Source organism: Halalkalibacter sp. HAAS-P013, assembly GCF_056619925.1.
This window is the reverse complement of record NZ_JBWQTU010000007.1, coordinates 1-57,671: the sequence shown is the minus strand read 5'-3', so window position 1 is coordinate 57,671 and position 57,671 is coordinate 1. Positions and strand designations below refer to the sequence as shown.

Below are 57,671 nucleotides of genomic sequence, written 5' to 3'. Positions count from 1 at the left end.
TTTTCCATAAAGCTCCCCAATCTCGCCTGTCCATGTATCTCTGTATTCAACTCCAATAGCTCGTAGCTCTTCTTTTGGATCGTGCTCAGTCAATATTTTTGTTGTATAAGTGTTAGGGCGAATCTCTACATTTCCAGTTGCTAGTGCAAGAGGAACATAACTAACGTTGGTTGAGCGTTTTGCTACTTTATTCATTGATGGGCCATGCGGGCAGCCATTTACGCAATGACCGCATAACGTACAACCTTCTAACTTGGATATTTCTTCTAAGCTCTTGCTTGTATCCATCAATTGTTCATTCGGGTGTAAGATCGCATTTGGGTTTGGACGATAGCCAGGCTCTGTAGGATTTAATGTATTAAGGAAAGACCAGCCTGCTTTTTTTGCTCCATAATAAAACATTTCTTCTTTTGATGTAGTTGGCGCAGGCCTTACAGGCAATGTTGCTTCCACTTTTTCATAATACGGTTCCAACTCCCGATAAGAAATCGGCCAGACATCATCAATGGCGGTGGAGTAAGCTCGTGGTGAGTTTGCCCAATAATGTTGAGTTGTTCCGCCAACACCTGTCGCTTGCCAAAGTTTCCCGCCAGCTGGGGTAATTCGCTGCCAAGGGGCGCGACGGCGATCGGCAGGTCCCCATCTCAAGCGGCCTGATGTCGTATCGTTCATGGAATGTTCGTATTTTGTATATTGTTTTCGAAAAAGATTAATGTCTAGATCATCGGGGCTAGAGCTACTTTTGGAACCGCGATTCTGATTTGGTTTACTCCATTTCTTATTGCCATACCAAGGACCTGCTTCAAGAACAATAACCTTCATTCCTAACTCGCCTAATTCCTTAGCGGCAACTGCTCCGCCACCACCGGATCCAATGATGATTACATCAGCATCATAATCCATTTATTTCACCTACTATGTTTTAAATTCTTTAACAAGAAATCCGCGGAGGTCGCGATAACCAAAAGATGGGCCAGGGTAGTTAACAAACTCCCATGTCATAAATGGTCTTTCTATCTTTCGGTTTTCTGGAGGCGCTAAACGTGTTGTGCCAAGCGAAAACCATTCCGAATAGTAACCTAGCAACACCATTTGATGGAGGTTTGTTAATATATGATTGACTAACCCTATATTCAGACGGAAAGGGGGAGGGAGGCTCTCCAAATCAACTTGACCATTTTCTAGTAAATGAATCGCTTCAAATCTGTCATTTAGTGAAAGAGCAGCAAAGGGACCTCCTTCTGGGTAGACTGAAATATTTGGTGTCTCTTTGACTTTTCCGGACAGAACCAGTTGTTTCGCACCTGCATCAAGAAGTCCAGCGGTTACATTGGAAAGTTGGTAGTTCTCAAGCCCCCATTCTCCTTGAATAGTTATGTAATGATCTAACCCCCATATAAGGTAATCATCGATCCTTAAGTCTAATGCTCCAAAGGTTGAAGGGATAACAGCATCTACGAAAGCCATGAAAGTAGCCCGAGTGTGGGCAATACTGGTTTCAGTCTTTTTTATGGGCACTTGTATAGGATTAAGTGTCGACTCAGAAGGTGGATCGTTGGAAACGAAACCAACTGTTTGCTTTATATTGTCTAAAAAGCTTTTTTTTTGTTGATGGGAGGAGCTTGAATCTCTTTCTGATGGGTTCATTCTATTAATTCCTTTCTTGTTTTTTTATATAGTTACCTAAACCTGGCTTAAATATTTTGGGAGATACTCTAAACAGGTTAAACTAATAATTAAGGTATAATAAATTAAACCCTATGTTTTATGAGGAGAGTTAAATTTATAAATAGCTAAAAAGTATTAGAAACGACTGTGAACGATACAGGAGGAGTTTGATAGTGAGAAGAATTACAGTAGAGGACCTAGCTAAGAAGTTTTCGTTAAAAGTGTTAGCAGGTGAAGATCAGTTACAGAAAACAATTACCCAATCACATGTACATCGTCCCGGTTTGGAGTTTGTTGGTCATTTTGATTTTTTCCCAACCAAGCGAGTTCAAATATTAGGAAGAAAAGAAATTAACTATTTACATAAGTTAAGCCATGAGGAACGAAAAGTTAGGATTGGGAACATCGTCCATTATCATCCGCCATGTTTTATCGTGACAGCTGGTGAAGAAGGCCTTACATATTTAACTCATTACTGTACAGAAGAGGGTATCCCTTTATTAGTGACTAATAAAGTAGAAACCACATCTGAATTTATTATTATGTTGGATGCATACTTGCTAAAGAATTTGGCACCTGAAATGTCAATCCATGGGGTTTGTCTGAATGTGTTTGGTGTAGGGATTTTACTTCGAGGACAGTCTGGAATAGGGAAAAGTGAAATTGCACATACATTAATTGGTCGTGGACATCGTCTTGTCGCAGATGATGTTGTCGTTTTAAAGAAGCTTAGTCCACGAACACTTTTAGGAACCCATGATGAAAAGACAAAGGAGTTTTTAGCTCTTCGCAGTATCGGTTTATTAAATGTTGTCAGGATGTATGGCCGTAAGGTATTTCAAGATGAAACAAGAATTTCACTAGATATTAATTTAACGAAATGGCAAAAAGATTCGTTGAATAATGAGTTAGAGCATGATGCTGCATATACTGACTATATGGGGGTTAAGGTTCCTTCCATCGAAATCCAACTCCAGCCTGGCCGTGACGTAGCAGGGCTTATTGAAGCTGCAGCAAACAACTGGTACTTAAGACAGCAAGGGTATAGTGCTGCAGAGGAGTTTATGAGCAGGATTGAAGCTGATATTTCGAATTCTAGGTCGAATGAGTGATTAAGTAAAGAAAACTCAACTAATTAAAAACGGCAGAGCTATTCTGCCGTTGTACTTTCATTTTATAAGATTTAATCCTTTTTATCCTTTTTCTTCTTTTGTTTTTCTTTCTTTTTTTCTGCCTTTTTCTCTTCCTTCTTCTTCTTCTTGTTCTTTTTCTTCGATTCCTTAGTTGATTCTGAAGTATGGTTTCTAAGGAGTATCTCTTCGACAATTTGCTCAGGAGTCATGATAATATCATCGGGTTTATCATTAATATGGGGCCCTGTGTAATTGGAGAGATGTTGTTCCTCCATTGGTGGAATAGGTGTTTGGGTCCAAGCATTATAGGTTTTTCGATCTATTACTTTTACTTGTTCTAGGAAAGTATCTAAGAAGTTTAACAAATATAGGTCTTTAAACAACTCAAGAGGACGATCTTGTTCACGTGTAAACGAATAAACATGATCGATTAGTTTTAATCCATTTACAGTTAAAATGGTATGACGAAGTGGGGCATCTATTTGTTTAAAACCCTCTGCTTTCATTGTTTTTAGCATTTCAAGTATTTGTCTTGTTATATCTTCAGGAAGAGTACGTTGCTTTTTGAGGAATGAATTTAAATCTGGACCAAATAAATATTCCATTAAAACGTAATTTGAATCTGTGTCAAAGACCTTTGGAATAAAAGGTAAGTGCTGGAATGATAAAAGGACATCTTGTTCTTGTTTTGCATGATCAACTTTTGGATAGATTTTTACACATTTATCATCAGATACTCGATATACAGCCCCTTGGTGGCCTGCTCCTACAAGTGGTAGGGCGAGGGAACTGTCGATATTTACTGCACTTCCAGATTCTCCTGATTCTACAGCAATATCTCTATAATCAATATTTTTATCATTAAAAAATTCTTCCCATTCCTTGTACATCTCAGGCTCTAATTTTTCAACATGCGATAAAAAGCAGTCTTTTAAAAGGATTAATTTTAATTCTCTTAGTAGTTTTATTGGTACGGGATGGTTTCTTTTAAAAGCATTAACATGGTCAATTATCTTTAATTCTTCATTTCCAACGACAAAAATGTGTCGTAAAGGCGCATCGATCATTGTATATCCTGTTTGTTTTAGTTCCTTTAAAATGGACAATAGCTTTTTTGCCATAGACTCTGACATATACATACTATTTTTTAGATATTCTTTTAATGTAGGTCCATTAAAATAATCCATAACAATATAGTTTGATCCTGTTTCATAAACTTTGGGCATAAATGATAAATGCTGACCTGCTAAGAGTGCTTCTTCTTCCATTTTTGCTTGTAGTTCGTCTTTATAAATTTTCACACAGCGGTCTTTAGAGAGTTTAAACACTGCTCCTTGTGTACCGTGTCCAATTAGCGGATAGTTAGTAGGGTTATTAATCTCTAAAGCACCTTCACCTTTTGTAATAGTGATAGATTTAAAGTCTGCCATTTTATGATCCTCCTAACAGTTCATCATAAAATTTAGCTTGTTTTTGAAGCTGTTTAGCTTGGTCAAAATTCAACTCGATTTTCTGACGTGCTGCATTTGTGTATTGTTCCCATTTATCCCTATTTTCTAGCATATATTCTAGAGCTTCTGCAAGTTGGTCGACATCGTTTTCCTCTACTAATATTCCGTCTACTTGATTTGTCACGAGTTCAGGAATACCAGCATGCATCGTTGAAATTACTGGTAGCCCAGTCGCCATTGCTTCTTTAATTGTGTTTGGAATTCCTTCTACATTTCCGTTTAATGCCTCTAAGCTTGCTGCGCAAAACAAGTCTGCTTTTGACATTTCTTCGTGTACTTGGTCTTTAGGAAGATGGCTTAATAAACGAAAAGAATCTCCTAAATTAAGTTGTGTGGCTAATAATTTAAGTGGTTCTTCAAGTTCCCCTCTTCCAATAACGGTTAACGTAGCATTTGGGTATTTACTTTTTATTTTTTTGAAAGCCTGCATTAAAATATGGTGGCCCTTTTTTTCTACAAGTCTTCCAACGGATAGTATATGTTGAGTTTCTCTTTCCTCAGGTGTTCTAAAAGTGAATTGGTTAAGGTCTACTCCGCCGTAAAGTACCCTTATTTTTTCTGGTGAACAGCCCCAAGTGTTAATTCTGTCAGCTAAATATTGACAAACAGGGAAAAAACGTTCTCCCTTATTAAAAAGTATTTTCATGTTTTCATAATAGTCAACTCTTCCTTCTGCAAGCGAAGCATCAGCTCCTCGAATACTAGTCGCTAAGGGGAGGTTTGTTTTTTCTTTAAAAGGGAGTAACAATAACCCTAACTGACCATGATGTGCATGTAAGAGTGAGATATTATTCTGTTGAACATATTGTTTCGGATCCAAGATTTCATTTAGGTAAAACACTTTCTCGTTAAAAAGAGAAGGGTCTACCATAAATTTAGGTTGACGTATTAAGTGGATATAGTCATACCCTGGAACCCCCCTGATTTGTGGAATGTATTGGGTTGGATCCACTCTTAAGTTTAGATGAGCCACATTTGACATTCTCCTATCATTCTCCTTTCCTAAATTCTTCCTAGTATTATTTGCTGGATTTTTTCCCTTACTATATTCTTATGTTTAGTGGAAGTTTTTGAGTGGACGAACTGGTAAAAGAATCAGATACATACAAATTCCACGCTTATTCGGTGCGTTTGCTGCGTTAGGAATAGGGAATAGTGTACAATCGAACAAAATTTATTAAAAAGCAACAATCTTTTAGAAAACAGCCTAAGGAAAAGAATAAATGGGTGTTTGTAACAAAGGCTGAAAAGGGCATGAAAAAGAGAAGAGAACGAAGAAAAGCGTACTGTCCGATCAAAGACAGTACGCTTTTTCTACACCTTCAACGGCCATTCACCAACAAATTCTACCTCGTTGTACTCAAAGAAATCTTTCAAAATTTCATCTTGATCATCGAGGAACAACTGATCAGCCACAGCTGATACCAGTTTTGGTACGCCAAATCTCATACCGGACAGGGCAGATGCTGAAATGCCACAGCTGATTAAGGCAGAATAATTAAATGAAAATATTCCATGCAAATATTTTTCTCCTTGTTCGTCACGGCTTAAAAAGGCAAACCCAGGGCTCAAATAAGGGTGTGCATCAAGTGCAGGGTTTGCTAGGTGTTCGGGAGCTTGATACCGATCACCCCAGCGAGAAATATGGTTTTCTACAAGCTTCAACTCTGGGCGCAATGCCGGATCTGTGAGGAGACCTGTACTAATAATGAGAAAGTCAAAAGTGAATGTACCGTGAGGCGTTGTTACAACAGCCCTGTCTCCGTTGGATTTCACATTAAGCCAGGGTGAATCTAAATGAAGATGAAAGCCATCCCAAGATGCAGCTCGTTCAAATGTGTCGTTCGTGGGAGGTTGGTTATGTTTAAAAAAGTGAGCAATAGCAGCATACTTTTCAGCGTCTGCTAAAGCGTGGAATCGTTCAATCATGCCCGAACCTTCCATTTGTCGGATTGGGTTAATTCGTGGCAGCTCTTTTCGACGGACGAAGACGTGTGCTTCTGCTACATCTTCTGACAGTGCGAAATTGGCATTATCAAAGGCGGATGCTCCGCCACCTAAAATAGCAACTTTTTTCCCTTTAAGCGATTCAAAATTGATTGTCTCTGAAGTGTGAGCATAGAGGTGTTTCGGTAAGGAATCTGAAATCATTGGTGGAACGTGCCATTCGCCTCCTCCTTGGATTCCAGTAGCGAGAATAACTTTGCGTGCTAGTAGATTATCTCTTGGTGCACCAGCGCCACTAATGTGAATTCGATGAAGGCCTTGTTCAATCGGCTCAATTAGCTTCAGATTCACTTCGTTTATAACGGGTAAGTTAAGCACTTTTCGATACCAACGTAAATAATCCATCCAATCGCCTCGTGGGATCTTATCGACTGCTTCCCAAGCTTCTTGACCAAATTGTGCTTCCCACCAAGAACGGAATGTCAGAGAGGGAATTCCAAGGTCTACCGATGTTAGATGTTTTGGTGTGCGTAATGTTACCATACGTGCATACGTTTTCCATGGTCCTTCTAAGCCTTCTGGATTCTCATCTATAACAAGAATGTTAGACACTCTCTCTCGCAAAAGCCCAAAAGCTGTTGCTAAGCCACTTTGCCCGCCGCCAACGATAACAACATCATAAACATGTCCTTTTGGGTGGATAAGGGGACGCACCCAATCATCTCCACCAAACGCTAAATAAGATAGATCCGTTTTCACTCGTTCATTCAAAGCTTCTAAGCTCATTGGGCTTCATTCCTTTCGAGGGAAGTTTACTAAGTAGCAGGTCCCACTATATAAAATAAGTTAGAGTTCAATAATTTATATATTCATATCTTAGTCATAACTCTTACTTATTTCATTGTTCGAGTTATCTAAATTTGAACTTGTTAATTGGTTAAAATATCTCATGGGATAGAATAAATTTTTCTGAAAGGAAATTAAAAATAACTTGAAGTCGAAAAATTACTTACGAAACCTTTTTAAACGGGGCGTTCTAAGGGATAGATATTTTACTATGCATTTGTTAAGGTGTTGTCAGATGATTATACATAGTTGTTTCTAAAAAAGAAACCTTAATAAACAAAATAGGACCAATACTCTATAGGTGGTATTGGTCCTATTCTGTTATTCAATTTTAACTTGGACTTTATCAATTGCGTGATATCCGTAGCCTTTTCGGTTCCAAAACGGTTCAAATGGCTGGGTTCGCCCAAGTGTATCAGTTGCTCTAGACATGATTGTGTATTCACCGGGATCAAACACAGACCACTCATACGTCCAAGAAATCCAACCGTAATTTCCGTAAGATGGTTCGAGCTCGGCAAGAAGCCACGTTACTCCTTGATCCGTACTTAGCTCAACCTTTGCTATTTCCCCAGCACCCGTCCATGCAATTCCTTTAACTAAATGAGTTCCTGTGTTCATGATCTCCATATTAACGGGATGTTGTATCGTGGAATTAACATTCATGATCGTAACAGGGTAGGTATCTGAATCGTTTTCTTTATTAGGGTAATAAACATAATCAACAGACTGATAGGGTCCTTTAAACTCGGAACTAATTAAGCTAATTTGTTTGATCCACTTAACAGAAGCCATGCCGTACCAATTAGGGACGATCAGCCTTAACGGATACCCGTGTTTAAAAGGAATGGATTGGCTATTATATTCATAAGCGATAATCGTATCAGGATCTAAGGCTTTTTCTAAAGGCAAGCTTCGAGAATATGGATACTCACTATTTAAATCTGTACGTTTTCCTTTATCGTATCCTTCAAATAAAACCTCTTTTGCTTTTGGGTTTATGCCAGTTGCATCAAGCAAAGTGGGAAGCGGGACGCCGGTCCAGTAGCCTTGGCTGATTGCTCCCTTTTCCCATTGGTCGCCAAATACTTTCGGTTCAAACAGACTTCGTTTATTTCCGGCGCACTCCAAGACAACTTTAATTGTTTTTGAAGGAAGCTTAACAATCTCCTGTAACGAGAATACTTTTGGTGTTTGGACTAAGCCATTTATAGGTAACCAATAATTTGAGTACGTCAGTGTTGGGTAAGTGAAATGATTTCTTCTGAAAAATATATGAGAGGGCATGATGTCTGAATTCAGAAATGAGATCGGTGTTTCTTTATTTTCTGGTTGTAATCCACGAGTCGAAAGCGTAGGTTCATTTAGACGATCTTGAGGATTTGACATGATTACCTCCTATCTAAAAATGTTTCGTATCTATACCTATGCAACAAGTTAAGTAAATATTGTGAATATGGTTACTTTAGTTATTTATTCCTCCTTCATGCATAGGTTCATTTCATGATAAAATAACGTTTAGCACTTTTAACGAACTTTTGGACTGGGAAACATAGGAAAAGCAGAAACGTTTGCTTGCGATGTTTTCTTTCAGTAGAATAAGAATGAATGTTAAACGCAGTGAAAAGAGGGTAACGAATGAATAAAGAGTCCATCTATGGATTAACGTTTGAACAATTGTCTGTATGGTTATTAGAACATGGACACAAAAAAGGTCGTGCCTCCAAAGTATGGGAGTGGCTATATAGAAAACGGGTAACATCCTTCGGTGATATGGTGGATGTGAATAAGGATCTTCTTACATTATTAGAGAAGAATTATTCGATACAAACATTAACTGAGCATACAAAACAAGAATCAGCTGATGGGACGATTAAGTTTCTTTTAAAGTTAAGTGATGGCAATTTAATTGAAACAGTTTTAATGCGTCATAAGTATGGGTTGTCGGTTTGTGTCACGACACAAGTGGGCTGTAATATTGGCTGTAGTTTTTGCGCGAGTGGCTTGTTAAAGAAGGATCGTGACTTATCAAGTGGAGAGATTGTTGAACAGATTATGAAGGTTCAACTTCACCTTGACCAAGTTGGAAAAGGGGAGCGGGTAAGCCATATCGTTGTTATGGGGATTGGTGAACCATTTGACAATTTTGAGAATATGGTCGACTTTTTGGAGATTGTAAAAGATCAAAAAGGACTTGAAATTGGACCAAGGCATATTACCGTATCAACAAGTGGTCTAGCTGATAAAATTTACGAGTTTGCTGATATGAAACTGCAAGTGAACTTAGCGATTTCACTGCATGCTCCAAACAATGAATTGCGAACTCGTATTATGAAAATAAACCGTGCGATTCCGCTTGAGAAATTAATGCCAGCGATTGATTACTATATCGAGAAATCTAACAGACGGATTACGATTGAGTACATCTTACTAAAAGACGTAAACGATCAGCAGGAGCATGCTCTTGAGTTAGCTGAATTGATTGGCGATCGTCGCGCATATGTGAATTTGATTCCGTATAACCCTGTTGATGAGCACAGTCAGTATCAAAGAAGTGAAGAAAGTTCAGTATTAGCGTTTTATGACACGTTAAAGAAAAACGGAATTACGTGTGGAATTCGAATTGAACATGGGACAGATATTGACGCTGCTTGTGGGCAATTACGAAGCAAACAAATGAAGGAATCTCAAACAAAATAAATAGGGAAAGCACAATGGATATTGTTATATATCTGTTGTGCTTTATTCATCTAATAGAAACAAATCTTCAGCTGGAACTCTAACATGCATGTTTCCACTTAAAACGATGGGTTGTTGCTTATTTGGAATGATCGCTCTTAGGAAAAGCGGGCCTGCTTGAACCGTCACATTTGAATGGTGTATGCCCGATATAACTTCTTTGATCTGATAAGGAAAAGTATTTTCTAGCTTTGCATCTTTTTCTACAAATTGAATATTTTCAGCATGGATACCAATAGCCTTAGCATCATTGCTTGCTTGCTGCTTCTTTATTTGAAGTTCTGTTCCAGCAATTGTACATGAAAGTCTATCGTTTATCCTAGACAAAGAGTCAAATGGAAGAATATTTTTACAACCGATGATCGTTGCTGCGCTAATATTTTTTGGATGTTTGAATACCTCATCCTTTGTCCCTGCTTGAACAATCGATCCATTATTATATAGAAGCAATTGGTCGCACAGACGGTACGCTTCTTCCATATTGTGAGTGACAAGCAAGACGACGCCTGTAAAATGCCTTCTTATAATTTGGAGCAGTTCTTCTTCTAAAAGATGTTTCACGTGATGGTCGAGAGCTGAAAAGGGTTCATCTAATAGTAAAATATCAGGATCTGTTACGAGTGTTCTAGCGAGGGCAACTCGTTGCTGCTGTCCACCTGATAATTGATTTGGATAGTGTTTTTCGTAGCCTGTTAATTGAACTTTTTCAAGCATTGCGGCTACTTTTTTCTTCTTCTCATGATTTGAGAAACCTTTTAATCCGTAGGCAATGTTTTTGCCAACAGTTAAGTGCGGAAAAAGGGCATACTGCTGAAAAACATAGCCAATATTACGATCTTTTGTTTTGATATTAATACGCTTATCGGCATGGAAGAAATGTTTCTCGTTTACGATAATTTCTCCGATATCAGGAGTTACAAGTCCAGCAATACATTGCAAAGTTACGCTCTTTCCACAGCCTGAAGGGCCGATGATGCCTGTAATACCATGATTAACTTCAAAATTACTGTGCAGTTGAAATTGTTTTAGCTGTTTTGTAATCGATACTTTGAGCATATCGTTACCTGCTTTCTGTTACTTTTTTTTCTAGGCGATTGAGGATGTAAAGAATAATAATTGACACGCTTGTCATAATGAAAACAAGGATATTGGCTAACTCGCGGTTACCGGCAAGTAAGGCATCATAGATCGCGATAGGCATCGTCATTGTCTCATTTGGAATGCTTCCAGCTACCATTAACGTTGCTCCGAAATCACCTAGCGCTCGCGCAAAGGCAAGGGTGATTCCAGCTGCAATGCCTCGCCAAGCAAGCGGCATATAAATTGAAAAGAAAATACTTAATTCAGAACGTCCTAACACTCTTGCTGCTTTGATGAAGGAATGATCAATGTTCGCAAAGGCAGATCTTGCTGATTTAATTAAAAATGGAATTGAGACAACTAATGCTGCAATCGTTGCACCTGTTGGGGTAAAGACAATAGTAATATCAAATCGATTTTCTAAAAATTGTCCAATGGCACTTTGTCGCCCTAATAAAACAAGCAAATAGTATCCTAGAACGGTTGGTGGCAGAATGATTGGCAGTGTAAGAAATGAATCAAAAAAATCCGCTACTTTGCCGTTTGATTTATTTAACAAGTAGGCAATGGGAATCCCGATGACAATTGCTAAAAGAGTTGCGGTTGCAGCAACTCGTAACGATAAAAATAGCGGAAATAAATTGATATCGGTCATTACTTATTCTCCTCTGGAATGATAAACCCGTAGTTCTCCATAATTGGTTTGCCAATCGGCCCCGTAATAAATTCTAGGAACTTTCTTGAAAGCTCCTCCTGGCTTGTCCTATTAATGACAGCAATAGATTGTTCGAGTGGTTCGTGAAGATCGTCATCGATAAGTGCAAAATCTACTTCGCCCTCTTTGTAGAGAGAAAGAGCAATGATTCCCGCCTCAACATTTCCAGTTTCAATATAGGAAAGTGTATCAGAAATATTTCGACCGTAGACGAGTTTCTCTTTGACCTCTTCCCATATGCCAGAGGTTTCCAATGCTTGTTTGGCTGCCAATCCATATGGCGCATGGTCTGGATTCGCAATGGCAATCCTTTTTACATCGGGATTCTTTAAGTCGTCCAATGTCTCTACATTGAGTGAACCATTTGGTAAGGTTGCAATTCCAATTCGACCAAACGCATACGTTGTTTGTGAATCATTGAAAATCAACTCTGCCTCCCTCAAACCGTCAATGAAGTCAATGTTTGCAGCTGCAAACACATCAAACGGAGCGCCATTTGCAATTTGGTCAGCCAATTGACCTGTCGAACCAAATGAAAAGGTCACAGTCGCACCTGTTTCTTCTTCAAATAAAGCTCCAACTTCGGTAAAAGCTAACGTTAAGTCGGAAGCTGCAGCGACAAGTAACTCGTCCGGTGCTTCTTGTTCTGTTTGTTCGTTGCCGCATCCACTAAGTAAGGTGAGAAGTAACAGCACTGTAGTAATAAATAGGTAAGAATGAACTGGTTTCATTGTGTGTTCTCCCTCGCAGTTAATATACCCTTCATTATATCGGCAATAGAGAGTTGGAACAACGAAGAATGTAGCATTTGAAATAGGAGGGGGGGTTACTTGTCACAACCTGCATACCTTTCAAAAAAGCCAGGTTTTATCCCACCTGGCTAACGCGTTCCTTCACTTCTTAAATACAGAAAGACAGAAACGATAATGAATAGAATTAGAAAAGTAAATGGGAGTGCGGCGATAATGGCGGCACTTTGCAATCCATCTAAACCACCGCTAATCAATATAGCGCAAGACACCGCTGCAATTAACAATCCCCAAATGGTCATGACTTTATTGCTTGGATTAAGGCTGCCTCTTGAAGTAAGGACACCTAACACAAAAGTAGCGGAATTAGCCGAAGTAATAAAGAAAATCGTTGTTAAAAGTAATGCTAAAAAGCTGAGAACGACTCCTAAAGGCAGCGTATCTAAAAATAGAAAAAGTCCCGTTTCAGGATCAGACTGAATTCGCCTAGCCAGTTCAGCTTCTTCAAATAACTCATAATAAAGCGCAGAACCGCCAAAGGCAACAAACCATAAAATTGTTCCTACCGTCGGAACAAATAGAACACCAAGAACAAACTCTTGAAGTGTACGTCCTCGGGAAATTCTAGCAATAAACGTTCCGACAAATGGGCTCCATACAATAACCCAAGCCCAATAAAAAAAGGTCCACTCGCTTAACCATTCGTTATCGCTGTACGGCATTGTCTCAAAACTTAACGTAATAAATTGACTTATGTACATCCCGGTTGTTTTCACCATATGTTCAAGGATGAAAATGCTTGGCCCAGCAATGAGCATAACAAGGAATAGAACACCTGCTAGCGACAAATTAAACTCACTTAAATATTTCATTCCACGGTTGATACCTGATAAAACAGAGATCATATAAATGACGGTAATGATAGCAATAATAGTTATATAAAGCGTATTTCCTGATGTGAAACCGAACATTTCTTCTAACCCGCCGCTTATCTGTAACGTACTTAGCCCAAAAGAAGTCGCAATTCCAATTGAGGTTCCGACTGTTGCCATAATATCAATCCCTTTTCCAAGTGGGCCGTGGATCCGCTCTCCTAAAAGTGGATAAAAAATAGAGCTAATTAAACCAGGTAACTCCTTGCGATATTTTACTAAAGCAAGAGCCATACCAATTAATGCATACACAGCCCAAGGATGCATCCCCCAATGAAAGATGCCAAACAATAATCCCTTTGTAGCAGCTTCAGTACTTTTCGATTCAATTCCTTCTGGGGGATTTATGTAATGCGACATGGGCTCAGCTACACCCCAAAAAACAAGGCCTACACCCATGCCGGCTGAAAACAACATGCCGATCCAAGCAAAATAACTAAACTCTGGTTCATCATCGTATTTTCCTAATTTCATCTGTCGGTAAGGTCCAAAGGCAATAAAAAGACAGAATGCAACGACCAATGCTGTTATGACAACATAAAACCACCCGATTGTTTCAGTGATGAAAGAAAGCATGGAAGCTGTTATATCTTCCATATGTTGCGGAGTGAAAAACCCCCAAAGTACAAAGCCAATCACAATAAAAGCAGAGATTGGCAACACGACCCCAGCTTTCTCTTGTTTGTATTGATAAGACACTAAGTACACTCCTTATTGGTTTTACAGACATGTACCCGGCTTATAATTTAAACAAACATTGCAAAAGGGGATATCCCAAAAGGTCTGCTCTTGACCTTTTGGGATATCCCCGAAGCAATGAGCGGAACCGTTGCTTTGTCTTAAAGCCTGCTATGAGTGGTTTTCTCATAGCAGGCGCGCAACGTGTGGAGCCATTGCCGCTTCCTCGAATCCGCTAAAAAGGACTTTTTCAGCGGACTCAAAAACTAACCTTTTTTTATCGTTATTATTCATAAGAACGGTCAGAAACCTCTTTGAATGACTGCTTGTATTGCTCAAACTGTTCTCGAACTAATTGAACGGCATCTTGATTGTCAAAGTCTGCAGCTTGAGTAAGAGCGTGCTCGGCTTTTTCAATCGAATTTTTTGCGTTTTCGACCGTTTGTTTTTCAGGGTGTGATAACGCATCATTGATTGCTTGGTGTGCATGTTCAACAGATTGTTCAGCTTGGAATATTTGGTTCTGTCTTTGTAGACTGGACACATTGTTTTTCATAATTACCTTCCTCCTTCTGTTTAGTAATGTGCGATTCAGTCACAATTTATATACGAATTTGTTAGGTCTTTAAAAAAGGAGTAGGAGAACTATCCCCTTAATTAGGGGAGGTCGCCTGAGTTGGAGGACTTTGGCTTTCACCATTGTTAAGATGCTTTTTATGAGGACATAATAAGCAATTCATACAATGAGAGTTTTTCTTGAGTTTTTTATCTTCATTTACAAATGTCATTTGATCTTTAGGTTGGATTGAGTAATTTGAGAGCATTGTATTACCTCCTATGAATTAGGAACTGCAAACATTTTTGATTTCCGAACAGTAAGCATACTTAATGTAATACTGATTTCGTACAAAAGAAGCAAAGGGATGACAACTAGGATATCAGAGACAAAATCGGGAGGCGTAATCAACACAGACGTGACAACAAGTAAAAAATAAGCATATTTTCTTCCTTTTTTCAGTTTTGATGGATTCAGAATACCTAGCTTGGTAAGAAACATAATAACCGCAGGCATTTCAAATAAAAGTCCAAAAGGCAGTGTTAAGTGAAGCAAAAATGTAAAATACTTCTCAGCCGTAAAAAAAGTTTGAAATTGATCCCCAGCTAAACTCATCAAGAAGTTCAAGACAAGTGGGAATAAGATAAAATAACCAAATGCAATTCCGGATAAAAACAAAAAGAAAAGACCAGGAATAAATCCAATCGTCAGTTTCTGTTCAGCGGTTGTCAGCGCAGGTTTAACAAATTTCCATACTTGAAAAGCGGCAAGTGGAATGGTCAGAGCAATGGCACATAATCCGGCAAGCATCATATAAATGGAGAGAATATCGCCAGGTCCTAACAAAGCCAACTCATCATCTAAATCCCGGACAAGAAATTGATAAATATCATTTACAAAAATAAATGTTGTAATAAAAGCAAAAAGAAAAAATAGCAAAGTCATAATGATTCGCTTCCGTAATTCGCCTAAATGGTCAACTAGCTGCATGGGGGTCTTTTCCATATGTAGAGCTCCTTTCTATAGAAAGAGAAAGATGTAAGTAGAGGGTACTGAAAAAGTCGTTTTTCTTTTTCAGTGCCCTCAAGTGGAAAGCAAGTCATTTTGGCTTACATCTTTCCAACTTACATGCCTGTCTTGCTTTCTGCTCTTTCAACGGCTTGGAGCTTATGTTTGTCTTCTGGTTGAGCTTTTGAATCATCTGTTACGAGTTCATTTGTAGCTTTCTTAAACTCCTTTAATGTGCTTCCAAATGCACGGCCAATCTCAGGAAGTTTAGATGGACCAAAAATAATGAGGGCAATCACTAATATAAGAATTAAACCTGGAATTCCAATACCTGATAGCATCACATGACACCTCCTGTCTATTTAAATAGTAATTCCATGACGATCTAGTGCAGCCGCTTCTAAAACCGAAATTCCTTGTTCCTCTGCAAACGCAGTGAGCTTGTCCGAAACTGCAGGAGCGAAGCCGGCAGGTGGAGATGCGTGGTTCATCGCACGTTGACGCGCGGCGTTTCTTCTAGCGAAAGGTCCCCAAATCGCAAATGTAATTCCTGGACTTTGGATGTTAACAAACAGTGTATTTCCATCAGGGGAGAACACAGGTCCAGCAAATTCCTCCCCATTTAAGCGGTTATAAGCAAAAGGGTATACTTCACCTTCAGGAGTAAGACCAATAATGCGGTCTGGTCCAGAACCATCCTCTGCAATCCAAAGGTCTCCCCAAGGAGTGATCGTAATATTATCAGGTGCGCGTAAATCATTGGCACTTGAAGATTCGTAAAAAAGCTCTAGTGTATTTGTAGCAGGGAAGTAACGATATACTCTTCCATGCCTGCCTTCGCCTGCATTCGTATCATCAAACCAAAATGCACCAGCACTAAACCATGCTCCTTCTAATCTGCTAAAACGGATACACCCTAATTCAGCCGCATCTTCTTTTGCACGCTCTGGGTTAACCTCTTTCCAGACGACTCCGTACTTTTGACCGCTTGAAAATTGGCTTGCCTGATTGGATGGAAGCTCATCATATGCAGCCGCTTCAAGAATCCCGCCTTTTTGTAAGGAACCAAGCTTTTGGCTTCTATCATGTGGAGTGAAGCGGTAGAAAAAGCTAGGATTATTATCCTCTGTTAAGTACCAAATTCCTGTAGCAGGATCAACGGCACATGCTTCGTGAGAGAAATACCCCATATCTCTGATTGGTGTTTTGGACATTTCGTTTTCAGGATCATTTGGATTTACTTCAAAGACAAAGCCGTGTCCCATGTTTCTTGTTTCTTCACACGTTAACCAAGTTCCCCAAGTGGAAGGGCCACCTGCACAGTTACGGATATTTCCTGAGTTTGTGACATACTCATCGATAACTTCACGGTTTGGTGTGACTACAAGAGCCGTTGTTCCACCTGCTGCCCCGTTACTCCAAGGGTTCTTTCCGTTTACAGGGTATTGGTGGTTAGTGCCAAGCTCATGATTTCGTACAAGGATCGTAGTGTTTTTTGGACCTTTAAAAGCGGCCATTCCATCTAATAAACCAGGAACTAAATCACCATTTGTCATTTTGTCACCTGTTTTTGAGATGATTTTGTACTGAAATCCTTTAGGGAGATCCAAAATTCCATTTGGATCCTCAACTAATGGTCCATAACCACCGAATCCACTCGTTGGATTTCCTGAAGCTGCTGCACTGCTAGCATTACCTGTTAATGAAAACATCCCAGTGGTACCAAGTGTTAAAGCTAATGTACTCATACCTCCAACTTTCAAAAACTCTCTTCTGTTTAAGCCGCCATTACCAGAATTCATTTCATATACCTCCAAGATTAATTTTTGAGGTTGTTCCTGAAGCGATGTCTATAAAAAAGGTAACAAGTGAATGTAAGTTAGATATGAATAGCTTGTTAGCCTTTTGTAAAAGAGGAAAGTTAGTTGAAAAGTTGTATTCTAAGATAAATGTTTTAACGAAAAATGAAGGGTATAGGAAAATCACCCCAAAAATATCCATAAAAAATAAGGTTTGTTAAAGGGTGAGTGAGGAAAAGACTATGTATAATGAACTGGTTAATAATTTATACTGTTAAAGGATTGTAAAGTTAGTTAAAAAAGGTACTCGTAATAGCCGTGCAAAACACTAAATAAACATAAAGATTGGATATTTTCGCTATTTTCTGTTAAAATGTTAGACAATGCACTTAGGGACGGAAATTGGCCTTGAGGGACGAAAGGAGTCCCTTTTTGGTTGTGGTATAATGAAAGAAAGCAGTGCATCTAGATTTAAATAGGGGGATAAGGTAAATGATCAATGTAACAGACAATAGCTCTCTTTTACGTAATGATGTCAAAAAATTAGGTAATATTTTAGGAGAGATTCTCGTACATCATGGTGGTATCTCGCTATTTAACAAAGTCGAAACAATCCGAGAGATGACCAAGAACTTAAGGAAAGATTACAATGAACAAGACTATAAAAAATTAAAAGAAGAGATTAGTACATTAAAGCCACCTGTACGTCAACAGGTCATTCGTGCATTCTCTATTTACTTTCATTTAATTAATATTGCTGAGCAAAACCATCGTATCCGTCGCAGACGCGAGTATCAGCTGAAAGATGATGGAGTGATCCAACCTGTTTCTCTAGAAAGCGCGATGGTTTCTATTAAAGAAAATGACTTCTCTAATGAAGTGATTCAAAAAGTGTTAAATGATCTTTCTATTGAATTAATTATTACAGCGCACCCAACAGAAGCGACAAAGCGCACGGTGCTTGAAATACAAAAAAGAATTTCAATGATTCTTCAAGAATTCGATAATCCTTTGTTAACAAAAAAAGAAAGAACAACTCTTGAAGAAAGTTTATTTAATGAAGTAACGGCCTTGTGGCAAACGGATGAATTGCGACAACGTAAACCGACCGTTTTAGACGAAGTGAAAAATGGTCTTTATTACTTTAACGAAACGTTATTTGATACATTGCCTGATATTCATCAGGATCTCGAGGCTCAGTTAGACCAACACTTCCCAGATCATAAGTGGAAAGTCCCGAACTTTCTTCACTTCGGTTCGTGGATAGGGGGAGACCGTGATGGGAACCCAAATGTGACTCCAGAAGTGACATGGGAGACATTGAAATTACAGCGTCAAGTTGCTCTGAAAAAGTATGAAGAAGCGATTGTTGACCTGATGAAGCGTTTTAGTCAAACAACAACTAGAGTCGAGTTAAGTGAAGCATTAATTGATTCGGTTGAAAGAGACGAGAAGGCCTATATGGAATCGGGTGAAGTTTGGCCAGTTAATAATGAAATTTATCGTCGTAAGTTTGCTGTCATGTTAAAGCGTCTTCGTCAAGTTGGTGAATCAGAAGTTGGATATCAAAATGCTGAAGAGTTTTTAAGTGATTTGGTTTTAGTTAGGGATAGTGCTGAACAGCATCAACCATCGAACCATAAGTTAAAAACAATCCGAAAGCTCATTCGTCAAGCAGAGCTGTTTGGTTTCCACTTAGTGACACTTGATATTAGAAATCATAGTGGTGAGCACGAAGCTGCTGTGTCTGAAATTTTAAAAGTAGTTGGAATTGCTGAAAATTATGCGTCTCTTCCAGAAGAGGAGAAGGTAGCTATTCTTGAGAAAGTCCTTAGCGAACCAAGACCTCTATTATTACTAGATGAAGATTACTCGAAAGAAACACAAGAAACATTTAAAGTATTTAAGATGATTAAACAAGCTCATAAAGAATTTGGAAGACGTTCAATTGAAGTGTATCTTGTCAGTATGACTCAATCACCAAGTGACTTATTAGAAGTTCTTGTGCTTGCAAAAGAAGCGGGCATTTATCGTCTTTATGCAGATGGCAAAGTAGAAAGTCATTTAAATGTTGCACCACTTCTGGAAACGATTGATGATTTAGTTGCTGGTCCGAAAATTATGAAGACATTGTTTGAAATGGAAGTATATCGCAATCATATTGAAGAGCACGGAAACCATCAAGAAATCATGTTAGGGTATTCTGATGGAAGCAAAGATGGTGGAACGTTAACAGCGAACTGGAAGCTATTTAAAGCTCAGCAAGAAATTCATAATATGGCAAAGGAATTTGATATTCGCTTGAAATTCTTCCATGGCCGTGGTGGATCATTAGGACGCGGAGGTGGACCGTTAAACCGTAGTATTCTTTCACAGCCATCAGAAACTTTAGGAGATGGTGTGAAAATTACGGAGCAAGGTGAAGTATTATCATCTCGCTATTTGTTGGAAGATATCGCTTATCGTAACCTTGAACAAGCGGCATCTGCTTTGTTAGAAGGTTCTGCTAGGGCTCATAAAAATCCAGTGCAAGGACATTTCCGTGATAGAAAATGGGAAGATGCAATGGAAGAAATGTCACAAGTTTCCTTGAAGAAATATCAATCGCTCGTTTTCCAAGATAAGGATTTCTTGAAATACTTTACTCAAGCTACACCTTTAAATGAATTGGGAGCCTTAAATATAGGTTCGCGTCCAATGAAACGTAAGGGTAGTGAGCGTTTTGAGGATTTACGTGCCATTCCTTGGGTATTTGCTTGGACGCAATCAAGACAAATGATTCCAGCTTGGTATGCTGCAGGTACAGGATTACAAACATTTATCGGGCAAAGTGAAGAAAATTTAGCATTGCTTCAAGAAATGTATAAAAAGTGGCCGTTCTTCCAAGCTACGATTAACAACTTACAAATGGCATTAATGAAAGCAGATTTAACAACAGCTAAAGAATATATTCATCTTGTTCAGGATAAGGAGATCGGAGAAAGAATCTTCAATAATATCTCTGAGGAATATAAACTAACAAAAGATGTCCTCTTGCAAATTACTGGCAATGAAGAACTTCTTGATCATACACCAAATATTCAAGAGTCAGTTTATAGACGTAATCCATACGTGGATCCGCTCAACTTTCTACAAGTTGATTTAATTCAAAAAATGCGTGAATCAGATGAAAAATCTGAGGAGTTACTAACAGAAGTACTGCTTACAATCAGTGGTGTCGCTGCTGGGTTAGTGAATACAGGTTGATATAGAACATCCGCTGCAATGTTGTTGCAGCGGATGTTTTTCTTATCCTACATTTCTTATTTTAATTTTGTAACGATTGCTGCTGTGTAGAAACGTTTTTCTCTTAGTGAAATGGAGCGGAAGTCACTCGACTCCTGCGGGATGCAGAGGTAGGGGCGAGACCCCACAGGCGAAGCCGAGGAGGCTCGGCACCTCCCCGCGGAAAGCGAGTGGCTGGAGCGCAATGGAACGAACATGAGGAGAACCACGCACCCCAAAAAATAACAATGTATGCGAAAACAGCCTTTTAAAAAGGCTAACTGTCAAAATACTCTTTTACCACTCAAAAAAGAACTTGAGCGCAAACGTAATGAGTGTATAGGAAATCACGCCGAAAGCGAAGGTAGGGAAGTGGGCATGTTGTTCATTTGGTAGTTCATTTTTTAAAACGTTTAAGATCATAGCACCGGAAATAAAAGCAAAAATCATAGCCTGTGCGAAGGATGAAAGGGTAACAAATACACCGATAATCCAACCTGTGATAATGCCTGATGCAATGACAAACCTTCCTACAAGGTTATATTGTTTCGGGTTCTCACGCCAAAGATCGTGGGCAACAGCTATGAAATGGAGACCAATCGCTGTCCCGTAAAAAACCGATTGTATCCCTGTGACATTTGACGCCATAACGATATATACGATTAACATATTATAAATTGTAAAGAAGATAATTTGCAGCCAAAGAGTAGAACGATCTCCCTGACTTTGCTCAGCCTGTTTAAAAGTTTTTTGTATACCGTAAAATATCAGCAAGCCAAATAACCCAACAAAATACAGCTCTGATTCCATTGTTAGATTATCGGTATATAATTCCACAGTTTGTTGTTCCCTGTGCATGGATGGGAGTATATAGACAAAGACATAAGAAACAGCTAGCCCCCCTGAAAACGAAAGCCATTTTTTACGACGAATTTGATTGGCCGGAATAAAATCATTAGCAAAAAGGTGAATGATAATAAATAGAATCCCTAATAAATAAGCAGACATAGTGACACTCCTTATTTATCAGTACCCACACTTTTGTAAGGGGAAACGTGGTGTATGATAAACTAATCGGAGTTTGGAAGTTACGAAAGACAAACACTCAGTTTAGAACGTTTGCCTTTCGTTTCACGTGAAACATTAACATAAAATTACGACAACTTAAGATTCCTGCATGCTTTTAAGTTCTTGTAATCTCTCAACTAGCTTATTAAAAAGAGGCTTATCATTTTGGTCGAGAGCCTCATCAATTTGTAGCCTTACGTTTGCAATTTCTTGATCGACTAGTGCCTTTTCAAGGATCATATTGGTTTCATTTTCGTATTCTTTAAATTGCTTGTATTGAACAAATGAATTTGTTTGTGACTCGACTAGGTTGAGATAGCGGTGATTCGATTGTTTTCCATAGAAATGAAGCTTTACATATACTTTATCTGCAGGATTACTCATAAGGTCACCGAGGGCTTTTGATACATCTTCTGATTTACGCTTATTGTAATAATAAACAAAACCAGACTTATCTGAATGCATACTTGAAATAACAAATGTTCTTCCTTTTGATGGAACCGTTTCGACAAAGGAAAGGTTCTCAAGTATATGGTGGTTTTTCAATATATGTTCAAGCAACATCCTTACATCTTTATGCTTAAGCTGATGCTGTTCTAAAAACCATTTTAAAAAACTACTTTTTTCTGCTGCGGATACCCAGTTTCTCATAAACACCACCCTAAAATTCTACTTTCTTCAAGCATAACATGATATACGTATATTTCAATTCAGAACGTGTTGTTTTCAAACTAAATAGTCTGATAGCAATTTAGTAACTTATGAATATAGTAGTATACCAGGTTGATAAAGGGGGAGTGGTGGGTGTTTATTCGAAGGGCTACTGCCGAAGAGTTGAGGTTTATTCAAAGTTATGCACCAATCGTACAGCAAGAAGCTACGTTAGGCTATATGGATGGGAAACATGTAATGAATGAAGAGATGCACTATCATTATAAAGCAGAATACTTTATATTGTTGGATAACCATCGAATTTGCGGGTGGGTTCTGTTAGGAGAAGCAACGACACCAGTTAATTCCGAAACGACGGGGATGATCTTAGAGTTATACGTATTGCAACCTTATCGTAAAAAAGGGTTTGGTCATATGTTAATGAATTATGCTCTCCATTATTTTAAGCAAAAAAAATTAAAGAAAGTACAGTTGAACGTTTTTGCTGAGAATCATGCAAAAAAGCTTTATGAACAAATGGGTTTTAAAGATGTTTCCACGCTTATGGAAAGGCCGTTATAATAGTTTCATGTGAAACAATAGGTTAGCCCATTGACAAATCCTTACAGGCCGATTATAGTTTGAGTAACAAATTTATGGAAGGGTGACCCAACTACAATGAAGTACTAATCCTATTTACGAAAGCAATCAATTGAAGGTGTTTTTAGCGGACGAATATTTCTGCTTTCTTTAACATGCCTTCAATGGGAGTTTTCAGGATAGGATTGGATTTCTATAGTTGAGCCTAAAAGGAGTAGTCTCTTTCTTTTTGGTGTGCACCTATATTTATGCCTCCTATTCTGACTGTAGATAGGGGGCATTTTCATGTCCCCAAAAACATAATGAAAGGCCACTGAAAAAGGTCAAGACCGTACCTTTTTCAGTGGCCTCCATAATGAAGGTGGGGATGATTGTATGCTTTTATTAGAAGCTCAAAAAATAAAGCAATATATAAAAGAACGGCTCCTACTTAATATAGACCATATCCAAATTTATAAAAATGATCGTATTGGCTTAGTATTGAAACGAAAATATCGGAAGTGTTGGGTCGGTTAAGTATGGAACCATCTGGTGAGCTAGAGAAAGAGTTTCAGGAACTGTTAGAGGAGAAAAGGAGATTGAATTCAAAAGTGTAGTTTGAGTTGAACTTTGAGGGACTAGAGGAAGTTGTTTTTTTCATTCCCGTCCCTTGGAATTCTCCTTAATTAGTAGATGCTGAAAAAAGGAGGCCATTGAAAAAGGTAAAAACCACACCTTTTTCAGTGGCCTTGAAAAAAGGCTTTTTTTAGTTCCTTACAATTTGAGTACGAAGTGATTTTGTTATATGATTTGAAAATACGATGCTTCAAAAAATAACTGTAAAAAGAGTGATGGAACCGATGTATCCAAAAGAATTAAATTATAAAATGCCTGCAGAGTGGACAACTCATCAGTGTACATTCATTTCTTGGCCTGTTCAAGATTCGATGGTCTATCCTGATGATTATGAACATGTTTGGAATGGCTACGCTGAACTTGTACATGCAATTGCTGAGTTCGAGCCCGTATCAATTGTCACGAATCGAGATGATATAGAAAAGTTGAAGGCAATTTTTGTAGATGAGCGAGTGGGATTTTTACCAATTGAGCATAACGATGCCTGGCTGCGAGATAACGGACCGACGTTTGTCAAAAGTGATGATGGTGACATCGCAGGGGTTAATTGGATTTTTAATGCGTGGGGGGAGAAGTACTCTCCGTGGAAATTAGATAATGATGTGGCGCCTAAAATCTTAGAGCATTTTAATATTAAAAAATTTAATGCTCAAATAGTGATGGAAGGTGGATCATTTCATGTGGATGGCGAAGGAACGTTGCTGACAACAGAAGAGTGCCTGTTGAACCCAAACCGTAATCCTGATTTATCAAAGGAACAAGTGGAACAATACTTAAAAGATTATTTAAATATTGAAAAGGTTATTTGGTTGAATAGAGGTTTAAGTGGAGATGAAACAGATGGTCATGTTGACAATGTGGCTTGTTTTGCAGAACCAGGTAAGGTAATTATGCAAGTGTGTCATGATCCTAGTGACGATAATTATCAAATCACACAAGAAAACCTTGAAATCTTGCGTAAAGCAACAGATGCAAAAGGACGAAAGCTTGAGGTCATTGAGATTGAGCAACCACCAGCGTCACATTTTGAAGAGAGTCGACTAACGCTTAGTTATCTTAATTTTTATTTTGTAAATGATGGAATTATTTTACCGGTATTTGGCGGTACAGCCAAAGAAACGGATCAAAAAGCAATTGACGTCCTGCAACAAACATTTCCTGATCGCAGAATCCGGACAATTGACGGGATGGCGATCATAAAAGAAGGCGGAAATGTTCATTGTACAACACAGCAGATGCCTGCTGAAGGAAAATAGAATAAGAGGTGAGTGGACTTGAGAAAAGTGAAAGTAGCAGCTACACAAATGAGCTGTTCTAATAATATAGAAGAAAATATAAGCAATGCAGACAAGCTAGTAAGAGAAGCAGCAAGTCAAGGTGCACAAATTATCCAAATTCAAGAATTGTTTGAAACACCTTACTTCTGTCAAAAAGAAAAATCAGATTATTATATTTATGCAACAGAAGTAGAGAAAAACAAAGCAATTAACCATTTTAAAGAGGTTGCCAAAGAGCTTGAAGTTGTACTTCCGATTAGCTTTTATGAAAAGAAAAACAATGCTCGCTACAACTCACTAGCTGTGATTGATGCAGATGGAGAGGTGCTTGGTGTTTATCGTAAAAGCCATATTCCAGATGGACCAGGCTATGAAGAGAAATTTTATTTTAATCCTGGAGACACAGGGTTCAAGGTTTGGGACACACGCTATGCGAAAATTGGAATAGGTGTTTGTTGGGATCAGTGGTATCCTGAAGCAGCTAGATGTATGGCGCTAATGGGGGCAGAAATTTTATTTTATCCGACAGCAATTGGTTCAGAGCCACATGATGACACAATTGACTCCAAGGACCATTGGCAAACAGTTATGCTAGGGCATGCTGCATCAAATTTAGTGCCAGTTGTAGCCTCGAACCGAGTAGGAGTAGAAGAAGATGAAGATTTCAAAATTACGTTCTATGGTTCTTCTTTTATTGCGGGACCACAAGGAAACAAAGTAGCAGAAGCGGATCGAACAGAAGAGACAGTCCTTGTTGCAGAATTTGATCTTGATGCGTTAGACATTCAACGCATCGAGTGGGGCATTTTCCGTGACCGCAGACCTGACTTATATAAAATTATTACTTCGTACGATGGTGAGTTAATTATTAAGTAGCTATATAGGAACTGATCTTTTTCAGAACCAAGGGTCAGATCTTTTTACCACACTCTACATTTAGAAATGCTAATAAGACCATAAAGGTAGTACGCTATATATAAAATAAGTTGTGCCAAAGATCAAAAATGACCTTTGGCACAACCGATAGACAATATGTGTGCCCTTAAAGCAAAAAGAACGATTCTTTAAGGGACAACTCCTATTTTACTCTACAACTAAATCTTCAATAGAATCTATATCCATGTAAGTTGGGACAACTAATCCAAGTGCTGTTCCGTGCAGGTTTGAACCTAAATCTTCAAATTCTCCCTCATACTGCTCGTAGTAATCAGCATGTGTTGTCGGCAACCATGCACCAACTGTTGCATCACCACTACCAGTAGCAACACCTGCCCACATTGGACCAGCGTCTACTTGAGTAAGAGTTACATCATAACCAACAGTTTGTAGTACAGAACTTACAACATTTGAACTTGCAATAACATCATCCCAAGCAACATAAAGCAAAGTAATTTCGTCACCATCCACTGAACCGACACCTTCAGTCCATGTAGCAGGCTAAATCTTCATTTTCTGTAACAAATTGCTCAGCGGCATCAGATGGATCAGCACCTTCATTAATAAGTGCCATTACATACTCAATGTGCTCTGGCTCCCAATTGAACTGATTTAATACTTGATATGCATTAGGATGATCATCTTCTAAACCTAAACGAGCAATTGTATGAACGTCTTCAGCTCCACCATAAAGGTTTAACGGATCTTCTAAGTATTTAAGATCAAAGTCAGAAAACTTCCAGTGCGGGCTCCACCCAGTTACAATAATAGGTTCCTCATTTTCATAAGCACTTTTTAATGAAGCCGCCATTGCAGCTCCTGAACTTTCAACAACATTCCAGTCATCTTCAAGACCGTATTCAGGCAAAACTTGATTCATTGTGATATTCATCAAACCTGCACCAGGGTCAATCCCAATAATTTCAAAATCAACGTCTTCTCCGACATGTGCAGCAGACGCTTCTGCAGGTGCTTCTTCTGTACCTTCTGCATCATCAGCTGGTGCCTCTTGAGATGCTTCTTCTCCTCCGCAAGCTGCTAGTCCTAAAGCTAGGACAGAAGCGGTTGTTAAACATAGTAATTTTTTTAACATTACTGTGTTCCCCCTTGTTTTTTGTTTCCTATATTTTGAGTGATTCGATCTAAGATAATCGCAATGATTACAATAGCCAAACCAGCTTCAAAACCAACTCCAGTTTGAATCTGTGTGACGGCACGGTATACTTCTGTACCGAGTCCTGGTGCACCTACCATGGCTGCAATGACAACCATAGATAGAGCTAACATTATACTTTGGTTAATTCCTGCCATAATTGTTGGCATGGCAAGAGGTATTTGAACTTTTAACAAACGCTGTTTTGTTGTCGAACCAAACGCATTTGTTGCTTCAATTAAATCAGTTGGCACTTGCTGAATCCCGAGTATCGTTAAGCGGATTGTAGGCGGCATAGCAAAAATCACCGATGCTACAACTCCAGGAACGACTCCAATATTAAAAAAGAAGATGGCAGGGATTAAATAGACGAATGCAGGCATTGTCTGCATCAGGTCTAAGATTGGTGTAACAATTTGTCTTACCAACGTTTTCTGTGATGCCCATATTCCGATTGGAATCCCAACAATGATTGTGACAAATACAGCTGTTAGGACGAGAGCAAGGGTTTGAACCATATGATCCCAATATCCAAAGTTCCAAATCAACAACAAACCTAGGACGGAAAATAATGCCATTCTCCACCTACTCGTCTTCCAAGCTATAAATCCAATTAGTAGAATTAATACAATAGGAGGAGGGAGAATTAAGAGCCATTCGATGCCATCTACCACACCTCGTAAAATCACACTAATAAATTGAAAAACGCCACTTAAGTTACTTGTTAGCCATGATACAAATTGATCAATAATATCAGCTAACGGCAGTCTTGGAATGAAGTCTTCCATTTACTTCACCTCCAAATCTTTGGCGCCTGTTAGTAGATTAATATGTTCTTCGTTTCCAGCAAGAGCACCGATAACGGCACCCCTTACTAGGATTCCTTTTAAGCAGTTGTTATCATCAGTAACAGCAACTGGGATAGATGCGTTTGATACTTTATCAAATAAGTCGACCAGTAGCACATCTGGTTTGACCGTAATCAAATCAGTTGTTACGACTTCAGTGAGAGATTGATTTAGATCCATCGCTTTTTTTGCATCGTCAGCAGAGAGGGTACCAATTAATGTTTTTTGTTTATCAACAACATAGATTGATGAGATCCCTAGTTCTTTCATCATTTTTAGTGCGACACGTGGACCTTTGTCTACTTGAACCGTTTCTGCTCGCTTCATCACATGATGAGCCGTCAGTACTTTTGCTAGGTCAACGTCTTCGACAAATCGTTCAACATATTGGTTGGATGGATTCATTAAAATTTCTTCAGGTGTACCAATTTGAACAATTTCTCCGTCTTTCATTAAGGCTATGCGGTCACCAATTCGAAGCGCCTCATCTAAATCATGTGTAATAAAAACAATGGTTTTCTCGACAGATGATTGTAAGTCTAATAGTTCATCTTGCATGTCTTTACGAATGAGTGGATCAAGGGCACTAAATGCTTCATCCATTAAGAGAACATCTGGATTATTAGCTAAGGCACGTGCTAGACCGACACGCTGCTGCATCCCACCACTTAACTGGCTAGGATATTGGTTTTCGTAGCCTTTAAATCCTACTAATTTAAGAGATTCAAGTGCTTTTTTGTTTCGTTCCTCTTTCGGTACACCTTGAATTTCTAAGCCGTATTCTGTGTTTTCCAGAACTGTATAATGAGGAAAGAGTGCAAATTTTTGAAACACCATACTGATTTTCTTACGTCTTACTTCACGAAGCTGCTCCTTTGACATTTTGACAACATCTTCACCATCAATCTCTACTTTCCCACTTGTTGGATCAATTAATCGATTTAACAGCCTGACAAGTGTCGACTTCCCACTTCCGGAAAGCCCCATAATAACAAAGATTTCACCAGAATGAACATCAAAGCTAGCTTGATTAACGCCGACTGTGCAGCCGGTACTCGAAAGAATTTCTGTTTTTGATTTTCCGCTCTCTAGTTGCTGGAAAGCTTGCTTTACATTTTTACCAAATATTTTTGTAACTTGATCAACTTTAATTTTGATCGTTTTATCGTTCATTTTTCCACCTCTTCTATAACTAATGATTGGTACGAGACATTTTCAGATTTATTCTCTGTTAAATGGCGGGCAGGAGTCTCTTTTAACATTAACTCTCTTCAAAAGTCTCTGGAGGAATTAGATGAATTGCTTGCAGACGGGGGAACATCTGATGAGGTAAAAAAGGAAGCTGAAGTAGACAAAGAAAAGCTATTGCATGCGTTAGAGTATTACGATTGGCTTAACCGTCTCATTGATAGCATTGAATCAAAAGAGATTTTTGATTATATTCCGAAGAAACGAGACGTTAAGTAGATGAAGGGCTAGAACAAACAAACAGCTCTGTTACTTAGATAGAAGGAATGGAAAAGGAAAGAAGACCTTTTCTGTTCCTCTTTTTTGTCCTTATTTCTTACTTTGATAAACTAAAAGGAAACAACGATAGAGGTGAGTAAATTGAACCTTCAACCATTAAAAGCAAATTTTTTTCTGCAGCCTACACTCGATCTAGCACAGGCTTTACTTGGCCAAATTCTTGTTAAGGAAACAAAAGAGGGGGTTGCATCTGGTTGGATTGTTGAAACAGAGGCATACATTGGTCCTGGTGACCGAGCGGCACATAGTTTTGGAAACCGTCGAACAAAGAGAACGGAAGTCATGTTTGGTCCACCAGGACATTTCTATACATATGTTATGCATACCCACTGTTTAGTCAATGTTGTGAGTGGGGAAGTGGGTCATCCTGAAGCTATTTTGATAAGGGCTGTTGAACCTTATCATGGAATCGAACTAATGTATGAGCGTCGAGGTCAAGAAAAAAAGGAAAAGGATTTAACAAATGGTCCAGGGAAACTAACTAAAGCATTAGGTATAATGAAACTAGATTATGGTCTTCCTTGCAATAAGCAACCAATATATATAGCAGAGGGAAAGATAAATGGAACCATTGAAAGCGGCCCTAGAATTGGGATTGGAAATAGTGGAGAAGCGAGGGATTATCCTTGGAGGTATTGGTTGTCAGGCAATCGGTTTGTCTCAAGATAATAGGAATAAGCCTTCTTAAATAAAGGCTGTTTTCGCATACTTTGTTGTTTTTAGGGGGTACGTGTTCTCCGCATGTTCGTTCCAATTTGTTCTTTTTAAAGAAATTAAGAAGAGTATAACACTAACTATTTATGAGTATAGAGAGTTATTAATAAATTTCCCCTTTGTTCTTGAAAGGGTTGTTCTTAATAAAGTTCAGATGAGGCAGTAATAGAAGAGACAGCCGGCTTTGAATAAAATCAAAGCCGGCTGCTGTCGAATAGAAAAACCATGTCTAATTTTCTTACAAGTCTTTCAAAAAGGGGACAATCTCGAGGCCACTGAAAAAGGTACGGTTTTGACCTTTTTCAGTGGCCTCACAATCTCCCCTTTTTAAACAGAATCTTATAAACTTTTTGTTACGGGCTCTTCTTTTATTAATTTTGCATCAAAAATAAACGGACCAAATGGGATAACAGATGCAATGGCTGCTAGTAGCCCTTTTTTAAATGACCATCTTTCAGTAAACATGACAAATGCTAGAACGACAAAGTAAAGCATGAACAATATACCATGAATCCATCCAGTGACTGTGACCATCATTGGCATATCAAACATATATTTTAATGGCATAGCAATGCCTAGTAGAAGGATGAAAGAAAGCCCTTCTATATAACTGACAGAACGAAATATTTTAAGTGTTGAACTCATAATGATCATCTCCAATTAAAGTGGACTCGTTATCGTACCTAGGTTGTATTATAACAAATTATTAATATAAGTGTTTTTCTAATTCGTGACGATTTAGAAAAACACATTTAGACTAGAAATGAATAGGCTAAAGGCAAAAGTGGATTAGGAGGTTGTAATAATGTATCCAGTTTTTCCTTATTATGACAAAGAGGTGGAGTGTAAAGAACAGCCTGCTGCATTTCCACCTCAAGAACAGGATCAGCAACCTGGTCTTGAGTACCCAATGATACCAAACCCGATTGCAGAAAATCCTCATTACATTGGTTCGGGTAAGTTGAAAGACAAGGTAGCGATTATTACAGGAGGAGATAGTGGGATAGGGCGAGCAACGGCGATTGCTTTTGCAAAAGAAGGTGCAAATGTTGTAATTGCGTACTTAAATGAACATATAGATGCAAATGCTACGAAGAAGCGTATTGAAGAAATTGGGGAAGAATGTCTTGTTATTGCGATTGATCTACGGGAAGAGGCTGCTTCAACAGAGGTCGTTAAACAAACGATTGATCGGTTTGGCAGGATTGATGTCTTAGTCAATAATCACGCAGTTCAATATGTGCAAGATTCAATTCTTGATATTACGATTGGTCAGTTAGACGATACATTTAAAACAAATATTTACCCTTTTTTCTTTATGACAAAGGCTGCACTCCCATACTTACAATCAGGAGATACGATCATTAATAACGCATCTGTCACGGCCTATCGAGGTCATGAGAAATTAATCGATTACTCAGCTACACAAGGGGCGATTGTTACATTTACACGATCATTAGCCATGTCATTAGTTGAGCAGGGGATAAGAGTAAATACCGTCGCCCCTGGTCCTATCTGGACACCGCTCATTCCAGCCACTTTTCCAAAAGAAGAAATCAAATACTTCGGCACAGACACGCCAATGAAAAGGCCAGGTCAACCATTCGAATTAGCCCCAACCTTTGTCTACCTAGCCTCAGACGACTCAGGCTACGTAACAGGCCAAGTTTTACACGTAAATGGAGGAGAAATTGTAGGAGGCTAAAAGAACAAAGGCGCACGGTGAGCGCAGCCATTGCAAACATGTTCGCACACGTAAGTATAAATGTACTTTTCGTATATAAAAGCTAACCGAAAGGCGCCCTTTCCTTTGTTCTTTTAGCCTATATCAATTTTGAGTATCTTCTTTTTTACTGTAAGATCAAATAAAATATATATTAATATGAATGTTTCGGACTTCGAAATTTTTTGTTGGAAGGATGGCGTTTCGTATTGGTTAATAATAAAGAACTCGTTCCAATTATGAATATAATCAAGTCGTTCGAGCTTATGTACGGAGTTGTTTTTTTAATGGAAGTAATAGACGGTCAATATGTCTATCGCTACATAAGTCCGGAGGCGAAAGAACTTGCTTCATTAGATGAAAGTTTTCTTGGTAAACAACTGAATGAAGTGTATCCAGATTATATTTCAGATCATTTAAGTTCTTTCTACAACGAGGCAAAAGAAACTAGAAAGCCCGTTGTCGTTGAGGACAAGCTCAATATGGAGTTAACGGATGAAGTAGCAAGATTAGTGATCATGCCCGTGATTCAAGCTGATGATGAGTTAACGTATTTTATTAGTTATACAGAGAGAACAAGATCTCCAAAGGAAGCAACTGTTGATCTTGTTACAGGCCTTCCAAGTTACCATTTGTTTGTTAGCAAGTTAAAGGAAAAGCTTCAATTAGCTGATGGCAATCCGATTGCCTTATGTTACCTCAAGCTTAGGCAAATAAAGCGAAACGAGGAAGCAAGAACGAAAGAGATTGACCAAGCGGTATTTATTGCTGAAGTTACCAAGCGGATTTTGAATATACTTCCTGAAAAAGGATCGGAGCTAGCGCGTGTAGTTGGAGATGAACTTGTTTGTTTTTTTTCAACAAAGCACGATGCAGTTGCCTTAGTAAAGGAGCTTCAACAAGTGATTTCGATACCACTTTCTGTAGACGGTAAGAAACTCATAATGGAGACCGCGATAGGAATGACTTTCCAAGAGATAGGAACAAAATCAGAGTTGAGCCTGCTTAATGAAGCGTATCATGCTATGTTGCAGGCCAAGCAAGATAAGGGGAATTCTGTAAAGGTATTTGATATAAATAATCAAACCGAAGTAATGAGATCAAAACCTCATCTAGTTCACGAATTAAGAAAGGCGATTGTGAACAATGAGTTTGTCATCTATTTCCAACCAATTGTTAGTGCTGTAACAGGAGGAGTTCATTATGAGGCATTATTGCGTTGGTTTAGTTCGAAGTTAGGACCGGTACCACCAGACGCATTTATAATGGCTGCAGAAGAAAGTGACTTTATTCAAGAGATTGACTTATGGGTGATTGAAAAGGTTTGTGAGCATGTCGCAAACTCTCATGAAGAGCTACGTTATGTCTCGATAAATCTATCAATTAAAACGTTTCAATCCAATGAGCTAGAAAAGAAGCTTCTTGCAGCTTGTTCAAAACATGGAATTGACCCAAGCTTCATAGAACTTGAACTAACTGAACACACCCTTTTAGAAGATGAACAATTGTTAATTAAGAAGTTAGGCTGTTTACGTAAGTCAGGGTTCAAAGTAGCAATTGATGATTTTGGTATGAGGCATGCTTCTTTTAATTATTTACGGGTGCTCCCCGTAGATAAGATAAAGATTGATAAAGCATTTGTGCAAAATTTAAAAAGAAATTCAAAAGAGCATCATATTATTACATCGATTCTTACTTTAGCTAAGAAAATTGGCGTAAGAGTAACGGCAGAAGGTGTTGAGACAGTGGAACAAGCCCAAATGCTAGTAGAAGCTTCTTGCGATGAGCTACAAGGTTTTCTCTTTGGTAAACCAGCTCCTAATGAAATTGTTCACAAGGCTTCTAAACAAGCAAGAGAGCAGTGGAGTAGTTTGTTATAATTCCTACAGACAATTATGGTGGCTCAATTATTGGTTCAAGTTAACCCGTGCTATAATGAGTCAAACATGTTCGAAATATAAGTAGATTGGATGATATGTGTGACGGAAATAACCATCGAGGTAAAAAAACGTAGTTCGGAAAAAATGAAAAAAGGATTTCCTCTAATAGAACAAACCGCACTAACAAAAAGTATGCAGAAAGCAGAAGAAGGAACAATCCTTCGTGTTGTTGATGAATCAGGCTTATTTGTTGGGAAGGGGTATTATGGTAAACAGAATAAAGGAGTAGGGTGGATAGTAACGAAAGATCCATCCGAAACGATTGACCGAGATTTCTTTCTAGAACGAATTCGAGCAGCTGTAAAGCGTCGAAAGAACTTATTCAACGATAATGAAACGACTGCTTTTCGTCTGTTTAATGGAGAAGGAGATGGCATTGGCGGTCTAACAATTGATTGTTATGATGGCTATTATGTAAGTACGTTTTATAGTGAAGGGATTTATCATTTTCGAAAAGACATTTATGAGGCATTACAAAACGTCGTTACCTGTAAAGGTCTATATGAGAAAAAGCGATTTGCTAGTCAGGGGCAGTATGTAGAAGATGATGATTTTGTCATGGGAGAACGTGGTGAATTCCCTTTAATCGTTAAGGAAAATGGCATGAATTTTGCTGTTTATTTAAACGATGGACCAATGGTCGGTGTGTTTCTTGATCAGCGAGACGTACGCAGACGAATCAGGGATGAGTATGCTAATGGGAAGCATGTGTTAAATACATTTTCTTATACAGGTGCGTTTTCGGTTGCGGCTGCCTTAGGGGGAGCTACAAAGACAACAAGTGTCGACCTTGCTAAACGAAGTCATGCTAAAACAATTGAACAATTTAGTGTAAATGGCATTGATTATGAAGCTCAAGATATTATTGTGATGGATGTGTTTAACTATTTTAAATTTGCAAAGAAAAAAGGGAAGTTATTTGATCTTGTTATTTTAGATCCGCCTAGCTTTGCAAGGTCAAAAAAACATACGTTTAGTGCCGCGAAAGATTACACAGGTTTGCTGCAAGAAGCGATTGCCATTACAGAGAAAAATGGAGTCATTATTGCCTCGACAAATTGCAGTACATTTTCTATGGAGAAGTTTCATACGTTTATTAAAGAGGCATTCAAAAAGAAAAATGCAAATTATCAAATTTTAGAGGAATACACGTTACCAGATGATTTCAAGACGACGAAATCATTCCGTGAAGGGAACTATTTAAAGGTTGTCTTTATAAAAAGAAAATAATAAAAAGCTTTCTAGGGTTCCGCGTAGTCGTATGGTCTGGTCCAAGAGAGAGCGCATAGAAGTTTCTATGTACACGGAGGGAGAAAAGCCCGGGAGGTTACTATCATTTGATAGGGACATTTCGGGCTTTTTTTATTTTTTGAAAAGTGAGGGTTTGAAAATGAATAAAAGCATCGCGTGGATGCTACTTGTCGTAGCAGCAGTCTTTGAAGTTGGTTGGGTCGTCGGGTTGAAATACGCAGCAAGCTATGCAACGTGGGGGCTGACAATTGTTGCGATTATTGTTAGTTTCTCAATATTGATTTGGAGTGGAAGGATGCTGCCAGTTGGAACGGCTTATGCTGTTTTTGTCGGGCTGGGCACAGTTGGAACGGTGGTTGTTGATCATGTCATATTTGCAGAGCCGTTTCGTTGGGTGGTTCTCTTCTTGATCTGTTTGTTATTTATTGGTGTTATAGGATTGAAGGTGAGTACACCGGAGCATGTAGAAGCAAAGGAGGGACAATAACGTGGAGTGGACTTATTTAATGATCGCTGGTTTGTTTGAAATGCTTGGTGTAGCGATGATAACTCAATTTAATCGAAAAAGAGGAGTGCTGCAGCTTCTATTATTAATTAGTGCTTTCAGTTTGAGTTTTCTTTTTCTATCTTATGCCATGATCGTATTACCAATGGCCATTTCCTATGCTGTCTGGACTGGAATAGGGGCAGTTGGTGGTGTAGTAATAGGGATGTTATTTTACAATGAGCCAAGGCATTGGAAGCGACTCTTCTTTTTAAGTATGATAATTTTTGCTTCAGTTGGGTTAAAGCTTGTCACATAGCTACAAATCTGCACTTAGGTGTGTGTTGGCCCCTTTGACAAAGAGATGAAGCATTATTGGGATTGGGATTTTTATTTACGAATAGTAGAAATGTTTCACGTGAAACGCTTCCCTGTAAACGAGTGTTATTTATAATTTTTTTGAAACAAGCAGTAATGAGTCAAAGAATATGGACAGTATGAGAATTCATCTGGATCGATTGTAGAGAAGCTAAAAGTGAACGTATTTGGAATGGGGTAGGTTTGATATCAAGGTTAAAGCGAAAGCTAATTGGATAAAGAGGTATGACAGCTGTGTGTCATATCTTTTTTTGATATCGGATGCTATCATGTAAGAATCAGAGTGGAAAGGATGTTTTGATGCAAAAGTCAGTTGTCTTAGCAGAAAAGCCTTCAGTTGCCCGTGATATTGCTCGAGTGTTGAACTGTGGGCGTAAAGGAAATGGGTTTCTAGAAGGAGATAAATATATAGTAACATGGGCGTTGGGGCATTTAGTTACATTAGCTGAGCCTGAAAGCTATGGAGAGAAATATAAAACGTGGAATATAGATGATTTACCGATGCTTCCAAACCATTTAAAGCTTGTTGTGATGAAGCAGACAAGCAAGCAATTTAATGCGGTCAAGGCTCAACTGCAGCGTAAAGATGTAAGAGACATTGTCATTGCGACGGATGCAGGACGTGAAGGAGAGCTTGTTGCAAGGTGGATTCTTGAAAAGGCTCATGTTAATAAACCGTTGAAACGATTATGGATTTCCTCGGTAACAGACCGTGCGATTAAAGAAGGCTTTGCGAAGTTAAAAAACGCGAAACAGTTTGAAGGTCTCTATCATTCAGCTGTCGCTCGTTCAGAAGCAGACTGGTATGTAGGAATGAATGGGACGAGAGCATTAACGACGAAGTTTCATGCTCAGCTTTCTTGTGGACGGGTTCAGACCCCGACACTTGCGATGATTGCCAAAAGGGAAAAAGATATTCAGACGTTTAAACCTGTACCTTATAAGCAATTAACGGTGAAAACGGAGATTGGTATTTCGTTTCATTGGGTTGATCAGAAGACAAATGAACGTCGAATGTTTGATGAGAAAAAAGCAGAAACGATTCGTACGTCGCTTAAAGGGCAAAAGTTGAACATATCAGATATTCAGAAGGTTGCCAAAAAGATTCCTGCTCCTAAGTTATATGACTTAACAGAACTACAACGTGAAGCGAATAAACGATTCGGATATTCAGCAAAGGAGACACTCTCTACTATTCAGCGTTTATATGAGCAGCATAAGGTTATAACGTACCCGAGAACCGATTCGAATTATTTATCATCGGATATGGTCGATACGTTAGCGGATCGTATAAAAGCTTGTGATATTCAACCATTTCGAAAATTAGTTTCTCAATTAAAGGGCGTTAAGATTGATAAAAGTTTAGCTTGTATTAATGACCAACATGTGTCTGATCACCATGCGATCATCCCAACAGAACAATCTCCAGGACCGAATGCATTAAGTGAAAAAGAAACAAAATTATATCGCTTAATTGTTCGACGTTTTCTAGCTGCCTTTTTCCCTGTAAATGAATTTGAACAAACAACGATTACAGCAGGTGCTGCGAAGGAACAGTTTATTGCAAAAGGGAAAAGGATGACGAGCTTAGGATGGAAAGTTGTATATTCGGAAGACGCGTCTTATTTAGATGAGGATGAGAGTGAGAGTACTCTTCCAAAGTTAGCTGCAGGTGATGTGCTATCTGTTCAAGAAATCAACGTTACATCTGGTCAAACAAAGCCGCCTGAAAGACTCACAGAAGGTACATTACTTTCTGCGATGGAGAAGCCAAGTGCCTACTTAGAGAGCCATAATAAAGAATTAGCACAGACGTTAGGGAAGACGGGTGGAATTGGAACAGTTGCGACAAGAGCGGACATAATTGAAAAGCTTTTGAATACTCATTTAGTAGAAAAAAGAGATAAATACTTACATGTAACAGGAAAAGGAAAGCAATTATTAGAGTTAGTTCCTGCTGAATTACAATCACCTGCACTAACAGCAGAGTGGGAGCAAAAGCTAGAGCAAATTGCAAAAGGGCAGTTAGAGAAGTCCGTTTTTGTGGCAGATATGAAGCAGTACGCAGCAGACATCGTTCGTCAGGTTAAGCAGAGCGAGAAGCAGTTTAAGCATGATAATGTAACAGGAAGCCCATGTCCTGATTGTGGAAAGCTGTTGCTTGAAGTGAAAACAAAGCATGGCAAGAGACGTGTTTGTCAGGATCCTGGATGCGGCTATAAGAAAAATATTTCAAAGACAACGAATGCTCGCTGTCCGAAGTGTAAAAAGAAATTGGAGCTTTGGGGAGAGGGTGAAGGTCAAACATTCGCTTGTGTCTGTGGGCATAGAGAAAAGTTATCAACGTTCCAAGAACGAAGAAAAAACAACCAAAACAAGAAAGTGTCGAAACGAGAAGTAAATAATTTTATGAAAAAGCAAAACAAACAAGAGGAGTTCTCTAACAACGCATTAGCGGATGCGTTAGCGAAGTTGAAGTTGGATAACTAGACGAATTGTTTGTAGTGCTACCTGAGGAGGAGAGAATATGAAAGCATTACTTCTTCATCATGTTAGTTTACCGGTATCAAATCTGGAAAGATCAAAGGTATTTTATGGAGGGATTCTTCAGTTAAAAGAAATAGCAAGGCCGGATTTTGACTTTGCTGGTGCTTGGTATCAAATAGGAGAAGGGCAACTTCATCTCATTGTTGATGAGACAATGCCTCGTGATTCAGAACAAAAAATTGATTCTAGAGGTCTGCATTTTGCCTTGCGTGTAGAGGATTACTATGAAACAGCTGAATGGTTAAAGAAACATAGCATTACTATTGTTGAAAAGCCGGATAGCAAAAGTGGATTTGCACAAATTTTCTGCTGTGATCCAGATGGACATATTATTGAACTTCATGTGGAGCAACCTTTATAAGAGAGCAAGAGCTAGGTGTATGGTCAGCACCTAGCTCTTTTTAAAGTTTTTATGCTTTAGTGAAGGGTCTGACCCTTTCTTTGGCTCCTTATTCGATTTTTTTGAGGGGTTTTTTTGCTGGTCCTTCAATTACTTCTCCATCATAGGAGTAGCGTGAGCCGTGGCATGGGCAGTCCCATGTCCGGTCACCGTGGTTCCAATGAACTTCACACCCCATATGAGTACATGTTGTATCAACGACATGTAAATTCCCATCTTTGTCACGGTACGCTCCAGCTCGTTTCCCATTAACAGTTACGACTGCGGATTCATCTGTTTTCACATCATCTGGATGAAGCTCGCTCTTATCAAATTTTCCTTGAAGGAGCTGTTTTGCTACATCGGCATTGTTAGTAATAAATTTCTTAACGCTCGGGTCAGCAATGAAGCGTGAAGGACGATAGAGGGTTTCATATCTATTTTCACGGTTTAGAATTAGGTCGCTTAATAAGAGACCAGCCATCGTACCGTTTGTCATACCCCATTTTCGGTATCCGGTAGCAACATAAATATTACGATGTGTGCGATTGATTCTTCCTATATATGGGAGTTTGTCAAGTGTAATCATATCCTGAGCTGACCACTTGTATTGAATATCTAGCTCAGAGAAAAGTTCGTACCCGTACTGTTCAAGTGCTTCATAGTGATATTGAGTATTAATTCCTTGTCCTGTTTTGTGTTCCTCGCCGCCAATGATCGCAAGCTTATCACCGTCTCTCATCGTATAACGTAATGAACGAGAAGGAGAATCGACATTTAAATACATCCCATCTGGGCACTCTTCTTTTTTCACTTTTGCCGCTATCACGTAAGAACGTTCTACATACATGCGTGAAAAATAAAGACCCCCTCCATCGTAAAAAGGGAAGTGAGAGGCAACGACAACATGATTTGCTGTTAACTTTGCTCCATTTCTAGTCATAATAACAGGCTTTGGTTGATGTTTAATATCAACTGCTACCGTGTTCTCAAAAATCTTGCCACCGTTTTCTTTAATTTTATTTAATAAATATGAAAGGTATTTAAGTGGGTGGAATTGAGCTTGATTTTTCATGACTAGAGCTGATTTAACTGGTAGTTTTAACGGGATTGAATCAACTAATTCGCCTTCTATTCCTAATGTTTTGTAAGCTTCGTTTTCTTTTTCTAGCTTTTTTACACCTCTGTTTGTCGTTGTGTATAAATAAGCGTCTTCTGATGAGAAATCACAGTCAATTTGTTCTTCATTGACAAGGTTTTGAATAAACTGGAGGGCATCATTCGCTGCTTCATAATAAAGCTTGGCTTTGTCTTTTCCTAAGTGGGAGATAAATTCATCATAAATGGCACCATGTTGTGCGGTAATCTTTGCCGTTGTATGGCCTGTTGTTCCATTTAATAATTGATTTGCTTCAAGTAATGCGACCTTTACTCCTTCTCTTGAAAGTAGATAAGCAGTCGTAATCCCTGATATTCCTCCGCCTACAATTGCTACATCAATCGCTGTATCCTCTTCAAGTGAAGAGAAAGAAGGCAAGTCAACAGAGTCGTGCCAATAAGGTTCTGGTTGCTCAGGAATGGAAGAATCGATTAAAGTGTAATCATCTGACATTATGTATCCCTCCGATAATTGGAATTTCTTTTCATACTATAACCAAACGAAGGGTTTTCATGTATTAGATCAAAAGGAGGATTTGCAGGTGGAGCAAAGGATAGCGCTCGTTGTTGGGGCTACAGGACTCATTGGTCAATCCCTTGTGAAAAAGCTGGAGCAAAAAAACGAATATAAGAAGATTTATATTTTCGTGCGAAGAAAAATAGAAGTAGCTAGTGAGAAGACTGAAGGTAAAGTGGTTTCCTTTGACACCCTTGAAGTTAATGACATTCCACAAGTAGATGATGTATTTTGTTGTTTAGGGACAACGATGAAAAAAGCAAAGACGAAAGAGGCATTTAAACAAGTTGATTACGAATATCCTTTGAAGATTGCTGGAGGTGCATTGGAAAAAGGAGCGAAGCAATTTTTAGTCGTTTCAGCCATTGGAGCAAGTGAAACATCCCACTTTTTTTATAGCCGTGTAAAAGGGGAGATGGAAAAAGCAGTCATGAACCTTGATTATTCACATATACATATCTTTCGTCCCTCTTTGTTACTTGGCGAGCGTAATGAACTACGGATAGGTGAGAAGGTTGGTGAATGGGGGGCTAAGTTAGCAAAACCACTGTTAAAAGGAGCGCTCGCTAAATATCGGGCTATCTCTGGGGAACAAGTCGCTCGTGCAATGGTAAGGGCAGCTTTAAGGAAAGCAGATAAACATGTGTTGATTTATCAGTCAAACCAAATGGGTCAAACATTAAAATAACGCATTTAGGGGTGGCAATATGGAGAGAACATGGTGGAAAGAAGCAGTTGCCTATCAAATTTACCCACGTAGCTTTATGGATTCAAATGGGGATGGAATTGGAGATATTCAAGGCATTATCGAAAAATTGGATTACATCCGTAGCTTAGGGATTGATGTCATTTGGATTTGTCCGATGTACAAGTCGCCAAATGATGATAATGGCTATGATATCAGCGATTATCAAGATATTATGGATGAGTTCGGTACAATGGAGGATTTTGACGAACTGTTAAATGAAGTTCATCATCGCGGGATGAAGTTAATTATTGATTTAGTTATTAACCATACATCGGATGAACACCCTTGGTTTATTGAGTCTAAGTCATCGAAGGAAAGCCCAAAGCGTGATTGGTACATTTGGCGTGACCCTAAACCAGACGGGAGCGAGCCGAACAACTGGGAATCAATTTTTAGCGGGCCAGCATGGGAACTTGACCAAGGTACGGGCCAATACTATATGCATCTTTTCTCAACAAAACAACCGGACTTAAACTGGGAGAATGAAGATGTTCGCCACGCCCTTTATAGGATGATGAACTGGTGGATGGATAAAGGCATTGATGGGTTTCGAGTAGATGCCATTTCGCATATTAAGAAAATAGAAGGGTTGCCTGACTTGCCAAACCCAGAAGGATTAGACGTTGTTCCGTCCTTTGAAGGACATATGAATCGAGATGGTATTCATGACTTTCTTCAAGAGATGAAACAGAAAACGTTTGATAAGTATGAAGTAATGACCGTTGGGGAAGCAAATGGGGTAAGTGCCGAGCACTCCGATTTATGGGTAAGTGAAGAGAAGGGTGCCTTTAATATGGTCTTTCAATTTGAGCATCTTAGTCTATGGGGGAAAGAAACAGGTGGTCATCTTGATTTACCTGCATTAAAGGATACGTTATCAAAATGGCAAAAAGGCTTAGAAGGTTGCGGCTGGAACGCATTATTCCTTGAAAATCATGATCAGCCGAGAAGTGTTTCGACGTGGGGAAATGATGATGAGTATTGGAAGGAAAGTGCAAAAGCGTTAGCGACCATGTTCTTTTTTATGCAAGGGACGCCATTTATTTATCAAGGTCAAGAAATTGGCATGACAAATGTTCAGTTTCAATCAATTGAAGAATATGATGATGTTAGCATGAGAAACTATTATCAAATTCAAAAAGAGCAAGGTGTTCCCCATGAAGAAATCATGGGTGTTATATGGGAGCAGGGTCGCGACAACTCGAGAACACCTATGCAATGGAATCGTAAGAAACAAGCAGGATTCTCAACAGCAGAACAGACATGGATGAAAGTGAGTCCTAACTATAAGAAAATAAATGTGGAAAGCCAGAAAAAGGAGAAAAGCTCAATCTTATCTCATTACAAATCGATGATTTCATTGAGAAAATCTCATGATGCGCTTATATATGGAACGTATGATTTAATTTTGGATGACCATGAACATATTTATGGATATACGCGAACATGGAATGACGAGAAGTTTCTCGTACTTGTCAATATGTTTGGACATAAGACAATGTTTGACCTCCCAATTCTCAACGAAGCAGAAGAAGCTAAGCTATTATTAGTAAGTGGAGGAAAAGGGAAATCAAAAATAAAGCTACAACCATATGAGGCAAGAGTGTACCGGTTGAGCTAAGGGGTCAGGCCCTTCTAGGTTTTCAACGCGCTGTTGTACGAGGGCACTGAAAAAGGTACGGTTTTGACCTGTTTCAGTGGCCTTTAAGCAATGAGCGGAACCGTTGCTTTGTCTTAAAGCCTGCTATGAGTGGTTTTCTCATAACAGGCGCGCAACGTGCGGAGCCATTGTTGCTTCCTCGAATCTGCTAAAAAGGACTTTTTCAGTGACCTCTTGTTGTAATGCAGAAGGTCTGACCCAAAAAAAATACATATTGTTATGTTGATCAGAGCATGTTATTATTGAAGGATGCTTTAACTTCAGTAACAAGGTGACATTCACCAACAAAGGAGATTATATATTTGGCAACTTTTTATGATTTTAACTTGGACCAAAAAGTGGTTCGAGCAGTAACTGAAATGGGATTTGAAGAAGCAACACCGATTCAAACGGAAACCATTCCAACCGCATTAGAAGGAAAAGACATTATTGGGCAAGCGCAAACGGGCACAGGAAAAACAGGTGCATTCGGTATTCCGCTAATTAACCGTATTAATGTTGAAGAAGCACATGTTCAAGCACTTATCCTTGCCCCTACACGAGAGCTTGCGAATCAAGTCGCAGAGTCCCTCGTTACATTTGGTAAGCATAAAGGCGTTCGTACGGTTGTCGTGTATGGTGGCCAGGACATGCGTAAACAAATCACTGATTTGAAACGCAAGCCACACGTAGTAGTAGCTACACCTGGTCGCTTAATGGATCATATGAGAAGAAAGACGATTCGTCTTAACGAAGTCAACATGGTTGTATTAGATGAAGCTGATGAAATGCTTAATATGGGCTTTGTTGAAGACATTGAGACGATCTTAAAAGAAGTACCGAAAGAGCGTCAAACGCTTTTATTCTCAGCGACAATGCCAAAGCGAATTGAAAAACTTGCACAGCAATTTATGTCTAATCCGCAATTAATTGCGGTTAAGGCTAAAGAAGTGACAATGGAGAATATTGAACAGCAGTATGTAGAAGTTCATGAAAAAGAGAAGTTTGATGTACTGAGCCGTTTCATGGATATTCAATCTCCAGAGCTGGCGATTGTTTTCGGTCGTACGAAACGACGTGTCGATGAGCTGTCTGAAGCATTAATCAAACGTGGATACCGTGCAGAAGGAATCCATGGCGATTTAAACCAAGCAAAACGTGATAGCGTCCTTCGTAAGTTTAAAGGTGGTTTAATCGACGTATTAGTTGCAACAGATGTCGCTGCTCGTGGATTAGATATTAGTGGCGTTACACATGTTTATAACTTTGACCTTCCGCAAGATCCTGAAAGCTATGTTCATCGAATTGGACGTACAGGGCGCGCCGGGAAATCTGGTCTTGCTGTAACTTTTGCTACGCCTCGTGAGATGGATCATGTTCGTACTATTGAGCAAATTACAAAGAAAAAAATGAACAAGGTACAAAAACCTACGTTTGAACAAGCGATTAAAGGTCAACAGGAATTAGCTGTTGAACAACTACGCTCATTAATTGCTACTGGTGAAGCCGATAGCTATCGTAAAGCGGCTAAGGACTTATTACAAGAATCAGATGCAACATCTGCTCTTGCAGCTGCGTTGAAGCTTCTAACAAAAGAGCCGGATTCGACACCAGTTCGTTTAACAGGAGAAGCTCCATTACGTGTGAAAAAGCGTCGTGATGGTGGCGGAAGCGGTGGTGGAAAACCATATCGTGGACGTCGTGATCGTGATGATCGCCGCAGAGGTCAATATCGTGGAAAAGACGACCGTGGTTCTCGTCGTCAAGGTGGACGCAGCGGTGGACAACAGCGCAAAGCGAAAAACGCTTAAGGCGATTTAATTTTTATTTTAAATAACATGATGCATTCAAGACTTTGAATGCATCATGTTTTATTTTGGGTTTTAGGAGAAATCTCTTATTAGATGATGAAGGACAAAGTTACATATAAAAATTGAAAGAAAGTCCTTCATAATAGAAGTTAGTAAAACAAATTGACCAAATCTTCTAGAAGAGTCTCTTATTAACTGTTTTTTCCTGCTTTGGATTTTTAAATGAAGATTAAGAGTATATTCAAACCTTGGTTTATGGGTATAATTGGGTAAATGACATTTCAAAAAACAAGTGTCAGAAAAATAAACAAGAAAAAAGTTTTGAGAAAATCCTCATATAAGTAAGCCTTTTCATTGCCTTTGTTGAGCAAATTATGCTGTTTTTGTCGAAAGTTGCACTTTCATATTCTATGTTAGATTATCTGACATATCCGTTGCGTAAAAGTCCGTAACATCTTAAAGTAATACTTAACAAGTTGATGTCACATATTATTACATGAAAAGGAAGTGTTTAAAAATGGCAACATCTACACCAACAAGGGAAAGCTTAGTTGCAACTATTAAGGAAACAATTGAGAAAAAGAATGTAGAACTTCTTCACGTGCAATTTGTCGATATTGAGGGATCACTTAAACACGTTACAGTAACAGCTGAACAAATAGATCAAGTGGTAGACGGAAAAGTAATGTTCGATGGTTCTTCTATTACTGGTTTCACTCCAATCAATGAATCTGACCTTTACTTAGATCCGGATTTAACAACATTTGCAGTGTTACCTTGGACAGAGCAAGAAGGTTACTCAGAAGCTCGCTTCTTATGTAGCGTAAAAAAGCCTGATGGTTCTGACTTCGATGGCGACCCACGTAACGTTTTGAAAAAAACAGTTAAGCGCGCAAAAGATCAAGGTTACTCAATCAGTGTTGGACCTGAGCTTGAGTTCTTCTTATTCAAGACTGATGAAAATGGTCAACCAACATTAGATACTCAAGATGTAGGTGGTTATTTCGAACCATCTCCAAAAGACCTTGGTGAAAAAGTACGTCTTGAAATCTATAAAGCTTTGAAAATGATGGGCTTCACAATCGAAGCATCTCACCATGAAGTAGCAATCGGTCAACATGAGATTAACTTCAAATACGCTGATGCACTAGGTTCTGCTGATGCTGCAACAACATACAAGTGGGTTGTTAAAACAGTTGCTCAGCAATTTGGTTACCATGCAACATTTATGCCAAAACCACTTGCTGGTGAGAACGGAAGTGGAATGCACGTAAACATCTCTCTATTTAATGACGAGAAGCAAGAAAATGCTTTCTATGATGAGTCTAATGATCTAGGACTATCTGAAAAAGCATACCAGTTCATTGCTGGTTTAATGGAAAACGTTAAGGATTTCGTTGCAGTTACAAATCCATTAGTAAACTCTTATAAGCGTTTAGTACCAGGATATGAAGCACCTTGCTACATTGCATGGTCTGCATCTAACCGTTCTGCTCTAATCCGTATTCCAGCAACTCGTGGTGCGGGAACTCGTGTAGAAATCCGTTGTCCAGATCCATCTGCGAACCCTTACTTTGCATTTGCTATCATTGCAGCTGCTGGCTTGGATGGAGTGGATCGTGACTTAACAGTAACTCCAGCTACAAATGCTGATATCTTTGATATGAGCAAAGAAGAGCTAGAAGCTCGTGGAATCGAAAATCTTCCTACAAGTCTAGAAGCTGCAGTTGAGCGTTTTGCAACTGGAGAAATCGGCCGTCAAACATTTGGTGAGCACGCATTTAATGAGTATGTAGCATTAAAACGTGCTGAGTGTGATGACTACCGTTTAGCTGTTACAGACTGGGAAGTTAAAGCTTACCAAGCTAAATTCTAATCTAATAATTCAGAAGGCAGTTGAGAATCCTCAGCTGTCTTTTTTGTCTAGGTTGCAAATCAAAACATCTCTTAAAAAATTTGGTAATGTGTAATATGTGAGTTGGGCATACTTTTTGAGGTAGAGACGAATTGTCAGAAAGGAGGTAACACCTTGAAAGCTCCAACAAAACCATGGACTTTGCTGTATAGAATTTATCGGGAAGTATTGCCGGATGCTCACTATTACTTACGTGAATGGAAGGAGAAAGCAAAGGCTATACCAAATGACGAGTTACGTGAACAAGCACTTGTTAGTTTAAAAGATAAGGCGTTTCACTGTGAAGGTGGGGCTGTATATGGACTGCTTGCAAAAGAACATCGCAAAAAAATTATACGCTTTATCGTGGCCTATCAAACGATAAGTGATTACTTAGATAACCTCTGTGACAGGAGTACGTCTTTAGATGAAAAAGATTTCAGAGCACTTCATCAGTCGATGTATCATGCTTTGAGTCCAGGAGCGGAACCGGAAAAATATTATCGGTATCGGGATAACCAAGATGATGGAGGGTACCTAGCTTCACTTGTGAAGACTTGTCAGGAAGTTCTTTTAGACCTGCCTGGTTTTGAATATGCTAAGGCGCCTATGCTTCAATTAGCTGAATATTACTGTGATTTGCAAGTCTTTAAACATGTGGAGGTCCATAAGCGTGTTGGGTTATTGAAGGAGTGGTTTGAAAGACATAAGGAAGAGCTTCCTCCTATGGCGTGGTATGAGTTTTCTGCTTGTGCTGGGTCTACATTAGGTATTTTTTGCTTTGCTGCTTACGCGGCTAATGGAGAGATGACAAAGGAACAAGCGCTTCTAATCAAAAACGGATATTTCCCTTGGGTTCATGGTCTTCATATTTTACTCGATTATTTTATTGATCAAGAAGAGGATCTTGAGGCAGATGATTTAAATTTTATTTTTTATTATGAATCGAAAGAACAAATGGTTGAAAGAATACGTCATATTAGAGAAAAAGCAGAAGAAAGCATTCGAGGTCTTCCAGACTGGAAGTTTCATCGTCTCATCAATAAAGGGTTAATTGCCATTTATTTGGCTGATGAGAAAGTGCAAGCTCATAAGGAAATTAAGAAAACAGCGAAACAATTTATCCGTTTTGGAGGCTTACCGACTGTATTCTTTTATGTAAATAGTTGGGTGTACCGCAGGGCTTAAATCTTTTAAAAGCAGTTGAGAACGAATTCTCCACGAGGGTACTGAAAAAGTCTTTTTTAGCAGATTCAAGGAAGCAGCAATGGCTCCACACGTTGCGCGCCTGCTATGAGAAACATGAGCCTCCTAAAGTCGGCTACCGGCGCAAAGCAAGTTTGCACCTGTGAAAACCACTCATAGCAGGCTTTTAAGATAAAGCAACGGTTCCGCTCATTGCAGGCCATTGAAAAAGGTCAAAACCGTACCTTTTTCAGTGGCCTCTTCTCCACTGCTTTTTATGTTATGAAGCTTTTGGTTCATGTTTCGTATTTGTTTTACATAGTTTGCTTGTGATCTTTTTAAAAGCAGTTGTTTTCGCCGTTGTGAAAATGAACAGTCCAACCCAAATAAAGATAAACGCAATTAGCTGAATATGAGAAAAGGGTTCTTTGTATAAAAAGATTCCGATAAAAAGCATAATTGATGGTCCGATGTATTGAAGAAAGCCTATCAAGGATAAGGAAATTCGTTTTGCTCCAATAGCAAATAATAAAAGAGGAATCGCTGTTACGGCACCAGCCCCCATTAATAGCCACGTTGTTTCTGTTTGGAATGAACCAAAAGATGATGAGTAAGCAGCTTGCTTGGATAACCAAAATAAAAACAATAACGCAAAGGGAGTCATTAACAATGTCTCGATCGTAAGCCCAATCATTGCTCCTGTCTTAACCATCTTTTTAATGAGCCCATATAACCCAAATGAGACTGCAAGAATAAGCGCTGCCCATGGGACAACTCCATAAAAGATGGTCATAAACGCCACTCCAATAAATGCTAACCCAATAGAAATACCTTGCCAGCGTGTAAACCGCTCCTTTAAAAATAGCATCGCTAAAAGAACGTTGATTAGTGGATTAATATAATAACCTAAACTAGCTTCAACGACGCGATCGCTGTTGACTGCCCAAATAAAAACAAACCAGTTTAAAGTAATAAAGCAAGATGCTAAAATAATAGCGACAGCTGAACGAAAGTGGGTAAAGATATAAATGAATTCTTTCCAGCTTGAACGAAGTTGTTTTCGAACGGTTAAAATAAGAATCATAAAGACCAATGACCATACAATTCGATGAGCTAGGACCTCGCCAGCTGAAACTGGTTCAAGAAGCTTCCAATACAAGGGGAGAATGCCCCAAATTAAGTAGGCGAATGTTGCCGCCAAAACACCTAATTGATGCTCTGATTGCTGCATAGTTCAACTTCCTCTCCGATGATGTAGCTCTATTTTACACAAGTTAACAATTAATGCCTATAACTTTTTTCGACTTACTAAATAAATGAGGGGGGATATTTGTGAAATCAATAAAAGCAGTTATTTTTGATATGGACGGAGTCATTTCAAATACAGTTCACTTACATTACCATGTTAATAAGAAAGTCGCTGATCGGCTTGGTATTTCTTTTAGTGAGGAATGGAACCAAAAGCTGCAAGGGTTAAGCCGGAGAGCAACGGTACAAGCGATCGCTGATAAGTCTGGGGTAACCTTATCAGATGAAGAGTTCGAACAATGTTGCGAAACGAAAAACAGTCATTACATAGAATTAATCAATCAATTAACTCACGAAGACGTCCAGCCTGGCATACGCTCCTTTATCGAAGAGTTGCGAGAACGAGGAATGACAATGGTCGTAGCTTCAGCAAGTCAAAATGCAAGCAGAGTGTTAACGAGACTTCAACTATTAGATTATTTTGATGGAGTCGTTGACGTTACAAAATTAAAACGTGGGAAGCCTGATCCGGAAATCTTTCTAAAAGCAGCGGAAATGGTTGATGTTTCACCATCTGAATGTGTGGCTATAGAAGATGGAGAGGCCGGTTTAACAGGTATTTTACAAACAGAAATGTTTTCTGTTGGCGTCGGAAGTGAGCCATCTTTAATAAGAGCAGATCTTACGTTGCCCCAGACGGAAGAATTAACCGTTGGAGCATTAGAAAAAGCACTTAATAAGCAAGAGAAAACGCTTTTTTAGCCAGTTTAGTCGCTTTAGACTAGTTGCCAAAACGTAAGAAGCTACGATACGATGATTTCACAAAACTAGATAGAAGGAGCTAAAACTATGTCAGATCTAGATCAACAATTACGCAGTCAAGCTTATAAGGAAGTCAAGAAGTATAAAGAGGTTGTACAAGCAGACCCTTATCGTTTAGCGTATCATGTGATGCCGCCAGTAGGTTTGTTAAATGACCCAAATGGATTTATCCAATTTGAAGGTGTGTACCATTTATTCTATCAATGGAATCCATTCAAAACAGGACATGGTGCAAAATTTTGGGGACATTACTCTTCAAAAGATCTTGTGAATTGGGAGCATCATGATATCGCCCTTGCTCCGAGTGATTGGTTTGATAAAAATGGATGCTACTCAGGCAGTGCAATCGAGCACGACGGAACGATGTATTTGTTTTACACAGGGAACGTAAAAGATGAAAACAACAACCGGGAATCGTATCAAGTTATGGTAGAGTCAAAAGATGGACAACACTTTGAAAAAAAGGGTGTCGTACTTGATCTACCTGAAAGGTATACTCCGCATTTTCGTGATCCAAAAGTATGGAAGCATGGAGAATACTTCTACATGGTTATTGGAGCTCAAAGTAAGGATGAAACAGGAAAAGCCGTTCTATTTCGTTCAAGTAATTTAGAAAATTGGGAGCATCTTGGTCCGATTGCCGGGGCGCATGTTGGTATTTTTAAGGATTTTGGCTATATGTGGGAGTGCCCTGACTTATTTGATCTTGATGGACAAGACGTATTAGTCTTTTCTCCGCAAGGATTAGAACCGAGTGGAATCTACTATCAAAACCTCTATCAAGCGGGCTATGTTGTTGGAAAGCTAGATTATGATTCGGTCGAATATAAGCACGGGGAATTTATAGAGTTAGATCGCGGCTTTGAGTTTTACGCACCACAAACAACACTTGATAATAAAGGACGCCGTATTATGATTGGCTGGCTTGGATTGCCTGAAGAGCGTGAAGATGCCCATCCGACAATCGAGCATAAATGGATCCATGCCATGACTCTGCCAAGAGAATTGAAACTAGTGGACGGAAAGGTCTATCAATTGCCAGTTGAAGAGTTAAAAGAATTGCGTGGCAAAGGGGTCAAACATGAAGCTGTTGAGCTTGGGGGCAGGGCTCAGGCATTTAATGGTGTCGAAGGGGATGTGTTAGAAATTAACCTTGAGACACTAGAGACGGTAACAAATGCCATTACGATTCATATTCGTGATCACGCAAATCTCGTCTATAATCCGACTGATAAGCTATTTAAGCTAGACCGTATTAGCTATGTTGATGGGTCGACAGTGGAGGAGAGATTTTGCCACCTTCATCAATTAAAGAGCCTGCGCATCTTCCTTGATACATCTTCCATTGAAGTATTTATCAACGAAGGTGAAGAGGTGTTTACGGCTCGCATATATCCAAATGTAGAGAAAAAAGGAATTTCTTTTGCAGCTGAAGGATCGGAAAAAGTGACGATAGAGGCTTGGAAATTGAAATAGAAAGTCACAAGAGACTTGCTTACTGGGATGTGAGCAAGTCTTTTTAAATGGCTCTTTTCGTAAAGAGTGTTGCTATAAAGGTAGTTTTCCTCGAAGTGAAATGGAGCGGAAGTCACTCGACTCCTGCGGGATGTAGAGGTAGGGGCGAGACCCCACAGGCACAGCCGAGGAGGCTCGACACCTCCCCGCGGAAAGCGAGTGACTGGAGCGTAATGCAACGAACATGTGGAGGACGCGTAACTCATAAAAACAACAAAGTATGCGAAAACAGCCTTTTAAATAAATTGATATCTTTTCCAACTAAAAAGTAAGCAAAGGTTATTGACGAATTGTGTTGAAAGTTGTAAACTGAAAGCGGAATCAAATGAATATGTGGGATTGTTACTGATAAAGCAGGCAAGACCTAAAATGGACAAACGGGATACGTGTATCTTTAGGACACGTATATGTTTAGGCCATTTTAGGTCTTTTTTCGTTGTTATACAGGGATGAGAGCGAGTAAACTTTTCACATTTGATTAAAATAAAAAAACAGCAAAGAATGGGGGCAATACAAGATGGATACGAAAAAAGTAGCTAGTGAACTAGTTGAACTTTTAGGTGGTAAAGACAACGTAATTAGTGCTACACACTGTGCCACTCGCCTACGGATTGTTTTAAACGACGATGATAAGCCAAATAAGCAAGCAATTGAGGAGCTTGATGGAGTTAAAGGGGTATTTAGTGCTTCGGGACAGTTTCAAGTTATTTTCGGAACAGGTCTAGTTAATAAAGTGTATGGTGAATTTGCAAGTATTACAGGAGTTGGTGCAAAAGATACAGACGGCGGAGAAAAGCAAGTTGATCATAGCGATGCGGCTAAAAAGAAAATGAATCCACTCGCTCGAATCGCTCGTACGCTTTCAAATATTTTCGTGCCTATTATCCCGGCGATTGTTGCAAGTGGTTTGTTAATGGGGCTGCTTGGAATGATGACGGCATTTGAATGGGTTGCACCTGACAGCCCTTGGATCTTATTTTTAGATATGTTCTCAAGTGCTGCGTTTATTATTTTGCCAATCTTAATTGGGTTTAGTGCAGCGAAAGAATTTGGAGCTAACCCGTATCTTGGAGCTGTACTTGGTGGAATTATGACGCATCCGGCGTTATTAAATCCTTGGATGCTTTCTGATGCGGTACCAGAGTCAATTGTCTTTTTTGGAATGAATGTTGAGCTACTTGGTTATCAAGGAACGGTTATTCCGATTCTACTTGTTGTCTACATTATGAGTAAGATTGAAAAAGGACTACGCAAAGTTGTTCCTAATGCAATTGACTTGTTAGTCGTTCCGTTTATAACAGTAATCTTAACAGGGTTTATTGCGATGCTATTTATCGGCCCGCTTGGTACGTGGCTTGGAAATGGACTAACTTGGAGCCTTGATTTTATTTATAATACAGCTGGAATCTTTGCTGGGCTAATCTTTGGCGGTCTTTACTCGACGATTGTTATTACGGGAGTTCATCACAGCTTCCATGCAATTGAAGCGGCACTTATTGCTGACTTAGGTGTGAACTTCTTACTACCAATTTGGGCAATGGCGAACGTTGCACAAGGTGGTGCAGGTCTTGCAGTATTCTTCCTGACGCAAAATAAGAAAGTGAAGGAAATTGCCCTTCCTGCATCATTCTCTGCATTCCTTGGAATTACAGAGCCTGTTATCTTCGGTGTAAACTTACGCTTTATGCGTCCGTTCGTTGGAGCTGCGATTGGTGGAGCGTTAGGTGGAGCTTATGTCGTATTCATGAACGTTTTTGCTAATGCATACGGATTAACAGGAATTCCGATGATTGCCATTGCTGCACCGTTTGGGACAGCCAACATTATCAATTACTTAATTGGAATGTTGATTGCGGTGACGGGAGCATTTGTTGCAACTTGGATTCTTGGGTTAAAAGAGGATGCAACGAAAAAATAATATGTTTGAACGAACTCGTTTCCGTTTTTTTTGCGGGGGCGAGTTTTTTTGTGGGGGGAAAATGGCGTTTGGACAGAAAGTGGCGAAGTTCCGACAGCAAATGGACGAAATCGGACAGAATCATAGCTTTACGATCTATGCTAAACTAATGGAGGAGTAAAGGAGTGTCTTAAATGAGGAAACTAACCACTGATTGGAAAGATGTCATTGGTGATGAATTTGACAAACCATATTTTAATGAGCTTGCGGAGTTTTTGATGACGGAATATGAAAATCATACGGTCTATCCGCCGAAAGAGGAAATCTTTCAAGCATTGGAATGTACCCCTTTTTCAAAAACAAAAGTCGTCATCTTAGGACAAGACCCTTATCATGGACCCAATCAAGCGCATGGTCTTAGCTTTTCTGTTCAGCCAACAGAAAAAATTCCGCCTTCATTAAAAAATATTTACAAAGAGCTGCATGCCGATCTTGGCTGTGAGATCCCATCAGATGGCTCGCTTATTACGTGGGCGAAGCAAGGAGTGCTATTATTAAATACAGTACTTACTGTGCGCAAGGGAGAGGCAGCTTCTCATAAAGGACGAGGATGGGAAACCTTTACCGATGCGGTAATGAAAGCATTAAATGAGCGAGAACAGCCTGTCATTTTTGTATTGTGGGGCAAACACGCTCAATCGAAAAAAGCGATGATTACAAATGATATTCATACGATTATTGAAGCGGCTCATCCAAGTCCCTTTTCTGCCCATCGAGGGTTCTTAGGAAGCAAACCATTTTCACAAATCAATCAAAAATTAAAAAATCAAGGACAAGTCCCAATTGAATGGAATATGAAATAATTTGTGAAATCTTACATGCGAAGTAGATAAACATGCATTTCCTACACAAAGATGTGTAGGTTTTTTGGTGCTATTAAATTTTCGTTGAAACCATAGTAAGGGCACGGGGGTAAGCCTTTACATAAAAATCGCTGAATTTAAAAGTATGTCAGAATACCTGACAATAGAGTAGATTCAGAATATTTCGCACGTATAATAAGAACTAACAACAGATGTTAGCTTCTCTAACGCTAACGTGTACACATTTTAAAGGGGGCAGAAAGAAATGACTGAATTAGCACTTATGGATAATTTATGGGTAATGATTTGCGCAGTCTTAGTTCTTTTCATGCAAGGTGGATTTATACTTTTAGAGGCAGGTTCGACGCGTATGAAAAACGCAGGACACATTGCCGGAAAAACAATCTTCACAGTCGGGATTGCTTCATTAGTATACTGGGCTGTAGGTTGGGGATTTGCTTACGGTGAAGGAAATGCCTTTATCGGAATGTCAGATTTCTTCTTTGGAGATTTTGCAACAGCTGAGGAAGGGTTAGTTGGATCAGTTGATTTCTTCTTCCAGCTTATGTTCGCAGCAATCGCATTAACAATCGCTTTTGGTGGATTTGCAGAACGTGCTAAATTATCAGCATATATCGTATTCGCAGTACTGTTCTCAGCATTTGTTTATCCAATCGTTGCACACTGGATTTGGGGTGACGGATGGTTAGCTGACTTAGGAAAGCAAGATTTCGCAGGTTCTACAGTAGTTCACTTAACAGGTGCAATGGCAGCACTTGCAGCTACAATTCTATTGAAGCCACGTCTTGGTAAATATAACAAAGACGGTTCAGCAAATGATTTAGCTGGTCACAACCAAGTTTACACAGCTCTAGGTGTTTTAATTCTTTGGGTAGGTTGGTTCGGATTTAACGCAGGTAGTACGTTAGAAGTAGCAGATGGATTCTTTGGTTATGTTGCCTTAAACACTCAACTTGCAGCAGCAGCTGGTGCAGTAGCCGCTCTATTTATTGCTTGGGCAATGACAGGGAAGTCAGATGTACCAACAATGTTAAATGGTACGTTAGCAGGTCTAGTTGCAATCACAGCATCTTGTGCATTTGTTGCTCCTTGGGCAGCAGTAGTAATCGGTATCGTTGCTGGTCTTATCGTATTCTTTAGTATGAAATTCTTTGATAAAGCAAAAATTGATGATCCAATTTTCGCATTATCAGTCCACGGTGTTGCCGGGGTTTGGGGTACAGTTGCAACTGGTTTCTTCGCAACGCCTGAGCTTGCAGCAATGAACGGCGGTAGCGCTGGTTTGTTTTACGGGGGTGGATTTGGTCAGCTTGGAGTTCAAGTATTAAGTGTTGTAGCGTGTGGTGCATTCGCGTTTATCGCTTCTTACGTATTACTATTAGTAACAAAAGCTGTATGTGGCGGCCTTCGTGTATCTGAGGAAGAAGAAATTGTTGGTCTTGACCTTAGTGAGCACGGCAGCTACGGTTATCCTGAGAGCATGCCTGGAAACGAAAAGACAGGAGCTTAATGGATGACAGGGGCAAAGAGTTATTCTACCTTTAATGATAGAGAATGGGACGCGGAGCTTCGTCTTTTATACAAAGAACGACTCAACACCATTCATAAACAGGAGCATACCTCGGCCTCACTTCAACATAGTCATGAACAGATCATAAAAAAAGCGGTGTGTCTCGCTCTTAAAAAGACAGAAAGTGAGTGGGGCAAACCGCCCGCTCACTTTGCTTTCTTTTTAATGGGAAGCGGCGGCAGACTTGAGCAATCATTTTGGAGTGATCAAGATCATGGTCTTATATATGAAAGTAGCAATGAAGAGGATGAATCGTACTTCCTCCATCTTGGAAGGGACATTGTCTATGCTCTTGAAAAAGTAGGGTACGAACGCTGTGACGGAAATGTGATGGCATCTAACCCGAAATGGTGTTGTTCCTATGAAACGTGGGAGGAGCAGCTTAAAAATTGGTTAAGAGTAGATAGGTGGGAAACGCTCAGATATACGTTGACGTTTGTTGATGCTAGGTCTATCTACGGGAAACATGAACTAGTCGAGCGATTAAAGCAAGCAACCTTTCAATTTATTAAAACGCAACCTAGAATGCTAAAAAGACTAACCGATAATACAGGAAGACTAAAAAAGGGAATTGGGCTATTTAATCAACTGCTTGTTGAAACAAAAGGCATTCATAAAGGAAAGTTTGATTTCAAGCAGGTTGTTCTATTTCCCTATGTAAATGGTTTACGCCTACTTGCCATCGAGCAGCAAATTTTATCAAGTTCGACGATTGATCGATTTCAGCAGTTATCAAGTAAGCATGAGAATGTCAAAGAAATGAAAGAATCTTTCGAAAACTTACTAGAACAACGAGTGAAATGGCAAAAAGATATTGAGCAATATGAACACATTCATCATCTTACAATAGAGAACTTAAGCAAGGATGAGCAAAGGCTATTAAAAAATTGGGTAAGAGAAGGACATAGGCTGTATCAGACTATAGAAAGGCTGCTAAAAGGGTGAATAAACGATGATAAATAATATGGTGCAACTAGTTAAGCAGTTGTCGAATCGATTAAGTCCCAATGTCTATACATCACTACAACAGCAGTCTGATGCTGCCAGGCTTTCTCATTTACGCCAAATTCAACGACAGTTAAAGCAAGAAGACGTTCTTGACCGCCCGCTCTCTGAGCTTTCCTTTATTATTTTTGATCTGGAGACGAGTGGGTTTTATCCGGATAAAGGAGATAGCATTCTTTCAATTGGAGCTGTGAAAATGAAAGGGTGCGAGATTTATGAGGAGGATATTTTTTATTCTACTGTAAAATGTTCCACATCACCCTCAGATGAAATCTTAGATTTAACTGGGTTAACAGTGGAAGAATTAAGTGACTCTCCGCCACTGGTAGATGTGTTATCCGATTTTTATAAGTTTGTAGGACATTCAACACTAGTTGCTCATCATGCTTCTCATGAGAAGAAGTTTATGTCTCATGCAACATGGCAAACGTTACGAACAACGTTTCAACACCGAATCATTGACACATCCTTTCTAACAAAGATCGTCGTTTCAAAAAAGCTAGTAACGTTAGAAGAGTGTTGTGCTTATTATGACATTCCCGTACAAAAGAGGCATCATGCATTAGAGGATGCACTCATTACGGCACAATTATGGCAAAAAAACATTCGGCTCGCGAAAGAGAAAGGGTTTGAGACATTACGAGATGTCTACTCTTACTTAGCAAAAGGTCGAATGTCTCAATTATAGAATGGTAACGAAGGAGGAGGGGAGCGAGTGAAGTCAGATATTCCAAGACGTCAAGCATGTTTTCCCATCCGTGTAGTAATGGAGATGACGGACTTGTCTGCCCGACAAATTCGTTATTATGAAGAACAAGGGCTCATCAAACCATCAAGAAACGAAGGAAACCAAAGAATGTTTTCCGTAGAAGACATCGAGCGCTTCCTCGAAATCAAATCACTCATCCAACAAGGAGTCAACATCGCAGGCGTCAAAGCCATCTTCGCATCCAGACAACAAAAAGAAGGAGCTAATCAAAAACTTGATTAGCTCCTTCTTTTTGTTGTGAGGAAGACTATGATAGACTAGAGACATAAAGAAAAAAGGGCGACCTTCCCTTT

48 protein-coding genes, 2 pseudogenes and 1 riboswitch (1 of these 51 running past the window's edge) are annotated in these 57,671 nt (G+C 39.2%); of the genes and pseudogenes, 28 read left to right on the top strand and 22 right to left on the bottom strand.

Translation table 11 applies throughout. The features are described 5' to 3' along the window. Together AC1FXP_RS11490 and AC1FXP_RS11485 are read right to left on the bottom strand one after the other, a co-directional pair. Positions 1–903, bottom strand: the 5' portion of a protein-coding gene (locus AC1FXP_RS11490) for a GMC family oxidoreductase N-terminal domain-containing protein (RefSeq protein ID WP_480061461.1). 807 nt of this gene lie to the left of the window's left edge; the window shows 903 of its 1,710 coding nt (coding positions 1–903); it begins with the start codon at positions 901–903; its stop codon lies beyond the left edge, outside the window. Positions 904–915: 12 nt separating this feature from the next. Next, the gene (locus AC1FXP_RS11485; protein WP_480061459.1) at positions 916–1,647 is read right to left on the bottom strand and encodes a hypothetical protein; all 732 of its coding nucleotides are present in this window, start codon (positions 1,645–1,647) and stop codon (positions 916–918) included. Between the two features lie 194 nt (positions 1,648–1,841). Here AC1FXP_RS11485 and hprK point away from each other — a divergent pair, with 194 nt between their 5' ends. Continuing rightward, positions 1,842–2,780 carry an HPr(Ser) kinase/phosphatase gene (hprK, locus tag AC1FXP_RS11480; RefSeq protein ID WP_480061457.1) on the top strand — a complete coding sequence of 313 codons (939 nt, stop codon included), beginning with the start codon at positions 1,842–1,844 and terminating at the stop codon, positions 2,778–2,780. 71 nt (positions 2,781–2,851) lie between these two features. On the opposite strand, the gene AC1FXP_RS11475 is transcribed toward hprK, so the two are convergent. From AC1FXP_RS11475 to AC1FXP_RS11460, 4 genes are all read right to left on the bottom strand, one after another. Next, entirely contained in the window at positions 2,852–4,231 is a 1,380-nt protein-coding gene (locus tag AC1FXP_RS11475) for a hypothetical protein (protein ID WP_480061455.1), read from the bottom strand. Position 4,232: 1 nt separating this feature from the next. Then, positions 4,233–5,294 carry a glycosyltransferase gene (locus AC1FXP_RS11470; RefSeq protein WP_480061453.1) on the bottom strand — a complete coding sequence of 354 codons (1,062 nt, stop codon included), beginning with the start codon at positions 5,292–5,294 and terminating at the stop codon, positions 4,233–4,235. 332 nt (positions 5,295–5,626) lie between these two features. Then, entirely contained in the window at positions 5,627–7,045 is a 1,419-nt protein-coding gene (locus tag AC1FXP_RS11465; protein ID WP_480061451.1) for an NAD(P)-binding domain-containing protein, read from the bottom strand. Positions 7,046–7,426: 381 nt separating this feature from the next. Beyond that, entirely contained in the window at positions 7,427–8,494 is a 1,068-nt protein-coding gene (locus AC1FXP_RS11460) for a sulfite oxidase (protein ID WP_480061449.1), read from the bottom strand. Positions 8,495–8,743: 249 nt separating this feature from the next. On the opposite strand from AC1FXP_RS11460, the gene rlmN reads away from it, so the two are divergent. After that, a complete protein-coding gene (rlmN, locus tag AC1FXP_RS11455) occupies positions 8,744–9,805 on the top strand; it encodes a dual-specificity RNA methyltransferase RlmN (RefSeq protein ID WP_480061447.1) in 1,062 nt (353 codons plus the stop codon). 42 nt (positions 9,806–9,847) lie between these two features. Here rlmN and AC1FXP_RS11450 read toward each other — a convergent pair whose 3' ends face one another. The 8 genes from AC1FXP_RS11450 to AC1FXP_RS11415 form a co-directional block, all read right to left on the bottom strand. Beyond that, entirely contained in the window at positions 9,848–10,900 is a 1,053-nt protein-coding gene (locus AC1FXP_RS11450; protein WP_480061445.1) for a sulfate/molybdate ABC transporter ATP-binding protein, read from the bottom strand. A 4-nt stretch (positions 10,901–10,904) separates the two neighbouring features. Next, positions 10,905–11,579, bottom strand: a complete 675-nt coding sequence (gene modB / locus AC1FXP_RS11445; protein WP_480061443.1) for a molybdate ABC transporter permease subunit — start codon at positions 11,577–11,579, stop codon at positions 10,905–10,907. Next, the gene (gene modA, locus AC1FXP_RS11440) at positions 11,579–12,370 is read right to left on the bottom strand and encodes a molybdate ABC transporter substrate-binding protein (protein ID WP_480061441.1); all 792 of its coding nucleotides are present in this window, start codon (positions 12,368–12,370) and stop codon (positions 11,579–11,581) included. Before modA ends, modB begins: the two co-directional genes overlap by 1 nt. Before the next feature lie 149 nt (positions 12,371–12,519). After that, positions 12,520–14,019 carry a BCCT family transporter gene (locus AC1FXP_RS11435; protein WP_480061439.1) on the bottom strand — a complete coding sequence of 500 codons (1,500 nt, stop codon included), beginning with the start codon at positions 14,017–14,019 and terminating at the stop codon, positions 12,520–12,522. Between the two features lie 265 nt (positions 14,020–14,284). Beyond that, on the bottom strand, positions 14,285–14,554 hold the full coding sequence (locus AC1FXP_RS11430; protein WP_480061438.1) for a hypothetical protein: 270 nt from the start codon (positions 14,552–14,554) through the stop codon (positions 14,285–14,287). Positions 14,555–14,833: 279 nt separating this feature from the next. Then, on the bottom strand, positions 14,834–15,559 hold the full coding sequence (tatC, locus tag AC1FXP_RS11425; protein WP_480061436.1) for a twin-arginine translocase subunit TatC: 726 nt from the start codon (positions 15,557–15,559) through the stop codon (positions 14,834–14,836). Between the two features lie 119 nt (positions 15,560–15,678). Then, a complete protein-coding gene (gene tatA, locus AC1FXP_RS11420; protein WP_480061569.1) occupies positions 15,679–15,903 on the bottom strand; it encodes a twin-arginine translocase TatA/TatE family subunit in 225 nt (74 codons plus the stop codon). Positions 15,904–15,924: 21 nt separating this feature from the next. Further along, complete coding sequence (locus tag AC1FXP_RS11415; RefSeq protein ID WP_480061434.1) at positions 15,925–17,364, bottom strand: alkaline phosphatase PhoX; 1,440 nt, start codon at positions 17,362–17,364, stop codon at positions 15,925–15,927. Between the two features lie 489 nt (positions 17,365–17,853). Between AC1FXP_RS11415 and ppc the strand changes: the two genes are divergently transcribed. Further along, positions 17,854–20,607, top strand: a complete 2,754-nt coding sequence (gene ppc, locus AC1FXP_RS11410) for a phosphoenolpyruvate carboxylase (protein WP_480061432.1) — start codon at positions 17,854–17,856, stop codon at positions 20,605–20,607. A gap of 315 nt (positions 20,608–20,922) precedes the next feature. Here the strand turns inward: ppc and AC1FXP_RS11405 are convergent, their stop codons facing one another. Together AC1FXP_RS11405 and AC1FXP_RS11400 are read right to left on the bottom strand one after the other, a co-directional pair. Beyond that, positions 20,923–21,633 carry a hypothetical protein gene (locus tag AC1FXP_RS11405; RefSeq protein ID WP_480061430.1) on the bottom strand — a complete coding sequence of 237 codons (711 nt, stop codon included), beginning with the start codon at positions 21,631–21,633 and terminating at the stop codon, positions 20,923–20,925. A gap of 156 nt (positions 21,634–21,789) precedes the next feature. After that, positions 21,790–22,344 (bottom strand): YpiB family protein, encoded by a 555-nt coding sequence (locus tag AC1FXP_RS11400; RefSeq protein WP_480061428.1) that lies wholly within the window; start codon positions 22,342–22,344, stop codon positions 21,790–21,792. A 153-nt stretch (positions 22,345–22,497) separates the two neighbouring features. On the opposite strand from AC1FXP_RS11400, the gene AC1FXP_RS11395 reads away from it, so the two are divergent. The 3 genes from AC1FXP_RS11395 to aguB all read left to right on the top strand — a co-directional run bounded on the left by AC1FXP_RS11395 (position 22,498) and on the right by aguB (position 25,712). Continuing rightward, entirely contained in the window at positions 22,498–22,926 is a 429-nt protein-coding gene (locus AC1FXP_RS11395; RefSeq protein ID WP_480061426.1) for a GNAT family N-acetyltransferase, read from the top strand. 857 nt (positions 22,927–23,783) lie between these two features. Then, on the top strand, positions 23,784–24,815 hold the full coding sequence (locus tag AC1FXP_RS11390; RefSeq protein WP_480061567.1) for an agmatine deiminase family protein: 1,032 nt from the start codon (positions 23,784–23,786) through the stop codon (positions 24,813–24,815). Positions 24,816–24,833: 18 nt separating this feature from the next. Then, positions 24,834–25,712, top strand: coding sequence for an N-carbamoylputrescine amidase (gene aguB / locus AC1FXP_RS11385; protein WP_480061424.1), 879 nt, complete (start codon positions 24,834–24,836; stop codon positions 25,710–25,712). Positions 25,713–25,919: 207 nt separating this feature from the next. On the opposite strand, the pseudogene AC1FXP_RS11380 reads toward aguB, so the two are convergent. From AC1FXP_RS11380 to AC1FXP_RS11370, 3 genes and pseudogenes are all read right to left on the bottom strand, one after another. Next, positions 25,920–26,865, bottom strand: a pseudogene (locus AC1FXP_RS11380) (glycine betaine ABC transporter substrate-binding protein). After that, positions 26,865–27,713 carry an ABC transporter permease gene (locus tag AC1FXP_RS11375; protein WP_480061422.1) on the bottom strand — a complete coding sequence of 283 codons (849 nt, stop codon included), beginning with the start codon at positions 27,711–27,713 and terminating at the stop codon, positions 26,865–26,867. The pseudogene AC1FXP_RS11380 and the gene AC1FXP_RS11375 overlap by 1 nt, the downstream one beginning before the upstream one ends. Next, positions 27,714–28,946: a quaternary amine ABC transporter ATP-binding protein gene (locus tag AC1FXP_RS11370; RefSeq protein ID WP_480061420.1), complete on the bottom strand. Its 1,233-nt coding sequence runs from the start codon at positions 28,944–28,946 to the stop codon at positions 27,714–27,716. Between the two features lie 126 nt (positions 28,947–29,072). Between AC1FXP_RS11370 and AC1FXP_RS11365 the strand changes: the two genes are divergently transcribed. Next, positions 29,073–29,240, top strand: a complete 168-nt coding sequence (locus tag AC1FXP_RS11365) for a hypothetical protein (protein ID WP_480061418.1) — start codon at positions 29,073–29,075, stop codon at positions 29,238–29,240. 132 nt (positions 29,241–29,372) lie between these two features. Continuing rightward, positions 29,373–29,969: a DNA-3-methyladenine glycosylase gene (locus AC1FXP_RS11360; RefSeq protein ID WP_480061416.1), complete on the top strand. Its 597-nt coding sequence runs from the start codon at positions 29,373–29,375 to the stop codon at positions 29,967–29,969. 384 nt (positions 29,970–30,353) lie between these two features. Here the strand turns inward: AC1FXP_RS11360 and AC1FXP_RS11355 are convergent, their stop codons facing one another. Beyond that, complete coding sequence (locus tag AC1FXP_RS11355) at positions 30,354–30,659, bottom strand: DUF3817 domain-containing protein (RefSeq protein WP_480061414.1); 306 nt, start codon at positions 30,657–30,659, stop codon at positions 30,354–30,356. A gap of 160 nt (positions 30,660–30,819) precedes the next feature. On the opposite strand from AC1FXP_RS11355, the gene AC1FXP_RS11350 reads away from it, so the two are divergent. The 7 genes from AC1FXP_RS11350 (at position 30,820) to AC1FXP_RS11320 (ending at position 38,698) form a co-directional block, all read left to right on the top strand. After that, entirely contained in the window at positions 30,820–31,719 is a 900-nt protein-coding gene (locus AC1FXP_RS11350) for an SDR family oxidoreductase (RefSeq protein WP_480061412.1), read from the top strand. A gap of 227 nt (positions 31,720–31,946) precedes the next feature. Beyond that, entirely contained in the window at positions 31,947–33,617 is a 1,671-nt protein-coding gene (locus tag AC1FXP_RS11345; RefSeq protein WP_480061410.1) for an EAL domain-containing protein, read from the top strand. Between the two features lie 99 nt (positions 33,618–33,716). Then, on the top strand, positions 33,717–34,907 hold the full coding sequence (locus AC1FXP_RS11340; RefSeq protein ID WP_480061408.1) for a class I SAM-dependent rRNA methyltransferase: 1,191 nt from the start codon (positions 33,717–33,719) through the stop codon (positions 34,905–34,907). After that, positions 34,908–35,005, top strand: a riboswitch (guanidine-I (ykkC/yxkD leader). Positions 35,006–35,067: 62 nt separating this feature from the next. Then, positions 35,068–35,415 (top strand): DMT family transporter, encoded by a 348-nt coding sequence (locus tag AC1FXP_RS11335; RefSeq protein ID WP_480061406.1) that lies wholly within the window; start codon positions 35,068–35,070, stop codon positions 35,413–35,415. 1 nt (position 35,416) lies between these two features. After that, on the top strand, positions 35,417–35,731 hold the full coding sequence (locus AC1FXP_RS11330) for a DMT family transporter (RefSeq protein WP_480061404.1): 315 nt from the start codon (positions 35,417–35,419) through the stop codon (positions 35,729–35,731). Positions 35,732–36,090: 359 nt separating this feature from the next. Further along, positions 36,091–38,280 carry a DNA topoisomerase III gene (locus tag AC1FXP_RS11325; RefSeq protein ID WP_480061402.1) on the top strand — a complete coding sequence of 730 codons (2,190 nt, stop codon included), beginning with the start codon at positions 36,091–36,093 and terminating at the stop codon, positions 38,278–38,280. Positions 38,281–38,317: 37 nt separating this feature from the next. After that, positions 38,318–38,698: a VOC family protein gene (locus AC1FXP_RS11320; RefSeq protein ID WP_480061400.1), complete on the top strand. Its 381-nt coding sequence runs from the start codon at positions 38,318–38,320 to the stop codon at positions 38,696–38,698. A gap of 88 nt (positions 38,699–38,786) precedes the next feature. Here AC1FXP_RS11320 and AC1FXP_RS11315 read toward each other — a convergent pair whose 3' ends face one another. After that, positions 38,787–40,328, bottom strand: coding sequence for an FAD-dependent oxidoreductase (locus tag AC1FXP_RS11315; RefSeq protein ID WP_480061398.1), 1,542 nt, complete (start codon positions 40,326–40,328; stop codon positions 38,787–38,789). Between the two features lie 88 nt (positions 40,329–40,416). Between AC1FXP_RS11315 and AC1FXP_RS11310 the strand changes: the two genes are divergently transcribed. From AC1FXP_RS11310 to AC1FXP_RS11290, 5 genes are all read left to right on the top strand, one after another. Beyond that, the gene (locus AC1FXP_RS11310; protein WP_480061396.1) at positions 40,417–41,079 is read left to right on the top strand and encodes an NAD(P)H-binding protein; all 663 of its coding nucleotides are present in this window, start codon (positions 40,417–40,419) and stop codon (positions 41,077–41,079) included. Between the two features lie 19 nt (positions 41,080–41,098). Then, positions 41,099–42,760 (top strand): glycoside hydrolase family 13 protein, encoded by a 1,662-nt coding sequence (locus tag AC1FXP_RS11305; protein ID WP_480061394.1) that lies wholly within the window; start codon positions 41,099–41,101, stop codon positions 42,758–42,760. A gap of 341 nt (positions 42,761–43,101) precedes the next feature. Next, entirely contained in the window at positions 43,102–44,589 is a 1,488-nt protein-coding gene (gene cshA / locus AC1FXP_RS11300; protein WP_480061392.1) for a degradosome RNA helicase CshA, read from the top strand. A 517-nt stretch (positions 44,590–45,106) separates the two neighbouring features. Next, the gene (gene glnA / locus AC1FXP_RS11295) at positions 45,107–46,465 is read left to right on the top strand and encodes a type I glutamate--ammonia ligase (RefSeq protein ID WP_480061390.1); all 1,359 of its coding nucleotides are present in this window, start codon (positions 45,107–45,109) and stop codon (positions 46,463–46,465) included. Between the two features lie 153 nt (positions 46,466–46,618). Then, positions 46,619–47,671 carry a tetraprenyl-beta-curcumene synthase family protein gene (locus AC1FXP_RS11290; protein ID WP_480061388.1) on the top strand — a complete coding sequence of 351 codons (1,053 nt, stop codon included), beginning with the start codon at positions 46,619–46,621 and terminating at the stop codon, positions 47,669–47,671. Positions 47,672–47,948: 277 nt separating this feature from the next. Here the strand turns inward: AC1FXP_RS11290 and rarD are convergent, their stop codons facing one another. Continuing rightward, positions 47,949–48,899 carry an EamA family transporter RarD gene (gene rarD, locus AC1FXP_RS11285; protein ID WP_480061386.1) on the bottom strand — a complete coding sequence of 317 codons (951 nt, stop codon included), beginning with the start codon at positions 48,897–48,899 and terminating at the stop codon, positions 47,949–47,951. 101 nt (positions 48,900–49,000) lie between these two features. On the opposite strand from rarD, the gene pgmB reads away from it, so the two are divergent. The 8 genes and pseudogenes from pgmB to AC1FXP_RS11245 all read left to right on the top strand — a co-directional run. Next, the gene (gene pgmB, locus AC1FXP_RS11280) at positions 49,001–49,678 is read left to right on the top strand and encodes a beta-phosphoglucomutase (protein ID WP_480061384.1); all 678 of its coding nucleotides are present in this window, start codon (positions 49,001–49,003) and stop codon (positions 49,676–49,678) included. An 87-nt stretch (positions 49,679–49,765) separates the two neighbouring features. Then, positions 49,766–51,214 carry a glycoside hydrolase family 32 protein gene (locus AC1FXP_RS11275; RefSeq protein WP_480061382.1) on the top strand — a complete coding sequence of 483 codons (1,449 nt, stop codon included), beginning with the start codon at positions 49,766–49,768 and terminating at the stop codon, positions 51,212–51,214. Between the two features lie 556 nt (positions 51,215–51,770). Further along, positions 51,771–53,171, top strand: coding sequence for a sucrose-specific PTS transporter subunit IIBC (locus AC1FXP_RS11270; protein ID WP_480061380.1), 1,401 nt, complete (start codon positions 51,771–51,773; stop codon positions 53,169–53,171). A gap of 173 nt (positions 53,172–53,344) precedes the next feature. Next, positions 53,345–54,013, top strand: a complete 669-nt coding sequence (locus tag AC1FXP_RS11265; protein WP_480061378.1) for a uracil-DNA glycosylase — start codon at positions 53,345–53,347, stop codon at positions 54,011–54,013. Positions 54,014–54,278: 265 nt separating this feature from the next. Further along, entirely contained in the window at positions 54,279–55,544 is a 1,266-nt protein-coding gene (locus tag AC1FXP_RS11260; RefSeq protein WP_480061376.1) for an ammonium transporter, read from the top strand. Positions 55,545–55,547: 3 nt separating this feature from the next. Then, positions 55,548–56,549: a DUF294 nucleotidyltransferase-like domain-containing protein gene (locus tag AC1FXP_RS11255; protein ID WP_480061374.1), complete on the top strand. Its 1,002-nt coding sequence runs from the start codon at positions 55,548–55,550 to the stop codon at positions 56,547–56,549. Between the two features lie 7 nt (positions 56,550–56,556). Beyond that, complete coding sequence (locus AC1FXP_RS11250) at positions 56,557–57,297, top strand: exonuclease domain-containing protein (protein WP_480061372.1); 741 nt, start codon at positions 56,557–56,559, stop codon at positions 57,295–57,297. Positions 57,298–57,324: 27 nt separating this feature from the next. Continuing rightward, a pseudogene (locus tag AC1FXP_RS11245) lies at positions 57,325–57,597 on the top strand (MerR family transcriptional regulator); the annotation flags it as partial. Positions 57,598–57,671: the final 74 nt, after the last annotated feature.

Coding starts and splice junctions, on each gene's coding strand:
- AC1FXP_RS11485 (WP_480061459.1), bottom strand. CDS start 1,647: ATGAACCCATCAGAAAGAGATTCAAGCTCCTCCCATCAACAAAAAAAA.
- AC1FXP_RS11475 (WP_480061455.1), bottom strand. CDS start 4,231: ATGGCAGACTTTAAATCTATCACTATTACAAAAGGTGAAGGTGCTTTA.
- AC1FXP_RS11470 (WP_480061453.1), bottom strand. CDS start 5,294: ATGTCAAATGTGGCTCATCTAAACTTAAGAGTGGATCCAACCCAATAC.
- AC1FXP_RS11465 (WP_480061451.1), bottom strand. CDS start 7,045: ATGAGCTTAGAAGCTTTGAATGAACGAGTGAAAACGGATCTATCTTAT.
- AC1FXP_RS11460 (WP_480061449.1), bottom strand. CDS start 8,494: ATGTCAAATCCTCAAGATCGTCTAAATGAACCTACGCTTTCGACTCGT.
- rlmN (WP_480061447.1), top strand. CDS start 8,744: ATGAATAAAGAGTCCATCTATGGATTAACGTTTGAACAATTGTCTGTA.
- AC1FXP_RS11450 (WP_480061445.1), bottom strand. CDS start 10,900: ATGCTCAAAGTATCGATTACAAAACAGCTAAAACAATTTCAACTGCAC.
- modB (WP_480061443.1), bottom strand. CDS start 11,579: ATGACCGATATCAATTTATTTCCGCTATTTTTATCGTTACGAGTTGCT.
- modA (WP_480061441.1), bottom strand. CDS start 12,370: ATGAAACCAGTTCATTCTTACCTATTTATTACTACAGTGCTGTTACTT.
- AC1FXP_RS11430 (WP_480061438.1), bottom strand. CDS start 14,554: ATGAAAAACAATGTGTCCAGTCTACAAAGACAGAACCAAATATTCCAA.
- tatC (WP_480061436.1), bottom strand. CDS start 15,559: ATGGAAAAGACCCCCATGCAGCTAGTTGACCATTTAGGCGAATTACGG.
- tatA (WP_480061569.1), bottom strand. CDS start 15,903: ATGCTATCAGGTATTGGAATTCCAGGTTTAATTCTTATATTAGTGATT.
- AC1FXP_RS11415 (WP_480061434.1), bottom strand. CDS start 17,364: ATGAATTCTGGTAATGGCGGCTTAAACAGAAGAGAGTTTTTGAAAGTT.
- ppc (WP_480061432.1), top strand. CDS start 17,854: ATGATCAATGTAACAGACAATAGCTCTCTTTTACGTAATGATGTCAAA.
- AC1FXP_RS11405 (WP_480061430.1), bottom strand. CDS start 21,633: ATGTCTGCTTATTTATTAGGGATTCTATTTATTATCATTCACCTTTTT.
- AC1FXP_RS11400 (WP_480061428.1), bottom strand. CDS start 22,344: ATGAGAAACTGGGTATCCGCAGCAGAAAAAAGTAGTTTTTTAAAATGG.
- AC1FXP_RS11390 (WP_480061567.1), top strand. CDS start 23,784: ATGTATCCAAAAGAATTAAATTATAAAATGCCTGCAGAGTGGACAACT.
- AC1FXP_RS11375 (WP_480061422.1), bottom strand. CDS start 27,713: ATGGAAGACTTCATTCCAAGACTGCCGTTAGCTGATATTATTGATCAA.
- AC1FXP_RS11370 (WP_480061420.1), bottom strand. CDS start 28,946: ATGAACGATAAAACGATCAAAATTAAAGTTGATCAAGTTACAAAAATA.
- AC1FXP_RS11355 (WP_480061414.1), bottom strand. CDS start 30,659: ATGAGTTCAACACTTAAAATATTTCGTTCTGTCAGTTATATAGAAGGG.
- AC1FXP_RS11350 (WP_480061412.1), top strand. CDS start 30,820: ATGTATCCAGTTTTTCCTTATTATGACAAAGAGGTGGAGTGTAAAGAA.
- AC1FXP_RS11335 (WP_480061406.1), top strand. CDS start 35,068: ATGAATAAAAGCATCGCGTGGATGCTACTTGTCGTAGCAGCAGTCTTT.
- AC1FXP_RS11325 (WP_480061402.1), top strand. CDS start 36,091: ATGCAAAAGTCAGTTGTCTTAGCAGAAAAGCCTTCAGTTGCCCGTGAT.
- AC1FXP_RS11320 (WP_480061400.1), top strand. CDS start 38,318: ATGAAAGCATTACTTCTTCATCATGTTAGTTTACCGGTATCAAATCTG.
- AC1FXP_RS11315 (WP_480061398.1), bottom strand. CDS start 40,328: ATGTCAGATGATTACACTTTAATCGATTCTTCCATTCCTGAGCAACCA.
- AC1FXP_RS11305 (WP_480061394.1), top strand. CDS start 41,099: ATGGAGAGAACATGGTGGAAAGAAGCAGTTGCCTATCAAATTTACCCA.
- glnA (WP_480061390.1), top strand. CDS start 45,107: ATGGCAACATCTACACCAACAAGGGAAAGCTTAGTTGCAACTATTAAG.
- rarD (WP_480061386.1), bottom strand. CDS start 48,899: ATGCAGCAATCAGAGCATCAATTAGGTGTTTTGGCGGCAACATTCGCC.
- AC1FXP_RS11275 (WP_480061382.1), top strand. CDS start 49,766: ATGTCAGATCTAGATCAACAATTACGCAGTCAAGCTTATAAGGAAGTC.
- AC1FXP_RS11270 (WP_480061380.1), top strand. CDS start 51,771: ATGGATACGAAAAAAGTAGCTAGTGAACTAGTTGAACTTTTAGGTGGT.
- AC1FXP_RS11265 (WP_480061378.1), top strand. CDS start 53,345: ATGAGGAAACTAACCACTGATTGGAAAGATGTCATTGGTGATGAATTT.
- AC1FXP_RS11260 (WP_480061376.1), top strand. CDS start 54,279: ATGACTGAATTAGCACTTATGGATAATTTATGGGTAATGATTTGCGCA.
- AC1FXP_RS11255 (WP_480061374.1), top strand. CDS start 55,548: ATGACAGGGGCAAAGAGTTATTCTACCTTTAATGATAGAGAATGGGAC.
- AC1FXP_RS11250 (WP_480061372.1), top strand. CDS start 56,557: ATGATAAATAATATGGTGCAACTAGTTAAGCAGTTGTCGAATCGATTA.